Source organism: Mycolicibacterium septicum DSM 44393, from assembly GCF_000455325.1.
Classification (GTDB): domain Bacteria; phylum Actinomycetota; class Actinomycetes; order Mycobacteriales; family Mycobacteriaceae; genus Mycobacterium; species Mycobacterium septicum.
This window is the reverse complement of sequence record NZ_HG322951.1, coordinates 1561370-1617998: the sequence shown is the minus strand read 5'-3', so window position 1 is coordinate 1617998 and position 56629 is coordinate 1561370. Positions and strand designations below refer to the sequence as shown.

Sequence of the window (56629 nt, the reverse complement as noted above, 5' to 3'; positions counted from 1 at the left end):
CTTTGGATTTGGAGGCGGCGAGATTCCGGATGATGCCGTCGGCCAGATACCGGTTGTACTCGGCCGACTTCTTGTCCGCCCCGATGTACTTCTCCCACGTCATGTTGTCCCACTGGCCGAGCTTGCGCTCGTCGCAACTGGTGACGTAGACCGCGAGTTTCTGCGCGGCGTACACCGCCTCCAGTGGCGGCAACCGGAACAACGTCTGGAACACCGCGGCCACCGACTCGATGAAGGCCTTCGGGGTGATCGGGTTGGGCAGCGTCGGGATCGGAAACGGCAGCGGGATGGTCAGATCCGCCCGTCCCAGCCCCGAGTGCAGATAGGACGTGGCCCGGGTCAGGTTCTGCCAGACCCCGAAGGTGTTGCCGGCGAACGGGATGCGCCGCATGGTGTCGGTGACGTTGCGATAGAAGCCCGGGAAGAACCGGAAGCCGTGTTCGGCCGGCAACGGGCTGCCCGTCGCGCTCGGCGCCGGGATCGACCGCGCCTTGCCGCCCAGCGCTTTCCGCTCGAACACCGTGACGCGGTACCCGCGCTCGGCCAGTTCGTGCGCGGCGGTCAGGCCGGCCACCCCGGCACCGAATATCGCCACCGTCGATCCCGGCGCCGCGCGCGCGGTTCCCGGTCTGCTGAGCGCCGCCGCGGCCACCCCCGCCGTGGCAGTTCCGGCCAGAAACGACCGCCGTGAAATATGACGTTCCCCAACCCCACCCGACATACCGACACCACCTCAGTTCGGCAATCCCTGTGGGCGCTAAGTTAATGGTGATTCTCGAACGAGCAGGGCCGACACGCCGACTTGAATTCAGTCCACCTTGAACCGATCGCTTGATTACATCGGCCGGGATTGAACCACTACAGACCGCACAAGAAGGGCTCGGCGACTCGAGAATGACCATTCACTTAATTGTTGCGGTGAGGTCATGAAATGTGACATGCTCCACAGGCGACCGGGGGGTCGAAACGGTGCTCAGCACAGCCGGTGCCACCGGCCGGCCCCGCGCATGCCACGACACAGCGCGGAAGGAACTCGATGACCTACGAGCTACCGGCGTCCAAGGGCCCCGTACGGGATGTCCTGGTCCAGGGCGGTTACGTGCTCGGCTTCTCGGTGCAGGCGCTCGTCAGCGTCGTCACCGCGGTGGTCCGCCGGCGTCTGGTGCTCGACGAGGTCGTCGCCCAGACCCTGTTCATCGGCCGGGTGTGCACCGGACCGGCCCTGCTGCTGATGATGCCCATTGGCGTGTTCATCGCGGTGTCGGTCGGTGAACTGGCCGGGCGCATCGGGGCCGGGGGCTACTCGGGCGCGGTGGTGGCCTTCATCATCGTCGGCCAGGCCGCGGCCCTGGTGTGCGCGTTGATGATGGCCGGCGTGGCCGGTTCGGCGATCTGCACTGACCTGGGATCGCGCACCATCCGCGAGGAGATCGATGCGATGGAGGTCATGGGCCTGGATGTGATCGAACGCCTCGTCGCACCCCGCCTGGTCGCCGCCGTCATCGTCGCGCTGGCCCTGTGCTCGATCGTCACCTTCGGCGGCGTGATGGCCTGCTACCTGTACCACATCAGCGTGCAGCACCTGCCCGCCGGAACATTCCTGGCCACCTTCAGCCAGTACGGACAGGTGTCGGATTTCGTTATGGCACTGATCAAGTCGGCGGTGTTCGGGCTGACCGCGACCCTGGTCGCCACCTTCAAGGGCCTGCACACCAAGGGCGGGGCCGGCGGTGTGGCCAACGCGGTGAACGAGGCCGTGGTGCTGGCCTTCGCCCTGGTCTTCATCCTCAACACCACGATGTCGGCGCTGTACACCGTGGTGGTTCCGGCCGTGGGCAGTTACCGGTGACCGCGATCACCAGCAGCGCTGCCCTGCACCGGATTTCGCGGCCAGCTGTCGCCGGGTACGACGCACTCGCCGTCGCAGGCCAGCACGTCACGTTCTACGCCAAGGTCCTGGGGTCCCTGCCGTACGCCCTGGTGCGCTACCGCAAGCACACCCTCGGCCAGATCGGCGAGGTCACCTTCGGCACCAGCTCGCTGCTGTCCGGCGGCGGAACCATCGGCATCGTGTTCGCCATGTCGCTGGCCGCGGCCATGATGCTGGGCGTCGAGACCCAGCGCGGCCTGGACCTGGTCGGGATGAACACGCTCTCGGGCATGCTCGCCGCGATCGCCAACACCCGCGAGCTGGCTCCCGTCGTGGTGGCAATCGCGTTGGCCGCCAAGGTCGGAACGGGATTCACCGCCCAGATCGGGGCCATGCGGATCTCCGACGAGATCGACGCACTCGACGCCATGGCGCTGCGCTCCATCCCCTACCTGGTCGGCACCCGCGTGCTGGCCTCGGTGGTCTGCGTCATCCCGATCTACATGATCGGACTGCTGGCGAGCTACCTGTCCACCCGCACCGTGGTGGTGATCTTCAACGGCGCCTCCCCCGGCACCTACGACTACTTCTTCCACTTGGCCCTCGGTCCGCGAGACCTGCTCTACTCCGGGATCAAGGCCATCGTCTTCGCGATCGTGGTGGCGCTGGTGCACTGCACCTACGGCTACTTCGCCTCGGGCGGTCCCGCCGGGGTGGGGCAGGCCGCGGGCCGGGCACTGCGCACCGCGATCCTCGCGGTCGGAATCCTCGACGTGCTGCTGACCTTCGCGCTGTGGGGCCTGGTCCCCGAGATCCCCGGGATGGGAATGTGAAGCGGCGCACCGAACCCGGCCGGACCCGGCTGGCGCTGCGCGGCCTGGCCGCGGCCGCCGTGGCGATGGCCGTGGCATCCGTGCTGGTGGCCCGGGCCTCGGGACATCTGGAACGCAGCGCCGACGTGTTCGTGGGGGTGCCGGTGTCGGCCGGGCTGATCACCGGCGGATCCCCGGTCCGCTACCACGGTGTCAACGTCGGGCGCATCGCCGACATCGAGTCGGGCACCCGCACGTCACGGGTCCGGCTGGCGATCGAACCCGACAGCCTGGGCATCATCCCGTCCTCGGCGGTCGCGCGGATCGTGCCCCGCACCTTCTTCGGCGACATCTATCTGCAACTCGTTGACCCGCAAGGCAACCGGTCGGCCACCGGGCTGAAGCCGGGAGACACCGTGGCGGTCGATGACAGCCCCGACGCGATGGCGCTCTACGACGTGTTCACCAAGATCGTCGAACTGTTCTCACAGATCAAACCCGAACGCATGCAGACCGCCCTCACCGCGATCAGCCAGTCGCTGCGCAACCGCGGCACCGAGCTGGGCACCACAATCGACAATCTGAGCGCCAGCGCGCAGGTGCTCACGCCGTCGCTGGTGCGATTCCTCGACACCACACCGCAGTTCCGGGATGTGATGGCCTCGCTGAACACCGCGACCCCCGACATCATCTCGACGCTGTCGGCGGCGACCTCGGTGTCCAACCGGATGGTCGACGACCAGAAGAAGTTCGCCTCGGCCATCGACGGTTTCGCCCGGTTCTCCTCCGTGCTCACCTCGTTCATGTCCGATCACCGCGAACAGTTGATCACCGTCGTCGACTCGGCCGGAAAGATCATGGCGACCACGGCCGCCCAGCCCCTGGGTCTGGTCGACACCCTGGCCGGCGCACAGTCGTTCGGTGAGGCCGGCGCCAAGGTGTTCGCGACGGGCAAGTTCAACATCACCGCCGTGGCAACCTTCGCCGGACCGATGCCGTACTCGCTGCAGGACTGTCCGGTGTACGGGAACACCCAGGGCGCCCGCTGCGCCGAATCCGCACCGTCGGGTGAGGTACCGGATCAATCGGAGGACGTGCTGGCCCGCCCGGCCGCCGACCTGCCCGTCACGCCGTTCACCGCCCCGGCCCCGCACCTGCCTACGAATTCGTCCCTCCCGCCCGGCCCCGGGCTGCCGCAGTCCGCGCCGATCCCCACGGAACCGCTGCCCGCCGAGGCGGTTCCGGGTGCGGCGCCCGCGTCCGCCGTCGTCGACGCCGACCGCCAAGCCCATGCCCTGGCGGTCCTGCAGGACGAACTGGTTCCCCCGGCCGGAGCCCCCTCGACCCAACCGAACATCGCCACGGTGCTCATGCTGGGCCCGCTCGTGCGCGGCACGGAGGTGCAGGTCTCATGAACCGCAACGGTGGGTGGCAGTCGTGGGCCAAGCTGGGCGCCTTCGGCACGGCCGGGATGCTGAGCGCGGTGCTGGTGATCAACACCCTGTCGGTGCCGGTGCGTGGTAGCACCGTCACCTACCAGGCGCAGTTCACCAGCGTCGAGGGCCTCAACGTCGGAAACCCGGTGACCATGAACGGTATTCGGATCGGCCGGGTGGATTCGATCCGGTTCGCCCCCAACGCCGACGGCACCAGCCGGGCCGACGTCGACATCGAGGTCAACTCCGACTTCACCCTGACGGGCAACGTCACCGCGGCGGTGCGCTACGGCGACATGCTCGGCGCCCGCTACGTCGCCCTGTCCGACCCTGGCGGCGCCATCATGGACGTCTCCACCGACGAACCACCGACCAGGCTGGCCGCCGGCGGCGTCATCCCCCTGGCCCAGACCTCGCCGGCGGTGGATCTGACCGCGCTGCTCAACGGGTTCAAGCCGCTTTTCGACGCGCTGGCCCCCGAGCAGGTCAACACCCTCACGCGGGGATTCGTCGAGACCTTCAGCGGCCAGGCGCAAACTCTGACGACGCTGCTCACCCAGATCGCCGCCATGACATCGAGTTTGACCAACAACGCCGGGATCTTCACCCAGCTGATCGACAATATGTCCGCGCTCATGCGCACCATGAACACCCGGCAGCCGCAACTGGAGCAGATGCTGCACGGGCTCAACCGGCTCAGCGCCGCGGTGACCTCCGGTGACCGGCAGTTCGAGACGCTCATCGACCAGGGCAACGCCGTGCTGGCCACTCTGGCCAACACGGTCGACAACTCCAGCGCCGCCTACGGAGACACCATCACCAATCTCAACTCCATGCTGCAGACCTGGCAGCCCAACACCGAGCAGTTCACCACTCTGCTGGCCCGGCTGCCGGAGTTCGGCGACGCGATCAACCGGACCTCCAGCTACGGCGGGTTCGTCAGCCTGTACCTGTGCAACTTCACCCTCAAGATTCGCAGCCACGAAGCCAACATCTTCGGCAGCAGACATTCCGAGGTGTGTTTGTAGATGTTCCTCGTCAAACTGATCGACCTCTTCGTCGGCGCGGTGATCTTCCTCTTCGTGAAAGATCAGCGCAAACACAACCCGTCAATCCCCTTGGCACTGGGCATGATCGGCACCATCACCCTGATCGCCATCATGGTCGTCTCGATCGGGATTCCGCGCGCGGTCTACCACGTGCGGACCAACGCGTACATCGCCGAGCTGGCCAATGCCAGCGGTCTGTCCGGCGGCGACCCGGTGTATGTCGCCGGGGTGCCTGCCGGGCGGGTGGAGGACGTGGGCCTGGCCGGCGACCGGGTGCGCATCGGCTTCCGGCTGGACAAGGCCCAGGCACTCGGGAACCGCACCACGGTCACCGTGCGGCTGCGGACCGTGCTTGGTAAGCGGTTCCTCGACGTGATGCCTGCCGGAACCGTCAATGGAATGGACTCCAACGTGATTCCGTTGTCGCGCACCACGGTTCCCTACAGCCTCGACGAGGTGGGGCGTAAGGCCGCCGACACCGCCGAGCACGTCGACCAGCAGCCGTTGACGGCCATGATGAACACCCTGGCCGAAACGATGCCGGGCAACAGCACCGAGCTCGGACAGGCACTGGCCGGGATCAGCGCGGCCAGTTCGGCCTTCGCCGACAACGGGGACAAGATCGACGAGATCCTGCGGATCAGCCGGTCGATGGCCGAAATGCTGTCCCACCAGACGGATTCACTGGCCGACACCGCGGCCAACGCGCAGTACATCGTGTCTTCACTGGCCGCGCGCCGTCAGGCGCTGACCGACATCGTTCACAATCTGACCGCGATCATGCGGCACCTGGCCGCGATCTACACCGAGAAGCAGGCGGATTTCAGCAGTTTGATCGCCGGCCTCACCGCGGTCACCGGAACCTTGAAAGCCAACGTGGACAAGATCGACCAGACCCTGCAGCAGATGCCCCCGGCGATCCGGGCCGTAACCAACGCCACCGGCAACGGCAACTGGGCCGACGTCAACTCGCCGTCCGTGGTGATGCCCGACAACCTGTTGTGCTTCCTCAACGTTCAGCGGGAGTGCCGATGAACCGTAAAGCTGCGATGGCATTCATTGTGGTCCTCTGTCTGGCCGCCGGCGGCTGGTACGTGTTCGGCCGCACCGACCGGGCCCGCACCGTGCACGCCGACTTCGGCTACATCAACGGCATCTACCCGGGCAGCAAGGTCACCGTGCTCGGGGTGCCGGTGGGACGCGTCACCGCGGTGACGCCGCAGGGCACCACGGTGCGGGTCACCATGACACTGCCCGACGACGTTGCGTTGCCCGCCGAACCGGACGCCTACGTGGTGAGTCCCGCACTGATCAGCGACCGCAGCGTCGAACTCGGCCCGGCCTACAGCGGAACCGGGCCCACCCTGACCGACGGGCATGTGATCGGGGCCGACCACAGCCACTCCCCGATCACCTTCGACAGCATGCTGGGCAGCCTGAGCACGCTCACCTCGGCCATCGGGCCACAACAGGGCGACATCGGTGCGGTGCTGACCCGCGGTGCCGAGCAGTGGCACGACCAGGGCAAGCTGTTCAACTCCGCGATGCGCAACCTCAGTGCCGCCAGCGGCGTGCTCGGGGCGCGGGCCGAGGACATCGGCGCGGTGGTGGACAACCTCAGCACGCTGATGGCCGCGTTCAACCAGCGCCAGGTCTCGCTGAACCAGATGGTCGACGAACTCGGCCAGGTCGGCGGCAGTTGGGCCGACGCCAACGTCGACATCGCCCAGCCCATGGCCGATCTCAAGGTCGTACTCGATCAGGTCGACACCTTCGTCGCGCAGCACGGTGACGACCTGGGCACCATCGCGGCCAACCTGAACGCGGTCGGCGACGTGCTGACGGCCAAGCAGCCGCAGCTGGCCGAGTTCATGGACCTGGTGCCGCTGATGATGCAGAACCTGTCCAACACCGTCGGCCAGGACCGGCGCGGCCGGATCCGGCTGAACGTGTCCACGGTGCTCACCCAGTTCGCCGCGGCCCAGAACTTCTGCGACCGCAACATGTTGCCCATGTGCGTGGGCGCCGGGATCACCAACCCGATCTCCTACCCGATCAGCCGGTCGGACCCGCTGGGCATCGTCACCGCGGTCACCGGCAACACCCCGCCGCCGAACCCGAAGTACCCGAGGTGAACGGTCATGTCTAGATTCCTGGTTCGCCTCTCGACCGGCTGCGCTGTCGTCGTGGCCGCCGCAGGCGTGTGGGCGTTGAGCGATATCGGAATTCAGGATCTTCCCCTGGGCCGCACCTCCCCCACCGACACCATGGCCGTCACGGTGGTGCTGCCGACCGCCGACGGCATCACCATCGGCGCCGACGTCCGCAACGGGCAGAAGGTGGTGGGCCGGGTCAGCGGGATGAACCTGGCCGCCTCGGGCGCCTCGGTGCAGCTGAGCCTGGCCGACGCAGACGGCCTCGACTCCGGAACCGTCGCCAGCGTGGAACTCCCGTCAGCCCTTGGCAATCCGTTCGTCCGGCTCAGCAGCGCACAGCTGGCACCCCAGCGTGCACTACGCGACGGCGACGTGATCCCGCCCAGCCACACCGAGCTCGGACCGCAGATCGAAAGTGCGCTGGCCACCTTCGGGGCGCTGTTGTCCCGCAGCGGTGTCGACCAGCTCGCCACCATCGTCACCGAACTGGACAAGGCGTTCGGGGGCCGGGCCGACAAGGTCCGCGGGCTGATCGACTCGATGTCACTGCTGGCGGCCAAGGCCTCCGAGCACCAGGGCGAGTTCGATGAGGCGATGAGCCTGGCCGCCAACATCACCGGCCAGTTCGACCACGAGCAGAAGACCGTGACGGGCTACCTGGACGCGGTGCCCAAGGTGGTGGCGATGCTCGATGTGCAGCGCGCCAAGCTGCAGACGCTGTTCTCCTCGACCACCGCACTGGCCGCCACGGCCAACAACGTGCTGTCGTCGACCGACCTGAACGCCATGGTGACCGACGCGGGCACCGTCGTCGGCATGATGGGCACGTTCAACGACCGGCTCGGCGGGATGCTCACCTCGATGAACACCTTCCTGGAGAAGTTCGGTGACTCGGTCCACGGCGACTACCTGATGTTCGATGGCGCCCTGGACATTCCGGGCACCATCGACAAACTGCTGACCGGAGGGTTGATCGTCAACGGCACCCCGATCACCGGGGACGTGGCCCTGGAGGGGTTCTTGTCGGGAGGTCTGAATTGAGACGCCTGGTAGTGGTTCAGCTGGCGATCTTCGCGGCGATCGCCACGTTGGTCATCCCGTTCGGAATCCGCTATGTGGCCGGGCCGCAGGGCTTCCGGACCCCGATGACCCTGACCGCGACGATGACCGACGCGTTCGGCCTGACCGCGGGGACCAGCGTCACCGTGCGCGGCGTGCAGGTCGGCACGGTCGACGACGTGTGGCTGACTCCCGACGGGACCGCGATGGTGCGGCTGGCGATCGACCCGGACACCCGGATCCCGCGCGACGCGATCCTGACGGTCGGGATGGGCACAGCGGCGGGCATTCAGAGCGTCGACATCATGCCGCAGTCCGACGCCGGGCCGTACCTGGCCTCCGGGGACACCATCGCCGCACCGGCCGACCGGCAACCGATCCAGATGGACCGCATCATGGGTGACACCGCGCAACTGGTGAAAGGCATTGACACCCGGGCGGTTCAGTCGGTCGGAACCGAACTGTCGAACGCCTTCGACGGGCTGGGCCCCGATCTCGCCATGCTGATCGACAACGCGTCGGACATGTCCACCCGAATCCGCAACCAGACCGGTCAGCTGCAGCCTCTCATCGACGGCACCGCGGAACTGGTCACCACCATGGCCGGCCAGGGCGATCCCTTCGTGCGCGGCATGGGCGCCAGCGCACGGCTGGCCAATCAGCTGGACGGCAGCGGCCCGGCATTTCTGTACCTGACCGACCGCTCGCCGGCTGCGCTGAGTCGCCTGCAGCGGGTTCTGGACACCTATCAGGGCACGTTCGGCGCCACCCTGGCCAACCTGGCCACCGTCACCCCGATCATCGGGGACCGCACCGACTCGCTGCAGACGGGGCTCGCGACGATCCCCAAGGGCCTGCAGGATCTGACCTCCATCGTGAAGGTGGACGCCACCGGCCAGACCCGCGCCGATTTCTCGTTGATCGCCACCCAGGGGCCGGTGTGCAACTACGACGTCGACCGCCGGGCCATCGGCGATGTCAGCGCGAAAGAACCCAACCTGGTCATGTATTGCCCGCCCGCACCCGACATGCTGATGCGGGGCGCGGTCAACGCACCCCGACCCAACGATCTCGGCCTGCAGAACTCCCAGACCCCTGGATATCCGATCGGACCCGAGGTGGTCAACGACCCGGTCAAGATCCCGACCCTGGCCCAGCTGGCCTACAAATGGCGCAGCATCCTGAAAGGTGGCCCGCAGTGAGCAATTCCGACGAGTCCGATGGCACCGACGACACCGTGGACGAACACGGTGAATCGGTGCTGACGTTGGAGGATCCCGCAGAAGGCACAGCAGACGACGCAGACGACGCCGACGCGGCCGAGCCCGACGAAACCGTCACGTCCAGCGGGCTCAAGCGCCGCCTCGTGGCAGGCCTTCTCGCACTGGTGGCCGTCGCCGCCATGGCCGCGCTGGTGGTGTTGTCGATCGGCGAGTACCAGCACCGCCAGGACGAATCTCTGCGCACCGAGGCCGTGCAGATGTCGCGTGACTATCTGGTGGCGATGGCCGCGTTCGACTACCAGAAGATGGACGCCAACCGCGAGCACATCGTCGCCAACTCCACCCCCGGGTTCGCCGCCAAGTACGACGAGATGGTCAAGGCGCTTCGCGACAATCGTGGTGACCAGCAAGGGTGTCGCGACCGCCACGGCCGATCACGTCGTCGTCGACTCGCTCGACGGCGATACCGCGACGGTCGTCGCGTTCGTCGACCAACACGTCACCAATGTGACCGCGCCACAAGGCAGTAACCAGAAGTACCGGATGGTGGTCAAGCTCGTGCGCAGCGGCGACCGCTGGATCGTCGACGACGTGCAGACCGTGTAACCCCGCCGTTTCACCCCCGAGAGGAGCCCCATGCCAGCGACATACGTGGATCTGGCCGCCGAGCCGCGGTTGACCACTGCCGAAACCCGCATCACCGTCACCCAGCGGGTGCCGCGGTGGATCAGGAAGAAGGACGTCGACCTGTCCGACGCGCTGGACTTCTGGTCCGCGGCCGGGGCGGCGGCCAACGTCATCATGCAGATGAGCTGGCCGGAGGTCGGCTACGGCGTCTCCGAAAGCCGGGTGGAATCAGGAAGTTTGGTGCATCACCCGTGGAAGCGGCTGCGCACCACCGCGCAGTACCTGACCGTCGCGATCCTCGGCACCGACGAGGAGAAGAACGCCTATCGCGAGGCGGTCAACGTCGCTCACCGGCAGGTCCGCTCCACCGAGGACAGTCCGGTCAAGTACAACGCGTTCAACCGCGAACTGCAGTTGTGGGTGGCGGCATGCCTTTTCATCTTCTACGAGGACACCCATCAGTTGCTCTACGGCACGATGACCGAGGAGCAGGCCGAAGGCTTCTACCAGAGCGCCATGACGATCGGCACCACTCTGCAGGTGCTCGAGGAGATGTGGCCGGCCACCAGGGCCGACTTCGACGCGTACTGGAACACCGCGTGCGAACGCGTCGCGATGACCCCGTTCGTGCGGGACTACCTCATGGTTCTGGTGGAGTTGCGGATGATCAACTGGCCGATGCGGATGATGCTGGCACCGCTGTTGCGCTTCTTGACCATCGGCTTCCTGGCGCCGGTGTTCCGCGACGCGATGGAACTGGAGTGGACCGAAACCGACCGGCGCCGCTTCGAGCATCTCTTTCTGTTCGTGGCGTTCGTCAACCGGTTCCTGCCGAAGTCCCTGCGCACGGGCAACTATGCGGTGCTGCTGAAGGATCTGCGCCGCCGGATCCGCCGCAAGAAAGCCCTGATCTGAGCAGGGCGGCCACCCAACCGGTCCAGGACACGCTGCTGTCGCAGTATCTCCGGGACCGGCGGTTCCTGTTCGTCCTGCCGAGGGCGGTCTGCCTGCAGTCCCTGCATCCGACGATCGCCACCGGGATCTCGCAGCACGCACTGCTGCACCGGCGAGTCTGGTTGCACCACAAACGCACAGTGACACAGGCGATCAGGATCGCCTCCGCCGACGTCGACATGCGACCCTACATCCGGTTCGCACACGAAGAGGTCAAAGGCCGCGACCCGGCCGGGCAGAAGTACCACGCGCTGAACCCCGAGGTCTTCCACTTCCAGCACGCCACCTACGTGGAAAGCCTTGTGATGATGGTCAATACCTTCATCCGAGAGCTGGATGGACGCGAACACGAACAGCTCTACCAGGAGTGCTGCGCGTGGTACCGGCGTTACGGCATCTCCTCGCGACCGATGCCGGCGAGCTGGCCCGAGTTCTGCGAGTACTTCGAGGACGAGTGCCGTACCCGGTTGTCCGCGGGTGAGCACTTCGAGCCGTTCCGCCGGCAGATGTTCGCGCCGACGGATTGGTGGCCGCGGGCCGTGCCGCGCCGGGCGATCCGGGCCATGCAGCATCCGCGGGCCGCCGAGTTGACGGGGATCGAGGTCAGCGCTCGCGACCGGCGCTCGCTGCGGCGATTCGCGGTGGTCAGCCGGGTCCTGTCCTGAGGGTTGACGGGCCGCACTCGTGGTCGGCGAGAATCACCGGGTGCCCAGAACTCGAATGTGGTGTGTGATCGTCGCGGCAGCAGCACTGGCCGGCCTCACCGGTTGCACGAGCGTCGTGTCCGGCACCGCGCTGAAGAGGACTCCGTCACCCGAGGAGAACAAGCTCGAGCAGATCATGTTGCCGATCGAGGAACTCAAGCCGATCGTCGGCGCCAACAACCTGATGTTCACCAGCAAGACCGCCGACATGAACAACAACTTCTGGAAGATTCGCGACGAAAGATGCCTGGCCGCACTCTTTCCCGCCGAGGACATGGACTATCGGTTCACGTACTGGACGGCGGTACGCACCCAGGTGGCCCAGGACCCCGACTCGGACCATCGCCACTGGGTGCAACAGGCGGCCGTGCTCTACGCGTCGGAGGGCGAGACGCAATCCATGCGCCGAATCGCGGAGAAGGTATGGCGCGACTGCGCGGGATCAGCGATCCCGCTCCGCGAGAAACACGGCGAAGAGACCAGCGAACGCACCTGGACCATCGGCGATCTCGTCGTCGACGGCGATCTGATCAAACAGACCGCCACGCGGGCCGGCACCGACGGGTGGGCGTGCCAGCACGCCCTGTCGGTGGTGCCCACGATGTCGCTCGAGGCCAAGGTGTGCGGCTTCGACGTCCAGGATCAGGCAGCCACCATCGTCGACAAGCTGGTCACCAACGCCCACCACTGACATGCGGCAGGCCGAAAGACCGTTGCGGTACGCGATTTGCGGCGTGTCAACGTACAGACACGGTCGCTCGCGGTGCTGCTTATCGCGCGGTGCTGCTTATGGGGACGGCTTGGTCGCCGCGTGCAGCGCCACGATGCCACCGGTCAGGTTGCGCCACTTGACTTGTGACCAGCCCGCCTCGCCGATGCGGCGGGCCAGCTCGGCCTGATCCGGCCAGGCCCGGATCGACTCGGCCAGGTAGACGTAGGCGTCCGGGTTGCTCGACACGGCGGTGGCCATCCGCGGCAGTGCCTGCATCAGGTACTCCTTGTAGAGCGTGGCGAACGCACCGTTGGTCGGCGTGGAGAACTCGCACACCACCAGCCGGCCGCCGGGCCGGGTCACCCGGGCCATCTCACGAAGGCCTGCCACATGGTCGACCACGTTGCGCAGCCCGAAGCTGATGGTGACCGCGTCGAACACTCCGTCGGCGAACGGCAGCCGGGTGGCGTCGGCACCGACCTTGGGCACCGGGCGGGACGCCCCCGCGGCGAGCATGCCCACGGAGAAGTCCGCGGCCACACACCAGGCACCCGAGGTGGCCAGCTCGACCGTCGACACCGCGGTGCCCGCGGCCAGGTCCAGCACCTTGTCGCCGGGGCCGATCCCCAACGCCGCACGCGTCTGCCGGCGCCAGAACCGGTCCTGCCCGAGCGACAGCACCGTATTGGTCAGGTCGTAGCGTCGCGCCACCGCATCGAACATCGATGCCACTTCGTGGGGGTTCTTCTCCAGGCTCGCTCGACTCACAGTGCTGACGCTACCGGGCGGCGCTCAATACATTGACAGTGACCGAAACCCTGGCGCCTGGTCGCCACTGCCTGTGGACTCCCTGCGAGTCGGATGGTGCGGGAATGGGCGGGACGTCCGTGGCCTTGAACCGCAGAGAACGAAACGTCGAAGGGTTGATCATGAGCGAAAAAGTGTGGTTCATCACCGGTGCATCGAGGGGTTTCGGGCGGGAATGGGCGATCGCGGCCCTGGACCGGGGTGACAAGGTGGCCGCCACCGCGCGCGACACAGCGACGCTGGCCGACCTGGCCGACAAGTACGGCGACGCGCTGCTGCCGATCCGGCTGGATGTGACCGACCGCGATGCGGACTTCGCCGCCGTGAAAGAGGCCCACGACCGGTTCGGCCGGTTGGACATCGTCGTCAACAACGCGGGCTACGGCCAGTTCGGGTTCATCGAGGAGTTGTCGGAGGCCGACGCCCGCGATCAGATCGAAACGAACGTCTTCGGCGCGCTGTGGGTCACCCAGGCTGCGCTGCCGTACCTGCGCGCCCAGGGCAGCGGGCACATCATCCAGGTGTCCTCGATCGGCGGCATCACCGCGTTCCCCCTGGTCGGCGCGTATCACGCGTCCAAGTGGGCGCTGGAAGGGTTCTCGCAGTCGCTGGCCGCCGAAGTCGCACCGTTCGGTATCCATGTGACGCTGATCGAGCCGGGCGGGTTCTCCACCGACTGGGCCGGATCGTCGGCCAGACATGCTGCGCCGCTTGCGGATTACGACGAGGCCCGCGCCGCCGCCCAACGTGCCCGCGCACAGCGCAGCGCCAAGCCCGGCGATCCCAAGGCCTCGGCCGAGGCGGTGCTCAAGATCGTCGACGCCGAAAACCCGCCGCTGCGTGTGTTTTTCGGCGAGCTACCCCTGCAGCTGGCCAAGGCCGACTACGAGAGCCGGCTGGCGACGTGGGAGCAGTGGCAGCCGGTGTCGGTCCTGGCACAGGGCTGATTTCTCTCAGCGACCCGGTTTGCAGCAACGCCGACCGGCGTACGGTTGAAAACATGCCCACGATCACGACTTCTGACAACGTCGAGATTTTCTACCGGGACTGGGGCTCGGGCCAGCCGATCGTGTTCAGCCACGGCTGGCCCTTGTCCGCCGATGACTGGGACACGTTCATGCTGTTCTTCCTGCAGCAAGGCTACCGGGTCGTCGCCCATGACCGGCGCGGTCACGGACGCTCCTCCCACGTGGCCGACGGCCACGACATGGACCACTACGCCGACGACCTCGCCGCCGTGGTCCATCACCTGGACCTGCACGACGCGATCCACGTCGGACACTCGACCGGCGGCGGCGAGCTGGTGCATTACCTGGCGCGGCACGGGCTGGACCGGGCCGCTCATGCGGTCCTGATCAGTTCGGTGCCGCCGCTGATGGTCAAGACCGATGCGAATCCGGGCGGCCTGCCCAAGTCGGTGTTCGACGATCTGCAGGCGCAGTTGGCGGCGAACCGCTCGGTGTTCTACCGCGCCCTGCCGTCGGGTCCGTTCTACGGCTTCAACCGGGAACAGGAGAAGACCCCGCAGCCTGCCCGCGAGGCGATCATCGCCAATTGGTGGCGCCAGGGCATGATGGGCGACCCCAAGGCCCACTACGACGGCATCGTGGCGTTCTCCCAGACAGATTTCACCGAGGACCTCAAGAAGATCACCCTGCCGTCGCTGGTGATGCACGGCGAAGACGACCAGATCGTGCCGTACGCCGATTCCGGTCCCCTCTCGGCGAAGTTGCTGCCCAACGGAACCCTCAAGAGCTACCCCGATTTCCCGCACGGCATGCCGACCACCCAGGCCGAGACGATCATGGCCGATCTGCTGGAGTGGCTACGCTCCTGAAACCGGTTGCGTCCGAAGGGTAATCAGGCAGCGCGCAGCCGGCGCAGGCCCTGCACGGCCTCGTAATGCCCGATCAGCTCATCGCAGATGGCCGGCCAGGTGCGGCTCAGCACACTGCGACGCGCGGCCACCGAATAGCGCGACCGCTCGGCGATCAGATGTTCCACGGAAGCGGGCAGGGCGGACTCGAATTCGTCGACCGGCAGCAGCAGCCCGGTGCGGTACGGCGCCACCAGATCCCGGGGGCCACCGGCGTCGGGAGCGATCACCGGCAGGCCGGAGGCCATCGCCTCCTGCACAGCCTGGCAGAACGTCTCGTGCTCACCGGGGTGGACGAAGACGTCCATGCTGGCGTAGGCCGCGGCCAGCTCGGGGCCGTGCAGTTCTCCGGTGAAAACAGCTGTGGGCAAGACTGTTCGGAGTTTGGCGCGGTCCACGCCGTCGCCCACCACCACCAGCTGGAGGTCGTCGCGCCCGGCGAGTGCGGCCAGCCGCTCCACGTGCTTCTCCGGTGCCAGCCGCCCGACGAACCCGACGATCGGCTTGCCCTCCGGAGACCACGCCGCGCGCAGCTGCTCATCGCGGGCCGACGGCGCGAAACCCGTGATGTCGACCCCTCGCGCCCACTTGAAAACCCGGGGAATCCGGTGGGCTTCAAGGTTTTCCATCGCCGAGGTGGACGGGGCCAGAGTGCGGTCGGCCTTGCTGTGCAAGCGACGCGTCCACGCCCACGAGGCACGTGAGAGGACGCCGACGCCGTAGCTCTCGGCGAAACCGGCGACATCGGTCTGGAACACCGCCACCGTCGGCACACCCAGGTAGCGGGCGGCATGGACACCGCCCCAGCCGAGCAGTGCCGGCGATGCGAGATGCACGACGTCGGGGTCGAAGCCGCGCAGCACGTTCACCATCCGGAAACGCGGCACGCCCAGCGGCAGTGAGGTCACTTTGGGAAACATCCGTGAGGGCACCCGGTGCACCCGCACACCGTCGTGAACCCGGTCGGCGGGCGGCTGACCCCGCGGGGTGTCCGGAGCGATGACGAGTACCTCATGGCCGGTGCGGCGGAGATGCTCGATCACCCGAAGCACCGAGTTGGTGACGCCGTTGACATTCGGGAGGAAGGACTCTGCAACGATCGCAACGCGCACAACCGAATGGTCGCAGCGGCACCTGTCGCCGAGGTAGCGTCCGGGGATACGACACGCTAAAACCTGATGCGCGGGTCTAGTGTTGCGACATGCGATTGTCGCGCGTTGCTGCAGCGATGCTGGCCGTGCTGGCCTTGGCCGTTGCCGGGTCCACCACCGGTTGCAGCCGGCTGGTCGACGGTGCCGCGCAGGCCAGCGGCGACAAGCCCGGCAGCGAGATCACCGAGGACGGCTCGGGAATCCAGATCGGCTATCCGGACGCGCCCGCCCAGATCGAGTTCTTCACCGAACCGCAGTGCCCGGCGTGTGCGCACCTGCAACACGAGGCCGGCGACGCCATCGCTGCCGCCGTCGGCCAGGGCCGGCTCGCGGTGACGTACCGGCCGTTGACCTTCCTGGACAGCTTGGGCACCGAGTATTCGGCGCACGTCGCCAACGCCCTGTTCCTGGCCGCGGGCCCGAACACCACGGGAACCGCGTTCCAGGCGTTCGTGCAGGATCTGTGGAGCCACCAGGACCCCGAGGGTTCGCCCGGCCCGACCAACGAGGCCATCGCCGCCATGGCGTCGGACAGCGGCGTGGGCGCCGAGCAGACCGACAAGATCGCCGCCGGCGAGCAGATCATCGACTCCGAAGAGCTCAACGACGCCAACGCCGAACTGCTCAGCGAAACCCAGTACGAGGTGTCCACCCCGGCGATCTACGACCTCGTCGGCGAGCAGGTCATCGATACCAGCGACCCTGACTGGCTGGCCAAGCTGCTGGCTACACCGCAGAGCTGACCCGGCGGCCGGGCCGTCGCTCCAGGAACGCCAGCAGCGCCAGCGCCGCGGCCGCCACCAGCCAGCCCACCACCGCGATCGACCCGGCCGGGATGATCGCCAGTGACGCATCGCGGTCACGGACCCGCACCAGGTCGGGATTGTTCTTGTCGTACTCGACGTAGATCCGCATCCCGGTGTCGAGTTCGGAGGGGTACAGCACGCCCAGCTCGGGGCGATAGGTCACCCGGTCGGGCGTGACGAACTCGATCGTCGAGCGCCGTGGCCCGGCACTGAGCACCTCGGCCGCGGCCACCCCCATGTTGCTCTCGATCTGCTGGTCGTTGCGCCAGGCGCCCACCACCAGCAGCACCGACTGCAGCGTGACCAGGCAGGCGGCGATCACCACACCGATCCGCACCCGCCGGATGATCCGCTGCGACCGCGTCTCCCCCGGTTCGCCGTACAGGTGCGGGATCAGCGGCTGCACCCACGCCCGCAACCGCGCGGCGATCTGCGCGGGCCTCACAGGGCAGCCTTGATCGACGCGTGCAGGGCCCGCAGCGACGACCGGTCGGCCTTCACCTCCAGCACCCGCATCCCGTCGAACGGTTCGGCCAATGCGGCACCAAGCGCGTCGGCCTCCACCTGGCCGCATTCGACGTGATAGGCGCGGCACAATGCCGCGATGTCCACGTCGTGCGGGGTACCGAAGATCCGCGACGACACGTCGGAGAACCGCGGATCACCCTGTTCCAGCAGCTCGAAGATGCCGCCGCCGTTGTCGTTGGACACCACGATGGTCAGATTGCGCGGCGTCGGCTCGGTGGGCCCGACCAGCAGGCCCGAGCTGTCGTGCACGAAGGTCAGATCCCCGATCAGGGCAATGGTCCGGCCGTCATGTGCCAGCGCTGCGCCGATCGCCGTCGACACCGTGCCGTCGATACCGGCCACACCGCGGTTGGACCGCACCTTGATGCCCTCGGTGTCCAGCCCGACCAGGGCGGCGTCACGCACCGGGTTGGAGGCCCCGAGCACCAGCTGGTCGCCCGGGCGCAGCGCATCGGAAACAGCGGCGGCCACGTGCAGACCGGTGGTCAGCGGGTGCGACGCGAGTTGTTGGCGCACCGCCGCCAAGGCGTGCCGGTTGAGCTCGGCGCAGCGGGCCAGCCAGGCCGGGTCCGGAGCCCCGCTCGTCACCGCCCGGGTGCCGGTGGCCATCGAATTGCCCGAGACGTCGGGCCAGCGCGGACCGGTGGTCAGCGCGTACACCGGCACCGCCGGATCGGCCAGCAGCGCCGACACCGGCCGGTGCAGGGTGGGCCGGCCCAGCATGATGACCTGCTTGGGGTGCACGAGGCGCAGTGCCAGCGGATGCAGCGGGTTCTCCGGAAGCGGTGCGGTGGGCTCGGCCACCGTCGGCAACCCGGCCAGGTTGGGGTGCACGCCGGCGCCGTGCCCGGCGATCACCACGGTGTCCGGCGTGAGGTCGATCTCAAGCGGCTGATCGAAGCTCACCGGCGGGGTGTAGGTCCACGGCTTGCCGTCCGGGCGGCCCGCCGGGAACGAGGTGTCCCCGTGCGCGTTGTCGGGCACCAGCGGTTCGCGCAGCGGGATGTCGAACTGCACCGGGCCGGCGTTGGCGGTGCGCGATCCGGTGGCCGCCGCGAGCACCCGGCAGGTCGCCGAGCGCCACTGGGCGTTGAGCGAATCGAGCTTCTCCGGTGACTCCTCCGCAAGGCCCACACTGATATTGGCCCGCACCTGGGTACCGAAATAACCCAGCTGTTCGAAGGTCTGGTTGGCGCCGGTGCCCAACATTTCATAGGGGCGGTTGGCGCTCAGCACGATCAGCGGCACCCGGGCGTAGTTGGCCTCGACGACAGCGGGGCCGAGGTTGGCCACCGCCGTGCCGGAGGTCATCGCGATACAGACCGGCGCCCGCTCCGCGACCGCGAGCCCGATGGCCAGATAGCCGGCCGTGCGCTCATCGATGCGGACGTGCAGACGGATCCGTCCGGCACGATCGGCGTCGGACAGCGCGAAGGCCAGCGGGGCGTTGCGCGAGCCAGGGCACAACACGACGTCGCGGACGCCGCCGCGGATGAGTTCGTCGACGACTACGCGCGCCTGTGCCGTCGATGGGTTCACCACTCCACCTTATTCGTCAGTTCTCCGTCACTTCTGATCGGCGAAGAACTCCAGCAGTGCGGCGTTGATCACGTCGGGCTTCTCGATGAAGCCGAGGTGACCGGTGTCAGGAATCTCCAGGTAGCGCGCCGTGGGGATCGCGTCGGCCACCTCACGGCCCAGATGGACGGGCAGCACCACATCATCGGCGAACCCGATGACCAGCACCGGCGCGGTGATGGACCGGTAGGCGGGCAGCCGGTTGTCCACGGGCGCGACGTCGAGCTGGGTGAGCAGGCCCGGGGTCTGCTTGGTGGGCCACATGGTGAACATCTCGCTCCAGTCACGCACCTGGCGGTCGTCGTTGAGGGTCTTGGGCGAGAAGCTCTCCAACATCCGGAGCTTGGCGTCGAACTTCGGCGGCAACTGGACGCCCGACGTCGCGAATTCACGCTCGGCCGTGCGGAAGAACTCACGAGCCCCGTCGTGACGGCCGCGGGTGGCCATCAACACCGCCGACCGCACCAGATCGGGCCGGGCCAGCATGAGTTCCTGGGCGATGAACGAGCCCATCGACACACCCACGATGTGCGCCGGGCCCGCGCCCAGCATCTCGATCAGTTCGGCGGTATCGCCCACCATCTGCTCGGTGCCGAAACCCGCGGCATTCTCCGTCGCACCGACGCCGCGGTTGTCGAAGGTGATGACGCGGTAACCGGCGCGCTGCAGCGCGGGTACCTGATGCAGATGCCAGGTGCGGCCGGCCCCTCCCCGTCCGGCGATGAACACCACGGGGACGCCCTTGCCACGGTCGTCATAAGCCAAGTTCATCCGGCCGACGCTACTTGATGGCTCTCACGCGGTGCGGCGCCCACGCACCCTTCTGACCGCCTGATCCCAGGCCAGCAATACCCCGGCTTTGAGCGGTTCGGGCTTGATCATGTCCTTGCCCAGCAGCGCGGTGGCACCGGCCTTGGTGGCCGCGCTCGCCTTGGACATGTGCCCGGAATCGAACGGCGGTTGCGGGTCGTACTCGATCATCAGCTGAATGGCCTTGGCCTTCGCCTCGCCGCCGATCTGGCCGGCCAGCCACATCGCCAGGTCGATCCCCGCCGAGACACCCGCCGCCGTGATCACCTTGCCGTCAGGGTCGGCGCGCACGATGCGCTGATCCCCCACCGGTGTCGCACCCATCAGCTTCAACGCGCTCAGCACCGACCAGTGCGAGGTGGCCCGCTTCCCGTCCAGCAGGCCCGCCGCGGCCAACGCCACCGAACCCGAGCACACCGAGGCCATCCAGGTGGTCCCCGGATACACCTGACGCAGCCAGTCGAGAACCTTCTCGTCGCGGGCCACCATGGTGGTCCCCGGCCCGCCGGGCACCAGCACCACGTCGGGCGACGGGGTTTCGTCGAAACTGTGGGTGGCACCCACCAGCAGCACACCGGAGTCGGCGGTGACGGGGCCCGGCTCGTGCCAGACGAACCGCACTTCCGTGTCCGGCAGGTTGCGCAGCACCTCGTAGGGCCCGATGAAGTCGAGCGCGGTGAAGCTGGGGTACAACACGATTGCGATCTGCATGGCTTGTTCCTTTCAGGCGGTTAAATCTGCGCTTCTGGCGTGCGCCGAAGTCTTGCGGTACTGGTCTGGTGAAATGCCAAGGCGCCGAACGAAGTTACGTCGCATGGTCTCGGCGGTCCCGAACCCGCAGCGGGCGGCGATGACGGTGACGGTGTCATCGGATTCCTCGAGCTGGCGGCGCGCGGCATCGGTGCGAATGCGTTCCACGTAGGCGCCCGGGGCCTCCCCGACCTCGTCGGTGAACACCCGGGTGAAATGCCGCGGGCTCATCGCCGCACGCCGGGCCAGCTCGGAAATGCTGTGCACCCCACCGGGTTCGACTTCGATGAACTCCTGTACCTCACGGATCGGGGCGCGTTTGGCCCGTGGCATCCACACCGGCGCAGCGAACTGTGTCTGACCGCCGGGCCTGCGCAGGTAGAGCACCAGGTACCGGGCCACGGTCTGGGCGATGTCGGTGCCGTAATCGTCCTCGACCAGCGACAACGCCAGGTCGATGCCCGCCGTCACCCCGGCAGCGGTCCACACCTGCTCGGAGCTTCGTATGAAGATCGGATCGGGATTGACTGCCACCGAAGGAAACTCGTCGGCCATCCGCCGGGCCGAGGACCAGTGCGTGGTGGCGGTGCAGCCGTCGAGCAGTCCGGCCTGCGCGGCCAGGAACGCTCCGGTGCACACGCTGACGACGCGGCGGGCGTGGCGCGCGGCGGTGCTGATCCAGTCGACGACGGCCGGATCGGCCCGCGCGGCGTCGGCACCGATACCGCCGGGGATGACGATCGTGTCGATCGGAGTGCGAGGGTCAGGCAACGGGGCGGCGACGAACTCCAACCCGGTGAGCGTGCTGACGGGCCGGCCGTCCACGGCGGTCAGGGTGACGGCATAGCCGTCGCCGGATCTGCCCAGGCCGGCCAGGGCCAGCGTGGCGGTGGAGAACACGTCGAAGGGCCCGGCCAGGTCCAGGGCCTGCACCCCGGCGTAGCCCAGGATCACCACCGATCGCGTCACCTCTTCAGTGTTCGCGACCTCGGCGATGGCGTCTACGCCACGTACCCCACAAATCAGGACATCGGGTGGATTGTCGGACCGCGTCGCGATGATCGGCGGCATGACGGAGTACACCTATCGCGCGCAATGGTCGTACGAGGATGGCTGGTACCAGGGGTTGTGCCTTGAGTTCCCGAATCTGTCATCCAACGGCCTGACGGCGCACGAAGCGATCGCGGGAGTGGAGAAGCTGGTGAGCGAAGAGCTGGCGCTCATCCAGGCCGCTGACGACACCCCACCGCGGTCGTTGACCGACCATCGGTACAGCGGCAAGTTCATGGTGCGGGTCTCGCCGTCGCTGCACGCCAGACTCGTTGTGGAGGCCACCGAACAGGGAGTGTCGTTGAACCAGTGGGTGGTTCAGAAACTCGTGAGTCGCCCTTCGGTGTCGCTGGCTGATCTCTACTAGTGGCCGTGGACCCCGGCCTGGAAGGCATAGCCGATCTCGAAACCTGGTATCACCGGCGGTACCACATCTCCAGGTCACATCTCACCCGGCCGAGCGGTACTGGTGTGACGAGTGTTGCCGCAGAGTTCTAGAGCCTCTTGATCCCGCGCACCACCCGGTAGAACGACGGCACCGTCGCCACGCCGCGCCGCAGGCTGCGCTGCATCAGGCCGCCGTTGGTCAGCACCAGGTGCCGCACCCCGCAATCCCGCCACTCGGCCACCCGGTCCAGGACCTCGTCGGGCGTGCCGATCAGCCCCATGTCGCGCATCAGGTCAGGCGTGATGCCCTTGATGTGCGAGAGCGCGGTCCGCTCGTCCCAGTCCTGGGGCAGGATGTCCTGCCCTCCGGAAAATCCCACCCCCAACGGGTGCTCGGCGCCGCGCTGCGCGAAGTACTCATCGGACGCGCTGAGGCAACCCGCGCGCATCACCTCGGATTCCAGGGCATCGTCGACCTCGGCGCGGGTGCGCGCGGTCACCACCATCACCAGCAGCGCCGGGGTGATGGCCATGGGGTCACGGCCCGCGTCGGACGCGGCCGTGCGCACCACGTCCAACCGCTGGGCATAGTCCTGGGGCGAGTGCGGGAACGCCGGAAAGAACCCGTCGCCATAGCGTCCGGCGATACGCAACATCCTGGGGCCGTGCGCAGCGACCCAGATCGGCGGCCACTTGCCCCGGTAGGGCGGCAGGTCGAAGATCGCGTTGCGCAGCGGGAAGAACGGCGAATCACGGTTTACCAGTTCACCGTTCGAGTTCCACAGCGCGCGGATCGTGGCCATCGCCTCTTCGAACCGGGCCACCGGTTTCGCCCAGTCCACCCCGTAGGGCTCATTGCCCTCGCGCTCGCCCGGGCCGATGCCGAAGATGAAGCGACCCTTGGTCAGCAGCTGCATATTTGCCGCCGCCTGCGCGCTGACGGCCGGGTTCCGGCGCCCGGCATCGGTGACACAGATGCCGAGCGGCAGCCGCGCGAGGCGGTTGCGCGCCGCGATCTTTCCCAGCATCGTCCACGGCTCCATACAGGCGTCGACCGATGGAACCAACTTCGCCGCCGCGCAGTACTTCTCCTGCCACAGTGCGCGGGGAAATATCGCGTTGAGATGATCGGGCACCCAGAAGGAATCGGCCCGGGCACCGACGGCCGACAGATAGTTGGCACGGGTGAACGTGTCCGCGGCCGGCTTGCTCGCGGTGATCAGGTCCAGCAGGCCGACCTGCAGTCCACCCATCGGGATCAGAGCTTCTTGAGCTTGCGGATGACCTGGCTGTACAGCAATTGCGACATCATGCCCTTGCGCAGACTGCGTTGCAACGGGCCGACATTCGCCAGCACCAGATACCCGACACCGTGACGGCGCCACTCCGCCGCCTGCTCGACGATTTCGTCCACCGTCCCGCACAGGTACATCTCCCGGAGCAATGACGTCGGAACGGCCTTGATGTAGGACAGCGCGGTCTCCTCATCCCAGTCCTGGGGCAGGATGTCCTGCGCACCCGAGAAACCGACGCCCAGCGGGTGCTGTGAGCCGTGTCGGGCATAGAAATCGTCAGGCGCGTTCAACGCACCGGCCTTGATGACCTCGGAATCCAGCGCCTCGTCGAGGTCGTCGGGCGTGCGCCCCGGCACGACCATCATCCAGAGGGCAGGGGTGATGGCCATCGGATCGCGTCCGGCGTCGGAAGCCGCCGACCGCACGGCATCGAGGCGCTGGGCATACTCCTGCGGCGCATGAGGGAATGCGGGAAAGAACCCGTCGGCGTACCGGCCGGCGGCCCGCAACATCCGCGGCCCGTGCGCAGCGATCCAGATCTCGGGCCAGCGTCCGCGGTACGAGGGCAGGTCGAAGATCGCGTTGTGTAGCGGAAAGAACGGTGAATCCCGGTTGACCAGTTCACCATTCGAATCCCACAGCGTCCTGATGGTGGCCATCGCCTCCTCGAACCGGGCCACCGGTTTGGTCCACTCCACACCGTAGGGTTCGTTGCCCTCACGCTCCCCGGCGCCGATACCGAGGATGAACCTGCCTTTCGTGAGCAGGTTCATGGTCGCCGCGCCCTGGGCGGTGACGGCCGGGTTACGCCGTCCGGTGTCGGTCACCCCGACTCCCAATCGAAGGCGGGCAACCCGGTTGCGGGCAGCGAGATTGCCCAGCATCGTCCACGGCTCCAGATAGGCATCGGCCGATGGCAGCATCCTGGCCCCGCCGCAGAACTTCGGCTGCCACAGCGTCCGCGGGAACAGCGCGTTGAGATGGTCAGGCACCCAGAACGAGTCGACACCACCGGCGACCGCGCTCAGGTAGTTGGCCCGGGTGAAGGTGTCCACGGTGGGTCGTGCGGCGATCGTGGGGTCCATGATGCCGACGCGGAATCGAGTCATTCAGCGAGTGTCGAACGCGCAGGCCGACTTCCCTAGAGTAGGCACCTACCCCAATATCAGCGGGTAGCAGTCCCGCACGCGATCGATCCACCATTGCTGCCGCTCCGGCGTCGCGGCGAGCGCGGACAGCCGGGCGGGGTCGGGCACCACCACCTCGACGGGCAGGTACCCGTCGACCGGCGCGGACACGTCGGCGACATCCTCCACGAAGAACCCGCCAGTGCCCAGCCCGCACGCGTGCGTCAACTCGGGCAGAGCGGCAGCGGCCAGCAGTCCGCGCCCGATGCCGACCGCGGAATCCAGCGCACTGGACACCACGATCGGGATGTCGATCTGTGCGGCGATCTCGAGCATCCGGGACACCCCGCCCAGCGGCGCCACCTTGAGCACCGCGACGTCAGCGGCGCGGGCCCGCACCACCCGCAGCGGGTCAGACGCCTTCCGAATCGACTCGTCGGCGGCGATCGGCACCGCCACCTGCCGGCGTAGTGCGGCCAGCTCGTCGACCGTCGCACACGGCTGTTCCAGGTATTCCAAGGGTCCGTCGGCGGTCAGCGCCGTGGCGGCGGCGACCGCCTGCGGCAGCGTCCAGCCGCCATTGGCGTCGACCCGCACCACCGGAACCTGCGCCCGCACGGCGTTGACCCGCGCGACGTCGTCCGCCAGGGTCTGCCCCGGCTCGGCGACCTTGACCTTCGCCGTGCGCGCACCGGGAAACCGCGCCAGCACCTCGGGCACCTGGGCCGCAGGCACCGCGGGCACGGTGGCGTTGATGGGGACACGCTCGCGGTGCACCGGGGGTGCCGGTTGATACGCGGCCTCGATCCCGGAGGCCAGCCAGGCCGCGGCCTCGGGCGGTTCGTATTCGAGGAACGCGCCGAACTCGCCCCAGCCGGCCGGGCCGTCGATCAGCGCCACTTCACGAACCGTGATGCCGCGGAAGCGAACCCGCATCGGCAGGGCCACGACGTGAAGCCGTTCCAAGAGGTCGTCCAACTCCGGCGCCGCGTCAATCACGCCGTCAATGATGCCCAAACCGGTCAGCCGGCGCCCAGTGTCCGCTGGATGTCGGGTTTCATCTGGTTGAGCTGCGCACCCCAGTAACCCCAGGTGTGGGTGCCGGTGGGCGGGAAGTTGAACACCGCGTTGTGCCCGCCCGCCGCGACGTACTGGTCACGGAAATTGAAGTTGCTCTGCAGCGCCGTGTTTTCGAGGAAGGTCGAGGCGACGTCGTTACCGCCCAACTCCCCTGGCGTCCCCGAACCGCAGTAGACCCAGATGCGAGTGTTGTTCGCCACCAATCGCCCCACCTGCAGGGTCGGATCGTTGCGCGCCCACGCCGGATCACCGGGCGGGCCCCACATGGCCGTGGGCGAGAAGCCACCGGAGTCGCCCATCGCCAGCCCGATCAGCCCGGGCCACGGGCCGGCAGACGGATTCAGGAACGCCGACAACGACCCCGCGTAGCGGAATTGCCCCGGGTAGTAGGCGGCGAGGATAAGCGCCGAGCTGCCCGACATCGACAGTCCGACCACCGCGTTGCCCGACGAGGACACCCGCTTGTTGGCCGCCAGCCACTGCGGTAACTCACTGGTCAGGAACGTCTCCCACTTGTACGTCCAGACCCCGCCGTTGCCCGCGGCGGGCTGGTACCAATCGGTGTAGAAGCTCGACATGCCACCGACCGGCATGACCACGGACAGCCCCGATTGGTAGAACCACTCGAACGCCGGGGTCTCGATGTCCCACCCGTTGAAATCGTCTCGGGCCCGCAGGCCGTCCAGCAGATAGACCGCGTGCGACCCGCCGCCCTGGAACTGCACCTTGACGTCGCGGCCCATGGCCCCTGACGGCACCGTGAGCATCTCGACCGGCAAACCCGACCGTGACCAGGCACTTGCCGTCGGCGGTGGTCCGAGCAGTCCGCCGGCTACTGCCACGACCAGGGCGGTCAGGATCCCGAAGCCGCGGAAGAACTTCCGCAATCCATGCGCATCTGCCATGTCCGCACCCCACATCTCCGCGCACACGTATGCGCCCGAAACTACTCCGGTCGGAACAGGAAATGAAGAGCAGCGGGCGGCCGATTCCTACACCGTGGCGCGGTCGCGACCCTCCCAGTACGGCTTGCGCAGATCCTTTTTGAGGATCTTGCCGGTGGGGTTGCGCGGCAACTCGTCGACGAAATCGACCGACTTGGGACACTTGTAGGCCGCCAGATGCTCGCGGGCGAACGCGATCAGGTCCCGTTCGCTGACGTCCCCGTCCAGTGTCACAACGGCTTTCACCGACTCGCCCCATTTTGCGTCGGGCACCCCGATCACCGCGACCTCGGTGACCGCGGGATGTTCGGCCAGTACGCGCTCGACCTCGATCGAGTAGATGTTCTCGCCACCCGAGATGATCATGTCCTTGAGCCGGTCCTCGACGAAGATGTACCCGCCGTCGTCGACGCGGCCGATGTCGCCGGTGCGGAACCAGCCATCGGGCGTGATGGACTCCGCCGTGGCCTCCGGCCGGTTGAGATACCCCTTCATCAATTGTGGTGAGCGGAACCACAATTCGCCCTGCTCGCCTACAGGAACGTCGGCGCCGGTGTCCGGGTCGACCACCCTGACCTCGCTGCCGGGGACGACGGTGCCCGCACTCATGAGCCGCGCTTCGCTCGCCCCGCGGTGATCGTCGGGCCCCAATCGGCTGATCGCGCCGGACACCTCCGTAAGTCCGTAGACCTGGATGAACTCCGTTTCCGGCCACGCCTGCAGCGCAGAACGCAACAGCGGCAAGGGCATTGGCGATGCACCGTAGGCGAAGGTCTTCAGCGCTCCGAACAGCTTCACCGCGTCCTCGCCGGTGTCGAACACCTTGGCCAGCACGGCGGGCACGAGAAAGGTGCGATTGGCCCCGGCGAGAATTCCGCCGGCCAGCGCCATGCCGTCGACATCACGCGTCATGTAGGACGGCGCGCCGTGGTGCAGCCCCCATTGCACGTAGGACGACCCACCGACATGGAACAGCGGCATGGCGACCAGGCTCTTGTCCCCGGCGCTGAGCGTCCAGCCCTCGAAAGCGTTGAGGGTGTGGGAGATGACGTTGGTGTGGGTCAGCGCGATGCCCTTGGGCCGGCCCGTAGTGCCCGAGGAGTACATGATGATGCACGTGTCGTCGGGCTGCGCGTCCGGCGAATGGCCGGCCGGTGACGCCCCGGCGAGCAGCGCCTCGTACTCGTCCCCGTCGCCGCCCTCGGGAGTCACCGTGAGGATGTGCTCGACGGACGTGAGCCGATCGGCGATCGCGTCGATGCCTCCCCGGAGCTCCTCCCCGACCACCAACACCTTGGCGCCGCAGTCGTTGAGCACGTAATCCAACTCGTCGGCGGCGAGCCGGAAGTTGATGATGGCGTTGGCCGCGCCCAGCGACGCGGCCGCGAGCGTCAGCTCCACGCACGCCGGGTGGTTCTTGTCGAGGAATGCGACAACGTCACCACGGCCGACGCCCCACGCGCTCAGCGCACCGGTCAGCCGCTGAATCCGGTCGTACCACTGCGACCAGGTCCAGGAGCGGCTGAGGTAGGTGATCGCCTCCTCGTCAGGTTTGGTCGCCGCCCAGTGGGCGACGCGTTCGTCGAGAAACTGCGGAACCGGCAAATCTGACATTCCCAGAGCGTGCCACGGCGCGCGAGCCGTCAACCGGCTTTCGGATAAACCTGCCGACCGGCCAGGAACGTGGCCCGTACCTCCAGGTCGGCGATGCTCTCCGGGGCTGTCGCGCGGGGGTCGGCCGAGATGATCACCAGGTCGGCGTACTTGCCGACCTCGAGCGATCCGATCACGTTGTCGGCGAACAACTGCCACGCCGCGTCGATCGTCTGCGCCCGGATCCCCTGCTCGACGGTCAGCCGCTCTTCGGGCGCCAGCACACGGCCGCTCGGCGCGGTCCGCGTGACGGCCACGCTGATGTTGCGCAGCGGCTCCTCCGGGGTGACCGGCGGATCGTTGTGCAGGGAGATCCGCATGCCCGTGGCGACGGCCGACCCGGCCGGCATCCACCGTCCGCCGTGCTCGGGCCCGAACAGCCCGTCGACGAGCACGTCGCCCCAGTAGTGCAGGTGGTCGACGAACAGACTGCAGGTGACGCCGAGGGCGTGCGCACGCCGCAACTGCTCGGGCGTGATGGCGCCGACGTGTTCCAGCCGCAGCCGGTGATCGTCACGGGGATGGGCGCGCAGAACCTCTTCGTAGACGTCCAGGATGGTGTCCACCCCGGCGTCGCCGTGCACGTGGCAGGCCAGCTGCCAGCCCTGCGGAAAGAACGTGCCGACGATCTCGGAGAGTTGCTCCTTGGTGTAGTTGGCGTGCCCGCAGGAGCCGGGCACCACCCCGATGGTCCTGGTGGCGTCGGTGTCCAGGTACGGGAACGTCAGGTCGATGTTGCCGATCCACGGCGACCCGTCGACCCAGATCTTGATGCCGACCTGGCGGACGATGTCGTCGCCCTCGGACGGGGTGGCCTCGGTGTGCAGGTCCGCGGTGGACATCTCGTAGGTCCGCAGTCGCACCGTCAGCTGGTCGTGCAGCTGCGCGAGCAGCGGCCGGAACATCGGATCGAACGCCATCTCCGAACAGGTGGTCAGCCCCGCGCGGTTCAGCCGCGCACATTCGGCGGCCAGCATCGCCGGATAGTCGGTCACCGAGATGGCATCGCCCATCAGCGGAAACACCGCCCCGGTCTCCTCGGCCGTGCCGTCGAGGTTGCCGTCGGCGTCACGGCCGTACTTGGCGCCCTTGGGATCCGGGGTGTCTCTCGTCAGGCCGGCTCGGCGCGCCGCCGCGGAGTTGAAGTACGCCTTGTGGCCCGAGTTGTGCACGATCACCAGCGGGGTGTCGGGTGCGACGGTATCCAGCCAGGACAGGGTGGGCTCGGGCAACCCGTGCTGCAGCAGCGGATCCCAGCCGTTCAGGAACGCGCCGTCGGCCCCGCGTTCGGCCACCTCGGTGTCCACCGCGCCGAGTACCGCATCGGCGCTCGCCAGGGTGACCGGGCGGATGTCGACGATGCGACCGGACAACGCCACCGCCTCCATCAACGGATGACCATGCGCCTCAACGAAACCCGGCATGACACAGCCGTCGACCTCGCGGACGTCGGTGCCGGGGCCGACCCAGGCGGCCACCTCGGACCGGGACCCGACCGCGGCGATGCGACCGCCGGACACCGCGATTCCCTCCGCGGTGGGTTGGCCGGGGTCGACGGTGAGGATGGTTCCGTAGAGGACGAGATCAGCTGGCGTAGCAGGGCTGGTCATGCTCGGATGCTAGAGCGTGGTGAGGTTTGCCCGGGTGCGTCCCCGAAAGAACTTCGAAAAGTTTCCGGGTGCCGTGTCGATTTCGGTGGGGTGCCGTTCGACGTAGTAACGAGGGCCACCGCTCAACAAGAATGGACGGGCCCTTCCCGACACCAGAAGGAGACACACAATGTCGCGCTACATGCTGATCATGCGGTCCACCCCCGAGGCCGAGACCGCGATGGCCGAGCAGAACATCGACTTCGACGAGATCATCGCGTCGATGGGCCGGTACAACGAAGAGCTCATCAAGGCCGGCGTGCTGCTGGCCGGCGAGGGATTGACCGACCCCGACGAGGGCTTCGTCGTCGATTTCAACGCCGATCCCCCGGTGGTCACCGACGGGCCCTACACCGAGGCCAAGGAACTGTTCAACGGCTTCTGGATCCTGGATGTGTCCTCCAAGGAGGAGGCCAAGCAGTGGGCGCGGAAATGCCCGCTGGGCTGCGGCGTGAAGCTGGAGGTCCGGCGGGTCAGCGAAACCGATGAGTTCCCGCAGGACAACGAGTGGGTTCAGAAGGAGATCCAGTGGAAGGCCGAGCTGGCCGAGAAGCTGGCCCAGCAGGCGCGTGCGGCCGCCAATCGCTGATCGGGGCACAGGCCCCGGCGGTCCCTAACCCGCCGGGGCCCGGCTCCCACCCCCACACCTGCACATTAGGCAGCGCCGGCAGGGCCGACACGAGTACTGCGCTACCTGTATTTCGACCCGTATATCGGCCGTCGGTGACCTCGTGTTACACCGACATCGGGGGATCGGCTCCACGCTTTCTGGAACACGTTCTAATCTGGACCCCATGAGTGATGCGCTGCTGCACCATCCCATCCATTCCGGCCACCTCACGGTCGGCGCGCTCAAGCGCAACAAAGACAAGCCGGTGCTGTTCCTCGGCGACACCACCCTGACCGGTGGTGAGCTCGCGGAACGCATCAGCCAGTACATTCAGGCCTTCGAAGCGCTCGGCGCAGGCACCGGCGAAGGAGTCGGTCTGCTGTCGCTGAACCGCCCCGAGGTGCTGATGATCATCGGCGCCGGCCAGACCCAGGGCTACCGTCGCACCGCACTACACCCTCTCGGTTCGCTGGACGACCACGCCTACGTGCTGTCCGATGCCGAGGTGACCACCCTCATCATCGACCCCACGCCCGCGTTCGTGGAGCGGGCCCTGGGGTTGCTGGAGAAGGTGCCGTCGCTGCGACAGGTGCTGACCATCGGCCCGGTGCCCGAAGCCCTGGCCGCCTCCAGTGCCTCGGTCTCCGACCTCACGGCCGAGGCCGCCAAGTACTCGCCGGTGCCCCTGGTGGCCGCCGAACTCGCTCCCGACCACGTCGGCGGGCTGACCTACACCGGCGGCACCACCGGTAAGCCCAAGGGCGTGATGGGCACGGTGCGCTCGATCTCCACGATGACGACGATTCAGCTCGCCGAGTGGGAGTGGCCCGAGAACCCGCGCTTCCTGATGTGCACCCCGCTGTCGCACGCCGGCGCGGCCTTCTTCACACCGACCATCGTCAAGGGCGGCGAACTGGTGGTGCTGACCAAGTTCGACCCGGCCGAGGTGCTGCGGGTGATCGAGGAACAGCGCATCACCGCGACCATGCTGGTGCCGTCGATGATCTACGCGCTGATGGACCACCCGGATTCGCACACCCGCGACCTGTCCTCGCTGGAGACCGTGTACTACGGCGCCTCCGCGATGAACCCCGTGCGGCTGGCCGAGGCGCTCAAGCGCTTCGGGCCGATCTTCGCGCAGTACTACGGCCAGTCCGAGGCGCCGATGGTGATCTCGTACCTGGGCAAGAAGGACCACGACGAGAAGCGGCTGACCTCCTGCGGGCGGCCCACGCTGTTCGCCCGGACCGCGCTGCTGGACGCCGAGGGCAACCCGGTGCCCCGGGGCGAGGTCGGCGAGATCTGCGTCTCCGGACCGCTGCTGGCCGGCGGCTATTGGAAGCTGCCCGAGGCCACCGCCGATACTTTCAAGGACGGCTGGCTGCGCACCGGCGACATGGCCCGCGAGGACGAGGACGGCTATTGGTTCATCGTCGACCGCGTCAAGGACATGATCGTCACCGGCGGGTTCAACGTGTTCCCGCGTGAGGTGGAAGACGTTGTGGCCGAACATCCCTCGGTGGCGCAGGTGTGCGTCATCGGCACCCCGGACGAGAAATGGGGCGAGGCCGTGACCGCGGTGATCGTGCTGCGCCCCGACGCCGCGTCCGACGACGAGGCGGTGGCCAAGGTGACCGCCGAGATCCAAACGGCCGTCAAGGACCGCAAGGGCTCGGTGCAATCGCCCAAGCAGGTGATCGTCGTCGACTCCGTTCCGGTGACCGCACTCGGCAAGCCCGACAAGAAGGCCGTCCGGGCCCAGTTCTGGGAGGGCGCTGCCCGCGCGATCGGCTGAGTTTTTCTGCGCGAGCACACGCGTAGGTACCCGGATTCACGTGATGTGGGGTACCTGCGCGTCTGCTCGGCAGAATGGGTGAGGTGCCCGACAACCCGGCGACCGCTGCCGACCTGCAGAAGACGCTCGACGCGGTGTGGCGGATGGAGGCGGCCAAGATCCTGGCCACGCTGACCCGCGCGGTCGGCGATGTGGCCCTGGCCGAGGATCTGGCATCCGAAGCCCTGCTCGACGCGCTCACGCAATGGCCACAGACCGGTGTGCCGCGCACTCCGGGGGCCTGGCTGACCACGGTGGCCAAACGCAAGGCCATCGATCACTGGCGGCGCGCGGAGAACCTCGACGCCAAGTACGCAGTGCTGGCCCGCGATCTGGCCGACCACGTCGAGGAGTCCTGGGATCCCGACCGGATCGACGACGACGTGTTGCGGCTGATCTTCATCGCCGCCCACCCGGTGTTGTCCCGCGAGGCCCAGATCGCGCTGACGCTGCGCATGGTCGGCGGGTTGAGCACCGAGGAGATCGCCCGGGCCTTCCTCATCTCGACCGCCACCGCGGCCGCCCGCATCACCCGGGCCAAAAAGGCGCTGGCCCAGGCCAATCCGCCGTTCGAGGTGCCGCCCCGCGACGAGTACCCGCAGCGGCTGTCGGCGGTGCTTTCGGTCATCTACCTGATCTACAACGAGGGCTACTCTGCGTCCTTCGGGCAGCGCTGGATCCGAGACGAATTGTGCACCGAAGCACTGCGATTGGGTCGCGTGCTGGCCGCACTGGTGCCCGACGAACCCGAGGTCGACGGCCTGCTGGCGCTCATGGAGTTCCAGTCCTCGCGGTTTGCGGCCCGCACCGACGCCGAGGGCAGGCCCATCCTGCTGGAGGACCAGAACCGGACCCGCTGGGACCGGGCGCAGATCCGACGCGGCGTCGCCGCCCTCGAGCGCTCCAGTGCCGCACGGCAGCAACGGGGTTGGGGCCCGTATGCGCTGCAGGCCGCGCTCGCCGAGTGCCACGCGGTGGCCCCGACGGCAACCGACACCGACTGGACCCGCATCGTCGCGCTCTATGACGCCCTGCTTCAGATCACGCCGTCGGCCGTGGTGCAGCTCAACCGCGCGGTGGCCGTCGCGATGCGCTCGGGCCCGCAGGAGGCCCTGACGCTCGTCGACGGGATCGAGGGCCTGGACGGCTCCTATCTACTGCCGAGTGTCCGCGGCGAACTGCTGTCCCGGCTCGGCCGCCACCGCGACGCCGCCGAGCAGTTCGACCGGGCCGCTGCCCTGTCCGACAACGAACGTGAGCGACAGGTACTGGTGGACAAGGCAATCCGCGAACGCAGCTGATACCGACCGGCCTCATGGCACCATGGCGGACATGGTGTCAGCCGTATTGTTCGATTACTCCGGGACCCTGTTCCGCCTCGAAGAGGACGACAGCTGGTTCGCCGGGATGGCCGTCGACGAACGCGCGGTCGACGGCCACGTGCAGGCCGAGCTGATGCGCCGGCTCACCGCCCCGACCGGCCGGTCCGTGTCGATGACCGACGAGCAGTACCGGGCCTGGGCCAACCGCGACCTGGCCCCGCACCTGCACCGCGAGGCTTACCTGCATGTGTTGCGGGAGTCCGGGCTGGCCGACCATCACGCGCAGGCGTTGTACGACCGGGTGATCGATCCGGCCAGCTGGACCGCCTACCCCGACACCGCGCGCGTGTTCAAAAAACCTGCGAGCACAAGGGATCCGGACCGCCGTCGTCTCCAACATCGCGTTCGACGTGCGGCCGGCGTTCGCGGCGATCGGCGCCGCCGAGCACGTCGACGAGTTCGTGCTGTCCTTCGAGGTCGGTGCCATCAAACCCGACCCGGCGATCTTCACCACCGCGCTCGACCGCCTCGGAGTGGCCGCCCAGGACGCGCTGATGGTCGGCGACAGCGAGGAGGCCGACGGCGGTGCCCGCACCGTGGGCTGCCAGTTCGCGCTCGTCGACCCGCTGCCCACCGCCGAGCGCCCAGACGGGCTGATCGCGGCCCTGCAGAGCGTCGGCATCCGCGCCTAGGGTGGAGCCATGGCTGACGACCGCATCCGGCCGCCGTGGTGGTTGAAGTACGTCAACAAGGTGATGATCGGGCTGAACAAGCTCGGCGTCGGCGGCGACAAGGGACCGGTGGTGCTGACGGTGCCCGGGCGCAAATCAGGGAAACCGCGCTCGACGCCGGTCACCCCGATGACCGTCGACGGCCACCGCTACATCGTGGCCGGGCTGCCCGGCGGCGACTGGGCGGCCAACGCCCGCGCCGCCGGTGAGGCCACGGTGCACCAGGGCCGCAACGACCAGCGGGTGCGCGTGGTGGAGATCCCCACCGAACAGGCCCGGCCGCTGCTACGTCAGTTCCCGATCCTGGTCCCCTCCGGCGTCGGCTTCATGCGCAACGCCGGACTGGTGACCGGGCCCAACCCCGACGAATTCGAGGCCTTGGCCGGGCGCTGCCCGGTATTCCGGCTGGACCCGGCCTAGCCGCGTCAGCTCAGGTGCGGGGCTTCCTTGATCTTGGAGTCCTCCTTGCCCACCGTCTGACAGAAGGTCTGCACCGCCAGGCGGGTTCCGGTGATCTCCAGCTGCGCCGCGTCGGTGCCCTTTTCATCTTTGAGCATCTTGGACACCGCTTCGTTCTGCGTCTTCTCGTCCTGGCCGATGAAGTCCTTGCACTTGGTGTCACCACCGGTGATCGCAGGCGAGCATCCGACGAGCACCAAGCCCGTAGCCAGTCCCGACAACAACACACTCACTGAGCGCTTCATCGTGGTCCCCTCTGATCTGGTGATGCGCGGTACGCATCATCGCGCCGACTTTCGTACCCCGCGACGGTACCTGTGAAACCTCTGGATTCGTTCGCTCTACAGTCGAGCACGTGAGTGCAGACAACCCGTTCGACCCGACAGTCTGGGAGCCGGTGCCCGGCTTCGACGATCTGACCGACATCACGTACCACCGCCACGTCGCCGACGGCGCCCGGCAGCCCACGGTCCGGGTCGCGTTCGACCGGCCCGAGGTGCGCAACGCCTTCCGGCCCCACACCGTCGACGAGCTGTACCGGGTCCTCGACCACGCCCGGATGTCCCCCGACGTCGGTGTGGTGCTGCTGACCGGCAACGGCCCGTCGGCAAAGGACGGCGGCTGGGCGTTCTGCTCCGGTGGCGACCAGCGCATCCGCGGCAGGTCCGGCTATCAGTACGCGGAGGGCGAAACCGCCGAGACGGTCGATCCGGCGCGGGCCGGACGGCTGCACATCCTCGAGGTGCAGCGGCTCATCCGGTTCATGCCGAAGGTGGTGATCTGCCTGGTCAACGGCTGGGCGGCCGGCGGCGGACACAGCCTGCACGTCACGTGTGACCTGACCTTGGCCAGCCGCCAGCATGCCCGGTTCAAGCAGACCGACGCCGACGTAGGCAGCTTCGACGGCGGATTCGGCAGCGCATACCTGGCCCGCCAGACGGGGCAGAAGTTCGCCCGCGAGATCTTCTTCCTGGGCCGCGCCTACGACGCCGAGACCATGTATCAGATGGGCGCGGTGAACGATGTCGTCGACCATGCCGAACTGGAGTCCGTCGGCCTGCAGTGGGCCGCCGAGATCAACGGCAAGTCGCCCCAGGCGATCCGGATGCTCAAGTTCTCGTTCAACCTGATCGACGACGGCCTGGTGGGCCAGCAGGTGTTCGCCGGGGAAGCCACCCGGTTGGCCTACATGACCGACGAGGCCGTCGAGGGCCGCGACGCGTTCCTGCAGAAGCGCGACCCGGACTGGAGCGGTTTCCCCCGCTACTTCTAGAGCGATTTGTGCACGTTTATCCGCGCTGACCGCCGGAAAACGTGCACAAGTCGCCGGGTTAGAAGCGGAAGCCGGTCTGGCCATGCGGTGACTTGGCGAACGCGATCACCTTGGCCGGGGTGACCTCGTAGACGATCGCCGCCTCACCCTGCGGGTCGAAAACCTCGTCGTCGCAATCGAAATCCCAGTCGTCGCCGTACTTGCTCCGGTAGGCGCCGGCCAATGCGGTCAGCCGCGGCAGCCCGGTCACGCGCGCAGCGGTGCCCTCGAGAACGACATCGAGGCCGGCGTTCCAGGTGTTGGTTCCGGTGGTCACGACGACGGCCGCTCCCGCCTGCAGATTGCGCGCCTTCTGCTCGGAGGACCCGGTGCAGAACACGAACACACCATCGGTCCACACCCCGACCAACGGGGTGACGTGCGGGCGCCCGTCGCCGCGCACGGTCGTGAGCCAGTACAGCCCGGCAGTGTCGAGGACTGCCGCGGCGGACTCCCAACTCGTCGCTTCGGTCGCCTCGCTGAAGCGCTGGTCAAGCTTGCCGGTGATCGTCATACCGATACCGACCGGTCAGCGGCCGCCGATTCATCGCGGACGTGCGCCCGGTAGCGCAGTGGAGACATACCCACCTCGCGTTTGAACGCGTTGGAGAACGCACCTTCGGAGGAGTAACCGAGCGTGACAGCCAGTACGCCGACGCGGGTGTCGTCATCGCGAAGGGCACGCTGCGCCAGCAGCATTCGCCAGTTGTTCAGGTAGGTCAGCGGCGGTACCCCGGCCACCGCACGGAACCGCTCAGCGAACGATGTCCGTGACATCGCTGCTGCACGAGCCAGCTCCTCCAACCGCCAGGGCTTCGCGGGTTGGTCGTGCATCACGGCAAGCGCGGGGCGCAACCGCTCATCCGTCAGCACCCGCAACCAGCCCGGCGGCAGGCGTTCACCCTGATCGATGTACGCCCGTAGCACCTCGAGCAGCAGCAGCTGGCCATGCTGGCGAATGGCGAACGCCGCGCCTATCCGGTCACCGGTCACCTCGTCCACCAGTCGGTCGAGCAGCCCGTGCAGGCTGCCCGCCTGTGCCGATGCGGCGCGGACGTGTCCCACCGGCGGCAGGGCATGCATGAGCAGCGCCTCACCGGCAGGGTTGACGTCGACGTGCCCGCCGATGATCACGTCGGCGTCGCCGCAATCGGCGCCGTCGATGCGCACGAACGGATCGGATTCACGCAAGACGATCTCGGTCGGCGGCCCCGTTCCCGGCCCACCTTCCAACGCGACCCATTTGCGGCTGTTGAGAATGGCCACGTCACCGGCGAGCAGCTCGATGGGCTGATCCATGCCGTCGGTGATGAGCCGGACACGACCGCACACCACGGCGGTCAACTTGAGCGGATACCTGATCGGCGCGTGGGCCCGCCAGTCCCCGCGCACGGCGAACCCTCCGGAGATCAGGCCACGGACCTCGACGAGGTCAAAGACATCGGAGAGCTGATCACGAACCATCTCCGTACTATCGCGTAAAAAATATGGACTCACAACCATTCAAAGTCCGGGCAAGCGGATACATCGTGGAGACATGACACAGAACCAACGCCCCATCGGATCGGGATTCACCGCGGCCTCGACGGCAACGGACGTGCTCGCGGGCATCGACCTGTCTGGACGCAACGTCATCGTCACCGCCGGTCATGTCGGCCTCGGGCTCGAGACCACCCGGGCTCTGAGCCAGGCCGGAGCCTCGGTGGTGGTCGGCGCGCGCTCCCCGGAACGGGCGGCACGCGCGCTGGCCGGCATCGACCGCGTCGAGGTACACGCGCTCGACCTGATGGACGCACGATCAATCGACACGTTCGCAGTCAGATACCTCGACTCAGGTCAGCCACTGCACATCCTGGTGAACAACGCCGGCATCATGGGTGGCGAACTGGTCCGCGACGCCCGCGGTTACGAATCACAGTTCGCCACCAATCACCTGGGCCATTTCCAACTGACACTGGGTCTACTCCCCGCATTGCGCGGGGCTTCGGGCGCCCGTGTGGTGGAGGTTTCGTCCTGGGGACACCATCTGTCCGACATCCGCTGGGACGACCCGCATTTCGACGCCGGCGAGTTCGACGGCATGGTGGCATACGGCCAGTCGAAGACGGCCAATGTGTTGTTCGCAGTGGAACTCGACCGCCGCTTCGCCGACGATGGAATCCGCGGGTACGCACTACATCCCGGCGGCATCGTGAGTACCAACCTCGCACCGTGGCTCGGCGAAGACGGCTGGCGCGCCATGGGCCTGGTCGACGACGACGGACAACCGGTGATCGATCCGGAGCGGGATCGCAAGACTCCGGAACAAGGTGCGTCGACCAGCGTTTGGGCAGCCACCAGCCCGCAGCTAGACGACCTCGGTGGCGTGTACCTGCAGAACAACGACATCGCGCCGCTGGAAGACATCACCGAACCGTTGACGCTCGACATCACCGCCGGACCGATGGAGACGACGGTCGGCGTCACGCGGTACGCGGTCGACCCGGAAGCCGCGCAGAGGCTGTGGGAACTGAGTGAGAAATTGACCGCCTGACGCGCCGCCTGACGCGCCGCCTCCCGGCGAGCAGACGCGGAAGTACCCGAAATTGTCGAGTTGCGGGTACCTAAGCGTCTGCTCGCGGGGGAAAATCTAGGTCTCCTAAACTCGGCGCATGAGCAAGAACCCGATGCGCCGGCTGTCCGAACAGCTGTTGCTGACCAGCATGCGTCCGCCGCTGACCGAACGGCTGCAGGCCCGTGGCGACATCGACGTCGCAGGCAAGCGGATCCTGCTGACCGGCGCGTCATCGGGCATCGGTGAGGCTGCGGCCGAGAAGTTCGCCGCGAAGGGAGCCACCGTCATCGCGGTGGCCCGCCGCCAGGAACTGCTCGACGAACTGGTCGGGCGGATCACCGCCAAGGGCGGCGACGCCCGGGCCCACGCGGTGGACCTGTCCGACCTGGACGCCATCGACGAACTGGTCGCCACCGTGGAACGCGATCTGGGCGGTGTCGACATCCTGATCAACAACGCCGGCCGGTCGATCCGGCGCCCGCTGGCCGAATCGCTGGACCGCTGGCACGACGTCGAGCGCACCATGACGCTCAACTACTACTCGCCGCTGCGGCTCATCCGCGGCCTGGCCCCGGGCATGCGCGAGCGCCGCGACGGCCACATCATCAACGTCGCCACCTGGGGCGTGATGAACGAATCCTCGCCGCTGTTCGCTGTGTACAACGCCTCCAAGGCCGCCCTGGCCGCGGTCAGCCGGGTCATCGAGACCGAGTGGGCTTCCGTCGGTGTGCATTCCACGACGCTGTACTACCCGTTGGTGAAGACCCCGATGATCGCCCCCACCCGGGCCTACGACGGGCTGCCCGGACTGTCGGCCGCCGAGGCCGCCGACTGGATGCTGACCGCGGCGCGCACCCGCCCGGTGCAGATCGCCCCGCGCATGGCCGTGACGGCCAAGGCACTCAACACCGTGGCCCCCGGGCTGGTCGACGCCGTGATGAAACGGCAACGGGTCCAGCCGGTCTGATCACGGCTTGGTGATACTCCGGGGCTGGAGCCCGAGTGAGCGCACATGCTCGGCGATGGCCCCGAGGTTCGTGGTCCAGACATCGGTGTGCTCGAGCACGTACCGCATGAGGTCGTCGAGTTCGGCTGCCCGCGACGCCCGTCCGGTCAGGAAGGGGTGATTGGTGAGTACCCAGCAGGCCCCCACGCGGCGCAGCGCGTCGAACTCGAGCTGCCACAATTCCCTTGCCTTGCGTGGGCTTTCGATCAGACCGGATCCGGAGATGTCGGGCAGATAGCAGTACTGCTCCCAGTCGTCGAGGGCCCATTGGATCGGGATCTCGACCAGCGAGCGGTCACCGACGGCCAGCTCATAGGGGCAGTCGGCGTCCATCAGGCTTGAGTCGTACAGGAATCCACGTTCGGCCAGCAGTGCCGGGGTGTGCCAGGACAGGTCCCACATGGGCGCTCGGTAGCCGACCGGCCGGACGCCGGCGACCTCGGCCAGCGCCTCCAGGCCGCGGTCCAGTGCGTCGATCTCCTCCTGCAGCGTCAGCGCCGTCGGTTGCTCGTGCAGGTAACCGTGGTGGGCGATCTCGTGCCCGGCCGCGACGATCGCCCGCACCGCCTCGGGGTACCGGTGCGCGGTGTGACCGGGGACGAAGAAGGTCGACGGAATCTGGTGGCGCTCCAGCAGTTCCAGGATCCGGGGAATTCCCACCAGCGGCCCGTAGGCCTGGTGGGACATCACGCTCATCCGCGCCGCGACGCCTTCGTTGCCCCACAGCACCGCCGACTCGGCATCCACATCGAAGGTGAACGCCGCCGCCGCGGTTTTGCCTTCCGGCCAGGAGAACTCAGGCATTGTCAGCCATCAGCGTAACCAGCTCGTAGGCCAGATTGGCCCCCGCCACGGCGGTGACGTCACCGCTGTCGTAGGCCGGAGCGACCTCCACCACGTCGGCGCCGACGATCTGCAGCCCGCGCATGGCGCGCAACACCGCCACCAACTCACGACTCGTCATTCCACCGATCTCGGGTGTCCCCGTGCCCGGCGCGAATGCCGGGTCCAGCACGTCGATGTCGATCGACACGTACACCGGGTGGTCCCCCACCCGGTCACGGATCCGCTCGATGACCCCGTCGACACCGATGCGGTCGATGTCGCGGCAGTGGACCACGGTGAAGCCCAATGACTCGTCGTCGAGCAGGTCGGCGCGGTCGTAGAGCGAGCCGCGGATCCCGACGTGCGCCGAATGGCCCTTGACGATCAGGCCCTGTTCGGAAGCCCGGCGGAACGGGGTGCCGTGCGTGCAGGGCGCACCGAAGTAGGTGTCCCAGGTGTCGAGGTGAGCGTCGAAGTGCACCAGCGCCACCGGACCGTGTACCGCATGCACCGCCTGCAGTGCCGGCAGCGCGATGGTGTGGTCCCCGCCGAGGACCACCACCCGCTGGCGCGGCGTGGTCAGCAGGTCGGCGATACCCTCACGCACCTGCTCCACCGCCGCCTCGATGTCGAACGGATTGGCCGCGATATCACCGGCGTCGACCACCTGTGCCTGAGCGAACGGGCTCACGTCCAGCGCCGGGTGGTAGGGCTTGAGCAGACGCGAGGCCTGCCGGATCGCGGCCGGGCCGAACCGGGCACCCGGCCGGTAGGTGACGCCGGTGTCGAACGGCACCCCGACCACCGCGATGTCGTAGTCGGAGACCTCGTGGCGTTGCGGCAGCCGGGCAAAGGTGGCGATGCCGGCATATCGCGGCACTGCCATCGCATCGACCTGACCGATGTTCCCCGACTCCGACCGCACATACGGCTGGCCCGTCACCTGTTTCCCTTCCGTCATTGCTTCACGCTCTCGCCCGGGTGGCCCCGCCGTTACAGGCGATCACCTGCCCGACGACCGCCGACATCTCGAAGTCGGCCAGGAACTGCACCGCGGCTGCGATCTCATCGACGGAACCGATGCGCCCCAACGGAATCGACTCCGCGTAACGCTGATGCATATCCGTCAGTGCGATCCCGGCGGCGTCGGCGTCGACCTGCAGCTGCGGGGTGTCGGTCACCCCGGGCGCCACCGCGTTGACGATGATCCCCTCCGGCGCCAACTCCCGCCCCAGCGTCTTGACCAATGAGATGAGCCCGGCCTTGGACGCCGCGTAGGCCGTGGCCTCGGGCCAGCCGGTGACACCCCACTCGCTGGAGATCACGACGATGCGCCCGGCGCCGATCCGGCGCATATGCGGCAGCACCGCCTGCACCAGATGGAACGTCCCGCCCAGATTGGTGTCGACGACTCGCCACCAGTCCGCCTCGTCGTGATCCAGCAGAGGCGCCATGGTCATGTAGGCATGATTGGCGACCAGCACGTCGAGCCTGCCCGCCGCGGCCACCACCGCATCCGCGATCTCGACACAGGCAGCCGGGTCACTGACGTCGCCCGGCACAGCCAGGCCGCCGATCTCGGCAGCCAGCGCATCCAGCGCGGCGCCGGCACGAATGTCGTTGACCGCGACCGTCGCTCCCGCGGCGGCCAGCCGACGCGCATGGGCGGCACCCATGCCCTGAGCGGCCCCCGTGACCAGCACGACTCGACCCTCTGACGAACTCATATCACCGCTCCCGCGTTGACGTTGACGACATCACCGGTGCTGAAGGTGGCATCGCACACCAGGTACTGCACACAACGCGCCACCTCGGCCGGGGTGACCAGTCGCCGCAACGGCAGAGTGGCCAGATAATCGGCTGCGCGCCAAGGGGAATCATCGGCCAGAAGTGGTGTGTCGGTCGGCCCGGGAGCCACCGCATTCACCCGCACACCGCGATCGGCGACCTCGGCGGCCAGGCTGCGCACCAGACCGAGGATGGCGCCCTTGGCCGCGGCGTAGTGGGCGTCACCGTCACCGCCACCGACCGCCAGTTCACTGGCCACCGCGACGACCGCACCCGAGCCCCGGTCGAGCATGTCGGGCAGGCAGGCCCTGGCGGCGTGGAACAGCCCGCCCACGTGCACCCGCAGCATCCGCTGCCAGGCCTGGGCGCTGATCTGGCTCACCGGGGCCATCTCGTAGTACCCGGCCGAGGTCACCAGCGCGGCGATCGGACCGAGCTCGGCGCGGATCTCGGCGACCGCGCCGGCGACGGCGGCGCCGTCGGAAACATCAGCCGCGACAGCGTGGTCCGCCCGGGTTTCACCGGACAGGTCGATCGTTCCGATGGCATAGCCGCGGTCGCGCAGCGCGGTGACCACCGCAGCGCCGATTCCGCTGGCCCCACCCGTGACGACGGCGACAGGAGCCTCAGTCACCGGCCACCGCCTTGACGTCGGCGCGCTCGTCGAGGATCTCGGCCCCGTCGATCACCGCGGCACTCACGATCCGCCTGCGCACGCTGAGCAGGATCCCCAGGCCGATCACTCCCAGCACCGCGAGCCCGATCCATACCGACCAGTCCAGGTAGCGCTGCTCGAAAACCGGCCTCGGCCAAGCGATGTTGAGGGTCTGCAGGATCGCCCACACCGCGGCCACGGCGGCGACGGGAACCGTGGCCCGGCCCAGGCTGAATGCACCGTCGGTCCAGCCGCGGCGGGCCAGGACCACCACCAACCCGATCAACGGGAACAGGAAGGCGAGATAGAAGCCGCCTGCGGTGAAATTGACCATGAGCGAATAGATGTCGCCGGCCACGATGCTGAGCATGAACAGTGCCCCGCCGACGACCGTGGTGACCAGGATCGCCACCACCGGGATCCGGGCCCTGCCGCGCAGCCGGGCCAGCGCGGCCGAGGCCGGCAGTGCACCGTCCCGAGCGTAGGCCCAGATCACGCGTGAGGCCGAAGTCTGCAGGGCCAGGAAGCTGGCCAGGAAGCCGATCACGAACAGCACCTCGACCGGTTTGGCGATGCCGTGTCCCAGTGCCGCCGTGAGAGTTTCGTACACCGGGTCGGCCACCGAACCCGACACCACCGCATCGAGATCCGGGATCGCCAGGATGATCGCCAGGCTCGAGTAGGCCACCACCAACGCGATGAACCCCAGCGAGAAGATCACCGCCTTGGGCAGATCCCGCCGCGGCTCATGCACCTCCTCGGCGATCGCGCCCGCACTTTCGAACCCGACGAACGAGAACCCGATGAAGGCCACCGCGATCAGGAACGGCCCGCTCAGGTAGCTCCAGGTATCCACCCCGGCACCGCCTCCGTCGAACAGCACCGACAACGAGTTGTTGCGGTGGAACACGAGCAGCCAGGTGCCAAGCCCGATGGAACCGATCACTTCGGCCACGATGCTGGCGGTCATGAACACCTTGAGCGCGCCGCGGCCGATCAGATTGATCGCAGTCCCGCCGAGCAGGATCATCAGCGCGATGACGGCCCGCAGGCCCCCGGACGGAGATTCCACCCCGGCGATGTTGGCCACGAACCCGGCCGCGCCGAGCGCCACCGTCGCCATCGCGATCACCAGCGTCCACATGTACACCCACCCGGCGAACCAGCCGTAGGACGTGCCCAGCAGCCGCCGCGACCACTGATATATGGAACCCTCCAACGGCCAACGGGACACCAGCATCGCGAAGACCAGGGCCACCAGCAGCTGGCCGCCGAACACCAGCGCGAAGCCCCACCAGAAGCTCGGGCCCGCCGCGGCCAATGCCAGACCGAAGATTCCGTAGAGCGCGACGATCGGCGAGATGAACGCGAAAGCGAAGGCAAACGCCGACCACAGCGAGAATTCGCGCCGTAGAACATGGGGCCCGTCGGGGTCGTGCGCGGGCGCCGAGATCGGCGATGCAGTCATCGTGTGCTCCCTCTGACGTGGTTGCAGGAACTATCACGCCGCAGTGGTGCAACCGCCAAGCAATCGCGGCGAACACGCTGCAAACCCACTGTTGCCCCACGACGGCATTGGAGGATCCGACAATGCCCGCCCACACGGGTGTGACGTCGGCGTTACGCTCACCCCATGTCGGACCGCAGCGACGTCATACCGACCCTGCGCGATCTCCTCGAGTCACACCGAGGGCTGCTCACCCCCGACGAACCCACCGGCGACCTGGACCGCCGGATCAGCTGGGTGCACACCACCGAGTTGAGGGACCCGTCGCGGTATCTGCACGGTGGCGAGCTGGTCTGCACAGTGGGCATCAGCCTGCAGACCGCCCAGGACTGCGCGGCATTCGTCGAGTCGTTGACCCGGGCCGGGGCCGCCGGCCTGTGCTTCGGCATCGGCGATGTGCACGACACCGTCCCCGAGGCGCTGATCACCTCGGCCGCCCGCGACGGCCTGCCGATCCTCATCGCCCCTCCCAATGTTCCGTTCTCGTCGGTGAGCCGCTACGTCGCGGATTTCCAGGTCGGCGGTGAGATATCCGTCGCACGGGCCACCAATTCGCTGATGCCCGAACTGCTTTCGTCGCAGCGGCGGCGCGAGTCGGTGCGGCAGCTGCTGGACCGCGCAGGTGAGGTGCTGGGCGGCTACCTCCTGCTGGATCCTGATGAGGCACCCGAGGACACCGGCGCCACCACCGTGGTCGACGGGTTGGGCGCCCTGGCCTGGGTGGGCAGCGGCGATCCGCCCGAAACCGCTGTGCTGCAGCTCATCGCGCGATTCGCCCAGGCCGCCCAAGGCGATCGCGACATCGAATCCGCGCTGACCCGCGAACGGGTCGGGCAGCTGCTGTCGTTGATCGAGCGTCGCATGCTGCTGCCCGACGCCCTCAATCAGCTGTTGGACTGGGAGGGGCTGAGCTCACCCGAACTGACCTGCTCGGCCTGGCCGGCCGGGGCCGGCGCCGTGCTGTCGATGGCGTTTCCCGATGCCCTGGTCGGCGACGCACCCGAGGTTTGTCTGGTTCTCGAAGCCGGCGCCCGCGCTCAGGCCGCCACCGAACTCTCGATGCCGTCGGGGCACGCCGCAGCGGTACCGCTCGCCGAACTGGGGGCGGCGATCACGCAGGCCCGCATCGCTCTCGACCTGGCCCAGCAGCACGGCGGAAGCATCGGACCCGATCAGCTGAGCACCTTCGACAGCCTGGTCGAGGGTTTGCCGCTGAGCCGGCTGGCCCCGTTCAAGAACCAACTCATCGACCCACTCGAGCGCCTGGACAACGACCGGGGCACCCAGCACGTGCGTACTCTTCGAGCCTTCCTGGCCACCAACGGGTCACTCATCGACACCGCCCGCGAACTGTTCCTGCACACCAACACCGTTCGGCACCGGCTGAGTCGCATCCACGAGATCACGGGACGCAACCCGATGAGTTTCGAGGACCAGGCCGCGTTCGCCATCGGATTGCGCGCCAGCGACCGCGCCCGCCGCATGCCCGGGCACCCTGCCTGACCCGTGTCGCGGATTCACCCGGGCGCCTGGCGGTGGTAGACAAGGGTCATGGAAATCCTGGCCAGCCGGATGCTGATCCGGCCGGTCGACTACCCGGGGTCCGTGGAGTTCTACCGCGACGGGATCGGTCTGGCCATCGCCCGCGAATACGGTGCGGGCACAGTCTTTTACGCGGGCCAGTCACTGATCGAGCTGGCAGGTCACCACAGCCCCACCGAGCCCGGGACCTTCCCCGGCGCGCTGTGGCTGCAGGTGCGCGACGTCTACGCCACCCAGGCCGAACTCGAAGGCCGGGGTGTGGCGATCGCCCGGGCCGCGACGCAAGAGCCGTGGGGTCTTCACGAGATGCACGTGACCGACCCCGACGGCATCACGCTGATCTTCGTCCAGGTGCCCGACACCCACCCGCTGCGCCGCGACACCCGCCAATGAAAAACCCCGGCCCGATGTGAACTGGGCCGGGGATTCTCGGGTGAGGTCAGCGTGCCGGTGTGGCCAACGGCCAGCCGACCGAAGCCAGGCGCGAGGCCACCTGCTGGATCTCTTCGGGATTCGGTTCCTTCTCGATGATCGACTGGACCGCGTCGCGAATCTCGTCGTCGGTCACCGGGGTGTCACCGTCGTTGGCCCGCAGGATCGCCTGGGCGGCCTGAATCACCTCGTCCTCGGACAGTGAACGCTTGAGCAGCGCCAACAGTGCGAAGTAGTCCTTCGGCGGCACGCCCTCGGGGTAACCCTTGTGCAGCCACGTCAGCACGTTCTCCATGTAGCCGGCAGATTCGGTCATGTGTCAGCTCACTTACCCGGGATGAAGGGGACGGGGTTGAATCCGAAGTGGTGAATGATCGTGGTCTTGGTGATCCAGAGGATCGCGACCACGATCACCGCCGCGACGATGGCGAACAGCAGCAGACCGAGGGCCTTGAGCGCGGGGTTGGGCGCCACCACGGTGCCGTCCTCGTGCGTACCACCGGCGCCGTTGGAGAAGGCCACCAGGCCCGTGGCGAACACCGCGGGCAGGCCGGCGCCGAGGATCAGCCCCACGACCAGCACCTTGAAGATGGATTCCAGATAAATCATCAGCAGATTCCTTAGTCAGATCCGGTCAGACTGCGGCTTTGTCGGTGCTGGGCTTGGCGGGCTTGGCGGCCTCGCGGATTTCCGCGGGCACAACCGAGTTGGTGGAGGAATCCCAATCGGCGTTGACGTTCTTGTGGTCGACCTTCTGCTGCTGGGCGCGCCACCACATGTAGCCGGACAGGGCGATCAGGATCAGGAAGATCAGGCCGTCACCGGCCAGTGCCGCCCCGGTGAGCGCCTCGACCCCGTGCGAGAGCCAGAAGGCCAGCGCGCCGACGAGACCGGCGGCGGGCAGGGTGATCAGCCATGCCATCGCCATGCGCCCGGCAACCGCCCAGCGCACCTCGGCGCCCGGCTTGCCGACGCCGCTGCCGAGGATCGAGCCGGTGGCGACGTGGGTGGTGGACAGCGCCATACCGGCGGCGCTGGAGCTGAGGATGATTGCGGCCGAGGATGCTTCAGCCGCCAGGCCCTGCGGGGACTCGATCTCGACCAGGCCCTTGCCCAGGGTGCGGATGACGCGCCAGCCGCCGATGTAGGTGCCAAGGCCGATGGCAAGGGCGCAGGAGGCGATGATCCAGAACGGCAGGCCGTCTTCCTTCACATTGCCGGTCAGGTGGCCCGTGGTGATGAGGGCGAGCGCGATGACGCCCATGGTCTTCTGAGCGTCATTCGTGCCGTGTGACAGGGCGACCAGTGAGGCGGTGGCGATCTGGCCCCAGCGGAAACCCTGCTCGCGACGCTTCTTCAGCACGTTGCGGGTGATGCGGTAGACCAGCCAGGTTCCGGCGGCCGCGACCAGGCAGGCGATGAACGGAGCGGCGATCGCGGGGATGAGCACCTTCTGGACGACGCCGGACCAGTTGACCCCGGCCAACCCGATGGCTGCCAGTCCGGCGCCGATCAGCCCGCCGAAGAGCGCATGCGAGGAGCTGGACGGGATGCCGAAGAGCCAGGTCAGGAGGTTCCAGAGGATGCCGCCGATGAGGCCGGCGAAGATGATGGTGAGCCCGGTCGACGCATCGATGCCCGATACCAGCGACCCCGTCTTGCTGTCCTGGATCTTGAGCACCGACGTGGTCACGGTCACGGCGACCTCGACCGAGAGGAATGCGCCGACCAGGTTGAGGACACCCGCAAGGATCACGGCGGTCTTCGGCTTCAACGCCCCGGTGGCGATCGACGTCGCCATCGCGTTTCCGGTGTCGTGAAAGCCGTTTGTGAAATCGAAGGCCAATGCTGTTGCTATCAGCAACACCAGAATGATCAGCTCAGCGCTCATGGCGGTAATTCTGTAGGACCATTGGCGATTTTGACCAGCCGGAAACTCCGCGCTGACCTGGGAATTCGGATACGCTACGGATGAGTTCACCCAGTGTTCATCTAGCCAACCCGGTTTGTTCGCCGGGCGGGTTTGCCGTTCCCTGCGCGGCCGATAAATTCACTGCGAGCCAGAGTCGGCTGGCACTACTACCATCAATGCGGTCCTCCGGCTCAAACTCGTATGGCCGGAGGAACCTCGCTCGGGTGCATCAGGAGTAGGCACAGTGAACGCTTTTCTCGCGAAGATCGCGGCCTGGCTGAATGCCGGGTACCCGGAGGGGGTGCCCGGACCAGACCGGGTGCCGCTGTTGGCGCTGCTGGCGCGGCGCCTGACCAACGACGAAGTCAAGGCCGTCGCACGGGATCTCATCGATCGCGGTGACTTCGATCACATCGACATCGGTGTGCTGATCACCCAGATCACCGACGAACTGCCCCGCCCCGAGGATGTCGAGCGGGTGCGCGAGCGGCTGGCGGCCAAGGGGTGGCCGTTGGACGATCCGCGCGATGCCGAGGATGCCGGCGACGCCGACGATGCCACCGGCAACAACGGGGACGACCCGAAAGAGCCAGGGGGCCCGGCATAGCCGTCCTCCGCCCCGTCACCGTCGGATCCACGACGGATACGTTGCTCGCAGTGCTCGATGACGTCCTCGCCGGACGCGCGTCGGCGATCCTGCCCGTCCCCGCCGACGACGAGCGCCAGAGTTCATTGCTGACAACCACTTTGCGCGCCGGGGAAGAGATCGACGACGACGTCGCCGTGGTGATCTCGACCTCGGGCACCACCGGCAAACCCAAGGGCGCACTGCTGACGGCCGACGCGCTGCGGGCCAGTGCCGCGGCCACCCACGCGCGGCTGGGCGGTGACGGACGGTGGCTGCTCGCCCTGCCCGCCTATCACATCGCCGGGCTGCAGGTTCTGGTGCGCAGCGCGCTGGCCGGCACTGTGCCGGTCACCATCGCGGCCTCCTTCGATCCGGGCGAGTTGCCTTCTGCGGTGGCCGCTTTGGGCAGTGGACGCCGCTACGCCTCACTGGTGGCGGTGCAGTTGGACAAGTCCCTGCGTGACCCGGCCGCCGCCGACGCACTGGCCGACCTCGACGCCGTTCTGATCGGCGGTGGGCCGATGCCGGCCGGGGTGGCCGAACGCGCGGAGGCGGCGGGGGTGAACGTGGTGCGCACCTACGGAATGAGCGAGACCGCGGGCGGCTGCGTGTACGACGGCGTGGCGCTCGACGGCGTGAAGGTGCGTGTCGCCGGAGCCGCCCCGGCGGCGACATCAGGTGCCGCCGCCCGCATCCTGCTGGGCGGCGCCACCGTGGCCCGAGGCTATCGCAATCCGATCAGCCCCGACCCGTTCGCCGAGCCCGGCTGGTTCCGCACCGATGACCTTGGCACCCTCGATGATTCGGGTGTGCTGCGGGTGCTGGGCCGGGTCGACGATGCGGTCAGCACCGGCGGGTTGACGGTGCTGCCACAACTGGTCGAATCGGCACTGGCCGGCCATCCGGCGATCGCCGAGTGCGCGGTCTTCGGAGTCCCCGACGAACGTCTCGGCCAGCGGGTGGTGGCCGCGCTGGTGCTGACCCCGGGTTCATCGGCCCCCGATGTGGCCGAGTTGCGTGACCACGTGGCGCGGACCCTCGATGCCACCGCGGCACCACGAGAGGTGCACATCGTCGACGAGTTGCCCCGCCGCGGCATCGGCAAGCTCGACCGGCGCACGCTGGCCACTCGCTACGCGGGCTGAGCTCGGGCGTCGGCCGCCGAACTCGGCGACACGACAATTCAGTTGCCGGCGTCGGCATGATGGAGATATGCGCCGAGAAGTGACCTCCGCGGATGAGCTGCGCGCCATCGTCGGGCAACCCACCGCAGCCGTCGCCAAGAAGGTGACCGACCGCCTGTCGGAAGCTCAGCAGGTCTGGCTCAAGCAGTCGCCGCTGGGCTTCGTGGCGACCACCGATGCCGACGGCCGCGTCGACGTCTCCCCCAAGGGGGATCCGCCGGGTTTCGTCCAGATCATCGACGACACCACGATCGCGATCCCGGAGCGGCCCGGCAACCGGCGCGTCGACGGCTTCCTCAACGTGCTGCAGCGCCCGCACGTGGGCACGGTGTTCGTCATCCCCGGCCGCGGTGACACCCTGCGGATCAACGGCACCGCCCGGATACTTTCCGACGCCGACTATTTCGATGCCATGGCGGTGGACGGCAAGCGTCCGATCCTGGCACTGGAAATCGCGATCGAAGAGGTGTTCTTCCACTGCCCCAAGGCATTCCTGCGCTCTGAGACGTGGAAGCCCGAGAGCTGGAACCCGACAGCGGTGCCCTCGGTGGCGCAGATGGCGAAGGCCTTCAAACCGGACCAGAGCCAGGAGGAACTCGACGCGTATTACAGCGAGGACAACCTGCGCAAGATCCTCTACTGAACCGCCTCAGCCGGTTTCACCAGGATCGCCCGCGTGTAGAGCAGCTGGAAGCCCCGGCGCTGGACATTGTGCTGGGACTTGGAGCCGGGCGCCGTCGTCACCACGGCGATCTCGCATCCGGCCTCGGCAGCCTCGGCCAGCCGCGCCGCCAACAGCGCGGCCTGCACCCCGCGGCGGCGGTAGGCGGGCGCCGTCGCGGCTCCGGCCAGCTGAGCGATGGCGCCGGTCAGCCGCATCATCCCGCCGCCGGCGACGACTCCGTCGCACAGCGCGATATACGCGGTGGCCCCGGCCTTTTCCATGTCCCGTTCGGCCCGCTCGATGATGTCGGCGGGAAACTGCTCATGGCTGATCGGGCCCTCACCGTCGGGATGGGCGAAGCCCTCCACCACGACGTTCACCCATGCGGTGAGGTCGTCGGCCCGGCGCACCCGCACATCGGTCACCGGCGAGTGCTCGTCGCGAATCGGCCTGCCCAGCACGTTCTCGAACTCGACGAGTTCATAGCCGCGGCCGGACAACAACGCGGTGGTCTCGGGGTCGGCAAGGCTGGACAGTTCGACCCGGGTAACACTGTCCCTGGCCGCGAAGGCCCGCTCGATCTCACCCAGCACCGCTTCATCGGGCAAGCCGTCGAAGCCGAGGCCGACCACCTTGTTCATCGGCGATTCCGCCTCGGCGAAACATGCGTACCCGCCGGCGACGGGCAGAACCAGCCCGTCCGCGCCGCGCTGCCCGGCAGCGTGCGTCGCCGCCGCGATCAGGTCCGCCTCGGCCTTCTCGATACGCCGGGCCAGCTCGACGCCGCAGAACAATGGATCCGAGCCCGGGTCTGAGTCACCTTTGATAGCCACGTCGATATTGTGCCCGCACAGGCTTTTCCGAAACGTGGGTCCCAACCCCGGCGTCGGTCAGCGGGGCGGCCCCGCGGGTTCCCACGTCTGCATCGCCGTATCGAGCTCATCGCTGTCGAGCGCTTTCACCGGAATCGGTGCCTGGTCGTCGTGGTAGCGCATGCCGTCCAAGAGGATGGCCACATAGCGGCGCCACAGGTCGGCGTCGACATGTCCGGCGAATTCACTCACGGTGCCGGACAGAAGCCCGAAGAGCGGCATGTCCGTGGACGACACCTCCGGACGCAGATAGCCATCGCCCTGCGCCCGCTCGACGAGTTTGGTCAGCGCCGGGACGAGCCGCTCCTGGCAGGCCTTGACCCGGTCACCCCCATAGCATTTGCTGAACGCGATCTCCCGCAAGCCGCGGTCGGTGGCCGTGATCTCGCACATGCTCTCGACGTACCACGAGAACCCCTGCCATGAATCTTCTTGCTGCAGTGCGATTTCAGCTAATGCGGTGAGCTGATCCATACCGTCCACGAAGATGGCCTCGAGCAACTCCTCCTTGGTGGCGAACCGCCGGTAGACCGTGCCCACCCCGACGTTCGCGTAACGCGCGACGTCGTTGAGCGTCGCTTCAAGACCTTTCTCGGCAAACAGTTCCCGCGCGGCGTCGAGCACCCGCTGCCGGTTGCGCTCTGCGTCCTTACGCAGCACGCGACGTGTTTCCTCGGTCATATCTCTCAGCTTAAGTGATCGGGGTCATAAGTGGATTGATCCTATCCACTTATTCGGCTAACTTTACGCTCGAACTGCGTAGGCCGCCTAACAGCCAGGTCGTCGCGAACGCATCGAAACGTCGGGAGGCCCACATTGACAGCCGTCAGCGATAAGCCCGCCGCGGCCCTCCCCCCGGGGCAGCCGCAATGACCAAGGCAATCCGGCGAATATGGCTTCCCGTACTGATCATCATCGCCATGACGGCCGGCGTGCTAATCGTGATGAACGTCCGCAAGGTCTTCGGCGCACATCCGGTCATCATCACCGAGTCCACGTCGGACAACGCCGAGGACTTCAACCCCAAGTTCGTGAAGTACGAGATCTTCGGCACGGGCGGCACCGCCGTCATCAACTACATGGACCTCGAAGGCAAGCCCCAGCGCACCGGAACTGTGCCGCTGCCTTGGACTTTGACACTGCAGACCACGCTGCCATCGGTTCAGCCGAACATCCTGGCGCAAGGCGACGGGAACAGCATCAGTTGCCGAGTCACCGTCGATGACGAGGTCAAAGAAGAGAGAACGGCTACTGGATTGAACGCACAAACCTTTTGCTTTGTGAAGGCAGCATGAGCAGCCGCAGGGAAGAAACCCAGACGGACGACACCCCGACCGACGCCATCGCGACGGGGCGCCATGCGGCACCTCCGCGCCCACTGATCCCGCGACTCATCCGCACGTTCGCACTGCCGATCATCCTGGCGTGGATCGTGATCGTCGCACTGCTCAACACCGTCGTCCCTCAGCTCGAGGTCGTCGGGAAGATGCGCGCGGTGTCGATGAGCCCCAACGACGCACCGTCGATGATCGCCATCAAAGAGGTCGGCAAGAAGTTCCAGGAGTACGACACCAGCAGCTCGGTGATGGTCGTGCTCGAAGGCGACAAGCCGCTGGGCCTCGAGGCGCACGTCTTCTACGACAAGATGGTGCGTGACCTGCGCGCGGACACCACCCACGTGCAGCATGTGCAGGACTTCTGGGGCGACACCCTGACCGCCAAGGGCGCGCAGAGCCGCGACGGCAAGGCCGCCTACGTGCAGGTCTACATCGCCGGCGACCAGGGCGAGACACTGGCCAACGAGTCGGTGGAGGCGGTGCGGCGCATCGCCTCCGAAAGCCCCGCACCCGACGGCGTGAAGGCGTACGTCACCGGATCCGCGGCGTCCAGCACCGACCAGAACATCGTCGGCGACGAGAGCATGGAGCTGATCGAGCTCGTCACCTTCGGCGTCATCGCGGTGATGCTGCTGGGCGTCTACCGGTCGATCATCACCACCCTGATCGTGCTGGTGATGGTCGTGCTCGAATTGTCCGGCGCCCGTGGCCTCGTCGCGCTACTGGGCTATCAGAACTTCTTCGGTCTCACGACGTTCGCGACCAACATGCTGGTGACCTTGGCCATCGCCGCGGCCACCGACTACGCGATCTTCCTGATCGGCCGATATCAGGAAGCACGAAGAGCCGGCGAGGACAAGGAAGCGGCCTACTACGACATGTTCCACGGCACGGCCCATGTCGTGCTCGCGTCAGGTCTGACCATCGCCGGCGCGACGTTCTGCCTGCACTTCACCCGCCTGCCGTACTTCCAGACCATGGGCATTCCACTGGCGATCGGAATGACGATGGTCGTCGCCATGGCACTGACCCTCGGGCCTGCCGTCATCTCGGTGATGAGCCGATTCGGCAAGATCCTTGAGCCCAAGCGGTTTTCGAAGTCCCGCGGATGGCACCGGGTGGGCACCGCCACGGTTCGCTGGCCGGGCGCAATCCTGGTGTGCGCCATCGTCGCAGCGCTGATCGGCCTGCTGGCGCTGCCCGGCTACCACACCACCTACAACGACCGCATCTTCCTGCCCAAGGACGTCGGGACGAACGTCGGATACGACGCCGCGTTCCGGCACTTCTCGCAGGCCAAGATGAACCCGGACCTGATGATGATCGAGTCCGATCGCGATCTGCGTAACCCGGCCGATTTCCTGGTGATCGACAAGATCGCCAAGGCACTCAAGAGCGTGCACGGAATCGCCCAGGTGCAGACCATCACCCGTCCCGACGGCGATCCGATCAAGCACTCGACGATCCCGTACACGCTGGGCCAGAGCGGCACGACCCAGCTGATGAACAACGACTATGCGCAGACCAATCTGCAGAATCTGCTCGACCAGGCCGACGATCTGCAGACCAGCATCGATGCCATGACCGAGATGATGTCGATCCAGACGGATCTGGCAGCGGTGTCGCAGCGCATGGCCGACAAGATGAAGACGACGTCCGGCGACATGAACGACGTCCGGGACCACCTCGCGGACTTCGACGACCAGTTCCGGCCGCTCCGCAACTACCTCTACTGGGAGCCGCACTGCTTCGACATCCCGATGTGCTGGTCGATCCGGTCGATCTTCGACGCGCTCGACGGCATCAACACGATGTCGGACGACTTCCAGGACCTGGTTCCCGAGATGCAGCGCATGGCCGATCTGATGCCGAAGATGGTCGCCACCATGCCGCGGCAGATCCAGTCGATGAAGCACCAGAAGGAAGTGCTGCTCAACCAGTACCAGGTGCAGAAGGCCCAACAGGATCAGACGATGGCGATGCAGAACACCGCCACCGCCATGAGCGAAGCGTTCGATACGGCCAAGAACGACGATTCGTTCTACCTGCCGCCGGAGGCGTTCGAGACCGAGGACTTCAAGCGGGGCATCAAGCTGTTCATGTCGCCCGACGGACATGCGGTGCGGTTCACCATCATTCACCAGGGTGACCCGCTGACTCCCGAAGGCACCGCACGCATCGCACCGCTCAAGATCGCAGCGGCCGACGCCATCAAGGGGACCCCGCTCGAGGGATCCAAGATCTACCTCGGCGGTAGCTCGGCGACCTACAACGACATGCAGCAGGGCGCCGACTACGACCTGATCATCGTCGCCGCGGCGGCACTGATCCTGATCTTCATCATCATGTTGGTGCTCACCCGTGCGGTGGTGGCCTCCGCGGTGATCGTCGGCACGGTGGTGCTGAGCCTTGCCTCGGCCTTCGGGTTGTCGGTACTGCTCTGGCAGCACATCGTGGGAATCCCATTGCATTGGATGGTGATGCCGATGTCGGTCATCGTCCTGCTGGCCGTGGGCGCGGACTACAACCTGCTACTCGTCTCACGAATAAAGGAGGAGATCCACGCCGGGCTGAAGACCGGAATCATCCGGGCCATGGTCGGCACCGGTGCCGTGGTCACCTCCGCAGGCTTGGTCTTCGCCTTCACCATGGCTTCGATGGCAGTCAGCAGCCTGATCGTCATCGGTCAGGTCGGCACGACCATCGGCCTGGGCCTGCTGTTCGACACCCTCGTCGTCAGATCGCTGATGACACCGTCCATCGCCACGCTGCTCGGGCGCTGGTTCTGGTGGCCGCAACGCGTCCGCCAGCGTCCGGTGCCGCAGCCCTGGCCGAAGCCCATTCAGCGCGAACCCGAGGAGGCCCTGGTCTGATGAAACGTATGCTGATCGCCCTGTCGTTCTGTGCGGCAACCAGTCTCGCGCTCTCGGCGCCGGCTAATGCCGATCCGGACACGGAGTTCGCCAACGAGTTGCACACCTTCGGGATCTACGGGCAGAAGGACTACAACGCCTGGATCGGCAAGCTCATGTGCAAGCGGTTGCACAACGGCGTCGACCACAATGCCCAGGACTCGGTCGGTTTCGTGAAGAAGCAACTGGCCAAGGACAGCACCGACGCTCAGTCGTGGCAGTTCCTGGGCACCGCCATCAACTACTACTGCCCCGATCAGCGCTTCGTCTACGAACAAGCCGCGCACTGAACGACTTTGGAGCAACATGTCGAACCGCAAGAGTGTCAGTAACCTGATCCGCACCGGCCTGGCCGCCTGCACCGTCGCCGGCGCGCTGGCCGGGGCCGGCATCGCAAGCGCCGACGCCACCGACGACTACCCGATCCCCAACCGGATCCTGAAGACCCCC

General features: G+C 67.3%; 58 protein-coding genes and 2 pseudogenes (1 of these 60 only partly in view). 33 read left to right on the top strand and 27 right to left on the bottom strand.

Translation table 11 applies throughout. The features are described 5' to 3' along the window. Positions 1–721 carry the start of a hydroxysqualene dehydroxylase gene (locus TX88_RS07590; protein WP_044515821.1) on the bottom strand. 1064 nt of this gene lie to the left of the window's left edge, so the window shows 721 of its 1785 coding nt (coding positions 1–721); the start codon lies at positions 719–721; its stop codon lies off the left edge, out of view. Between the two features lie 315 nt (positions 722–1036). On the opposite strand from TX88_RS07590, the gene TX88_RS07585 reads away from it, so the two are divergent. The 12 genes from TX88_RS07585 (at position 1037) to TX88_RS07530 (ending at position 12581) form a co-directional block, all read left to right on the top strand. Further along, a complete protein-coding gene (locus TX88_RS07585) occupies positions 1037–1849 on the top strand; it encodes an MlaE family ABC transporter permease (RefSeq protein WP_044515820.1) in 813 nt (270 codons plus the stop codon). Positions 1850–1872: 23 nt separating this feature from the next. Next, on the top strand, positions 1873–2703 hold the full coding sequence (locus TX88_RS07580) for an MlaE family ABC transporter permease (protein WP_044519180.1): 831 nt from the start codon (positions 1873–1875) through the stop codon (positions 2701–2703). After that, positions 2700–4097, top strand: coding sequence for an MCE family protein (locus TX88_RS34190; RefSeq protein ID WP_044515818.1), 1398 nt, complete (start codon positions 2700–2702; stop codon positions 4095–4097). The genes TX88_RS07580 and TX88_RS34190 overlap by 4 nt, the downstream gene beginning before the upstream one ends. Continuing rightward, the gene (locus TX88_RS07570) at positions 4094–5146 is read left to right on the top strand and encodes an MCE family protein (RefSeq protein WP_044515816.1); all 1053 of its coding nucleotides are present in this window, start codon (positions 4094–4096) and stop codon (positions 5144–5146) included. Before TX88_RS34190 ends, TX88_RS07570 begins: the two co-directional genes overlap by 4 nt. Next, positions 5147–6202 (top strand): MCE family protein, encoded by a 1056-nt coding sequence (locus TX88_RS07565; RefSeq protein WP_044515815.1) that lies wholly within the window; start codon positions 5147–5149, stop codon positions 6200–6202. After that, on the top strand, positions 6199–7302 hold the full coding sequence (locus TX88_RS07560; protein WP_044515813.1) for an MCE family protein: 1104 nt from the start codon (positions 6199–6201) through the stop codon (positions 7300–7302). The genes TX88_RS07565 and TX88_RS07560 overlap by 4 nt, the downstream gene beginning before the upstream one ends. Before the next feature lie 6 nt (positions 7303–7308). Further along, positions 7309–8364, top strand: a complete 1056-nt coding sequence (locus TX88_RS07555; protein WP_044515812.1) for an MlaD family protein — start codon at positions 7309–7311, stop codon at positions 8362–8364. Then, a complete protein-coding gene (locus tag TX88_RS07550) occupies positions 8361–9584 on the top strand; it encodes an MlaD family protein (RefSeq protein ID WP_044515810.1) in 1224 nt (407 codons plus the stop codon). The genes TX88_RS07555 and TX88_RS07550 overlap by 4 nt, the downstream gene beginning before the upstream one ends. After that, positions 9581–10135, top strand: coding sequence for a hypothetical protein (locus TX88_RS07545; protein ID WP_049924866.1), 555 nt, complete (start codon positions 9581–9583; stop codon positions 10133–10135). The genes TX88_RS07550 and TX88_RS07545 overlap by 4 nt, the downstream gene beginning before the upstream one ends. Positions 10136–10241: 106 nt before the next feature. Beyond that, on the top strand, positions 10242–11147 hold the full coding sequence (locus tag TX88_RS07540; RefSeq protein ID WP_044515809.1) for an oxygenase MpaB family protein: 906 nt from the start codon (positions 10242–10244) through the stop codon (positions 11145–11147). After that, complete coding sequence (locus TX88_RS07535; protein ID WP_044519179.1) at positions 11144–11851, top strand: oxygenase MpaB family protein; 708 nt, start codon at positions 11144–11146, stop codon at positions 11849–11851. The genes TX88_RS07540 and TX88_RS07535 overlap by 4 nt, the downstream gene beginning before the upstream one ends. A gap of 40 nt (positions 11852–11891) precedes the next feature. Next, positions 11892–12581 (top strand): sensor domain-containing protein, encoded by a 690-nt coding sequence (locus tag TX88_RS07530; protein WP_162563100.1) that lies wholly within the window; start codon positions 11892–11894, stop codon positions 12579–12581. Positions 12582–12677: 96 nt separating this feature from the next. Here TX88_RS07530 and TX88_RS07525 read toward each other — a convergent pair whose 3' ends face one another. After that, the gene (locus TX88_RS07525; RefSeq protein WP_044515805.1) at positions 12678–13370 is read right to left on the bottom strand and encodes a demethylmenaquinone methyltransferase; all 693 of its coding nucleotides are present in this window, start codon (positions 13368–13370) and stop codon (positions 12678–12680) included. A 161-nt stretch (positions 13371–13531) separates the two neighbouring features. Here TX88_RS07525 and TX88_RS07520 point away from each other — a divergent pair, with 161 nt between their 5' ends. Both TX88_RS07520 and TX88_RS07515 read left to right on the top strand, forming a co-directional pair. Next, positions 13532–14356 carry an SDR family oxidoreductase gene (locus TX88_RS07520; protein WP_044515803.1) on the top strand — a complete coding sequence of 275 codons (825 nt, stop codon included), beginning with the start codon at positions 13532–13534 and terminating at the stop codon, positions 14354–14356. 53 nt (positions 14357–14409) lie between these two features. Continuing rightward, positions 14410–15246, top strand: coding sequence for an alpha/beta fold hydrolase (locus TX88_RS07515; RefSeq protein ID WP_044515801.1), 837 nt, complete (start codon positions 14410–14412; stop codon positions 15244–15246). Between the two features lie 23 nt (positions 15247–15269). Here the strand turns inward: TX88_RS07515 and TX88_RS07510 are convergent, their stop codons facing one another. Continuing rightward, complete coding sequence (locus tag TX88_RS07510; protein ID WP_044515800.1) at positions 15270–16397, bottom strand: glycosyltransferase family 4 protein; 1128 nt, start codon at positions 16395–16397, stop codon at positions 15270–15272. Positions 16398–16486: 89 nt separating this feature from the next. On the opposite strand from TX88_RS07510, the gene TX88_RS07505 reads away from it, so the two are divergent. Next, on the top strand, positions 16487–17179 hold the full coding sequence (locus TX88_RS07505) for a DsbA family protein (protein WP_049924865.1): 693 nt from the start codon (positions 16487–16489) through the stop codon (positions 17177–17179). Here the strand turns inward: TX88_RS07505 and TX88_RS07500 are convergent. The 5 genes from TX88_RS07500 to TX88_RS07480 are packed head-to-tail and all read right to left on the bottom strand — an operon-like array spanning position 17163 to position 21877. Next, positions 17163–17687 carry a DUF3592 domain-containing protein gene (locus TX88_RS07500; protein ID WP_044515796.1) on the bottom strand — a complete coding sequence of 175 codons (525 nt, stop codon included), beginning with the start codon at positions 17685–17687 and terminating at the stop codon, positions 17163–17165. The genes TX88_RS07505 and TX88_RS07500 overlap by 17 nt on opposite strands. Beyond that, the gene (menD, locus tag TX88_RS07495) at positions 17684–19309 is read right to left on the bottom strand and encodes a 2-succinyl-5-enolpyruvyl-6-hydroxy-3-cyclohexene-1-carboxylic-acid synthase (protein WP_044519178.1); all 1626 of its coding nucleotides are present in this window, start codon (positions 19307–19309) and stop codon (positions 17684–17686) included. Before menD ends, TX88_RS07500 begins: the two co-directional genes overlap by 4 nt. Positions 19310–19336: 27 nt before the next feature. Continuing rightward, the gene (locus tag TX88_RS07490; protein ID WP_044515794.1) at positions 19337–20119 is read right to left on the bottom strand and encodes an alpha/beta fold hydrolase; all 783 of its coding nucleotides are present in this window, start codon (positions 20117–20119) and stop codon (positions 19337–19339) included. A 24-nt stretch (positions 20120–20143) separates the two neighbouring features. Beyond that, entirely contained in the window at positions 20144–20869 is a 726-nt protein-coding gene (locus TX88_RS07485; protein ID WP_044515792.1) for a DJ-1/PfpI family protein, read from the bottom strand. Between the two features lie 12 nt (positions 20870–20881). Further along, positions 20882–21877, bottom strand: coding sequence for a GlxA family transcriptional regulator (locus TX88_RS07480; protein WP_209446960.1), 996 nt, complete (start codon positions 21875–21877; stop codon positions 20882–20884). Between the two features lie 100 nt (positions 21878–21977). On the opposite strand from TX88_RS07480, the gene TX88_RS07475 reads away from it, so the two are divergent. Next, the gene (locus TX88_RS07475) at positions 21978–22325 is read left to right on the top strand and encodes a type II toxin-antitoxin system HicB family antitoxin (RefSeq protein ID WP_044515791.1); all 348 of its coding nucleotides are present in this window, start codon (positions 21978–21980) and stop codon (positions 22323–22325) included. 127 nt (positions 22326–22452) lie between these two features. Here the strand turns inward: TX88_RS07475 and TX88_RS07470 are convergent, their stop codons facing one another. From TX88_RS07470 to TX88_RS07445, 6 genes are all read right to left on the bottom strand, one after another. Next, positions 22453–23598, bottom strand: a complete 1146-nt coding sequence (locus TX88_RS07470; protein WP_044515790.1) for an LLM class flavin-dependent oxidoreductase — start codon at positions 23596–23598, stop codon at positions 22453–22455. A 5-nt stretch (positions 23599–23603) separates the two neighbouring features. Further along, on the bottom strand, positions 23604–24749 hold the full coding sequence (locus tag TX88_RS07465) for an LLM class flavin-dependent oxidoreductase (protein WP_049924864.1): 1146 nt from the start codon (positions 24747–24749) through the stop codon (positions 23604–23606). Between the two features lie 45 nt (positions 24750–24794). Then, positions 24795–25763 (bottom strand): o-succinylbenzoate synthase, encoded by a 969-nt coding sequence (locus tag TX88_RS07460; RefSeq protein ID WP_409365878.1) that lies wholly within the window; start codon positions 25761–25763, stop codon positions 24795–24797. A gap of 26 nt (positions 25764–25789) precedes the next feature. Beyond that, on the bottom strand, positions 25790–26752 hold the full coding sequence (locus TX88_RS07455) for an esterase family protein (RefSeq protein WP_044519175.1): 963 nt from the start codon (positions 26750–26752) through the stop codon (positions 25790–25792). 87 nt (positions 26753–26839) lie between these two features. After that, positions 26840–28405: a long-chain-fatty-acid--CoA ligase gene (locus TX88_RS07450; protein ID WP_044515786.1), complete on the bottom strand. Its 1566-nt coding sequence runs from the start codon at positions 28403–28405 to the stop codon at positions 26840–26842. A 29-nt stretch (positions 28406–28434) separates the two neighbouring features. After that, positions 28435–30054, bottom strand: coding sequence for an amidohydrolase (locus tag TX88_RS07445; RefSeq protein ID WP_044515784.1), 1620 nt, complete (start codon positions 30052–30054; stop codon positions 28435–28437). A 169-nt stretch (positions 30055–30223) separates the two neighbouring features. Here TX88_RS07445 and TX88_RS07440 point away from each other — a divergent pair, with 169 nt between their 5' ends. The 5 genes and pseudogenes from TX88_RS07440 (at position 30224) to TX88_RS07420 (ending at position 35010) form a co-directional block, all read left to right on the top strand. Next, positions 30224–30682, top strand: a complete 459-nt coding sequence (locus TX88_RS07440; protein WP_044515782.1) for a YciI family protein — start codon at positions 30224–30226, stop codon at positions 30680–30682. A gap of 205 nt (positions 30683–30887) precedes the next feature. Continuing rightward, positions 30888–32498, top strand: a complete 1611-nt coding sequence (gene fadD8, locus TX88_RS07435) for a fatty-acid--CoA ligase FadD8 (protein ID WP_044515781.1) — start codon at positions 30888–30890, stop codon at positions 32496–32498. Between the two features lie 74 nt (positions 32499–32572). Further along, positions 32573–33838, top strand: a complete 1266-nt coding sequence (locus TX88_RS07430; RefSeq protein WP_044515779.1) for an RNA polymerase sigma factor — start codon at positions 32573–32575, stop codon at positions 33836–33838. A 22-nt stretch (positions 33839–33860) separates the two neighbouring features. Next, positions 33861–34551 (top strand): annotated as a pseudogene (locus TX88_RS07425) (HAD family hydrolase). Positions 34552–34560: 9 nt separating this feature from the next. Continuing rightward, complete coding sequence (locus TX88_RS07420; protein WP_044515778.1) at positions 34561–35010, top strand: nitroreductase family deazaflavin-dependent oxidoreductase; 450 nt, start codon at positions 34561–34563, stop codon at positions 35008–35010. 5 nt (positions 35011–35015) lie between these two features. Here the strand turns inward: TX88_RS07420 and TX88_RS07415 are convergent, their stop codons facing one another. Continuing rightward, on the bottom strand, positions 35016–35294 hold the full coding sequence (locus TX88_RS07415; RefSeq protein WP_044515776.1) for a hypothetical protein: 279 nt from the start codon (positions 35292–35294) through the stop codon (positions 35016–35018). Between the two features lie 110 nt (positions 35295–35404). Between TX88_RS07415 and TX88_RS07410 the strand changes: the two genes are divergently transcribed. Then, a complete protein-coding gene (locus tag TX88_RS07410) occupies positions 35405–36322 on the top strand; it encodes a 1,4-dihydroxy-2-naphthoyl-CoA synthase (protein WP_044515775.1) in 918 nt (305 codons plus the stop codon). Between the two features lie 58 nt (positions 36323–36380). On the opposite strand, the gene TX88_RS07405 is transcribed toward TX88_RS07410, so the two are convergent. Together TX88_RS07405 and TX88_RS07400 are read right to left on the bottom strand one after the other, a co-directional pair. Continuing rightward, on the bottom strand, positions 36381–36875 hold the full coding sequence (locus tag TX88_RS07405; protein WP_044515773.1) for a pyridoxamine 5'-phosphate oxidase family protein: 495 nt from the start codon (positions 36873–36875) through the stop codon (positions 36381–36383). Further along, positions 36872–37825 carry an AraC family transcriptional regulator gene (locus TX88_RS07400; RefSeq protein WP_044515772.1) on the bottom strand — a complete coding sequence of 318 codons (954 nt, stop codon included), beginning with the start codon at positions 37823–37825 and terminating at the stop codon, positions 36872–36874. Before TX88_RS07400 ends, TX88_RS07405 begins: the two co-directional genes overlap by 4 nt. A gap of 73 nt (positions 37826–37898) precedes the next feature. Between TX88_RS07400 and TX88_RS07395 the strand changes: the two genes are divergently transcribed. Continuing rightward, a complete protein-coding gene (locus TX88_RS07395; RefSeq protein ID WP_044515770.1) occupies positions 37899–38894 on the top strand; it encodes an SDR family NAD(P)-dependent oxidoreductase in 996 nt (331 codons plus the stop codon). Positions 38895–39012: 118 nt separating this feature from the next. After that, complete coding sequence (locus TX88_RS07390; RefSeq protein WP_044515768.1) at positions 39013–39882, top strand: SDR family oxidoreductase; 870 nt, start codon at positions 39013–39015, stop codon at positions 39880–39882. Here the strand turns inward: TX88_RS07390 and TX88_RS07385 are convergent, their stop codons facing one another. From TX88_RS07385 to TX88_RS07365, 5 genes are read right to left on the bottom strand one after another with little or no spacing between them, the layout of a single operon-like run. Then, positions 39883–40725, bottom strand: a complete 843-nt coding sequence (locus TX88_RS07385) for a polysaccharide deacetylase family protein (RefSeq protein ID WP_044515766.1) — start codon at positions 40723–40725, stop codon at positions 39883–39885. Continuing rightward, positions 40718–41707, bottom strand: a complete 990-nt coding sequence (gene speB / locus TX88_RS07380; RefSeq protein WP_044515764.1) for an agmatinase — start codon at positions 41705–41707, stop codon at positions 40718–40720. The genes TX88_RS07385 and speB overlap by 8 nt, the downstream gene beginning before the upstream one ends. A 4-nt stretch (positions 41708–41711) precedes the next feature. Beyond that, positions 41712–42473, bottom strand: coding sequence for an SDR family NAD(P)-dependent oxidoreductase (locus tag TX88_RS07375; RefSeq protein ID WP_044515762.1), 762 nt, complete (start codon positions 42471–42473; stop codon positions 41712–41714). After that, a complete protein-coding gene (locus tag TX88_RS07370) occupies positions 42470–43168 on the bottom strand; it encodes an SDR family NAD(P)-dependent oxidoreductase (RefSeq protein ID WP_044515761.1) in 699 nt (232 codons plus the stop codon). Before TX88_RS07370 ends, TX88_RS07375 begins: the two co-directional genes overlap by 4 nt. Then, complete coding sequence (locus tag TX88_RS07365) at positions 43161–44657, bottom strand: APC family permease (protein ID WP_044515759.1); 1497 nt, start codon at positions 44655–44657, stop codon at positions 43161–43163. Before TX88_RS07365 ends, TX88_RS07370 begins: the two co-directional genes overlap by 8 nt. Positions 44658–44822: 165 nt before the next feature. Here TX88_RS07365 and TX88_RS07360 point away from each other — a divergent pair, with 165 nt between their 5' ends. Together TX88_RS07360 and TX88_RS07355 are read left to right on the top strand one after the other, a co-directional pair. Then, positions 44823–46199, top strand: a complete 1377-nt coding sequence (locus TX88_RS07360; RefSeq protein WP_044515758.1) for a PucR family transcriptional regulator ligand-binding domain-containing protein — start codon at positions 44823–44825, stop codon at positions 46197–46199. A 48-nt stretch (positions 46200–46247) separates the two neighbouring features. After that, positions 46248–46631 (top strand): VOC family protein, encoded by a 384-nt coding sequence (locus TX88_RS07355; protein ID WP_044515756.1) that lies wholly within the window; start codon positions 46248–46250, stop codon positions 46629–46631. 46 nt (positions 46632–46677) lie between these two features. Here the strand turns inward: TX88_RS07355 and TX88_RS07350 are convergent, their stop codons facing one another. Genes TX88_RS07350 through TX88_RS07340 form a run of 3 tightly spaced genes read right to left on the bottom strand, consistent with a single transcriptional unit; the run spans position 46678 to position 48561 of the window. Beyond that, positions 46678–46986, bottom strand: coding sequence for a DUF3349 domain-containing protein (locus tag TX88_RS07350; protein ID WP_044515755.1), 309 nt, complete (start codon positions 46984–46986; stop codon positions 46678–46680). 8 nt (positions 46987–46994) lie between these two features. Further along, positions 46995–47279: a hypothetical protein gene (locus tag TX88_RS07345; RefSeq protein WP_044515753.1), complete on the bottom strand. Its 285-nt coding sequence runs from the start codon at positions 47277–47279 to the stop codon at positions 46995–46997. A gap of 25 nt (positions 47280–47304) precedes the next feature. Beyond that, positions 47305–48561, bottom strand: coding sequence for an inorganic phosphate transporter (locus TX88_RS07340; protein WP_044515751.1), 1257 nt, complete (start codon positions 48559–48561; stop codon positions 47305–47307). A 265-nt stretch (positions 48562–48826) separates the two neighbouring features. Here TX88_RS07340 and TX88_RS07335 point away from each other — a divergent pair, with 265 nt between their 5' ends. The 3 genes from TX88_RS07335 to TX88_RS07325 all read left to right on the top strand — a co-directional run bounded on the left by TX88_RS07335 (position 48827) and on the right by TX88_RS07325 (position 51037). Beyond that, positions 48827–49189 carry a DUF3349 domain-containing protein gene (locus tag TX88_RS07335; RefSeq protein ID WP_044515750.1) on the top strand — a complete coding sequence of 121 codons (363 nt, stop codon included), beginning with the start codon at positions 48827–48829 and terminating at the stop codon, positions 49187–49189. Positions 49190–49239: 50 nt separating this feature from the next. After that, positions 49240–50355 carry an o-succinylbenzoate--CoA ligase gene (gene menE, locus TX88_RS07330; protein ID WP_409365855.1) on the top strand — a complete coding sequence of 372 codons (1116 nt, stop codon included), beginning with the start codon at positions 49240–49242 and terminating at the stop codon, positions 50353–50355. Positions 50356–50422: 67 nt separating this feature from the next. Further along, positions 50423–51037 (top strand): pyridoxamine 5'-phosphate oxidase family protein, encoded by a 615-nt coding sequence (locus TX88_RS07325; protein WP_044515748.1) that lies wholly within the window; start codon positions 50423–50425, stop codon positions 51035–51037. On the opposite strand, the gene TX88_RS07320 is transcribed toward TX88_RS07325, so the two are convergent. Together TX88_RS07320 and TX88_RS07315 are read right to left on the bottom strand one after the other, a co-directional pair. Then, complete coding sequence (locus TX88_RS07320; RefSeq protein ID WP_044515745.1) at positions 51031–51891, bottom strand: GNAT family N-acetyltransferase; 861 nt, start codon at positions 51889–51891, stop codon at positions 51031–51033. The two genes, TX88_RS07325 and TX88_RS07320, sit on opposite strands and share 7 nt — an antisense overlap. A 57-nt stretch (positions 51892–51948) precedes the next feature. Beyond that, entirely contained in the window at positions 51949–52611 is a 663-nt protein-coding gene (locus tag TX88_RS07315) for a TetR/AcrR family transcriptional regulator (RefSeq protein WP_044515744.1), read from the bottom strand. 188 nt (positions 52612–52799) lie between these two features. Between TX88_RS07315 and TX88_RS07310 the strand changes: the two genes are divergently transcribed. From TX88_RS07310 to TX88_RS35705, 4 genes and pseudogenes are all read left to right on the top strand, one after another. After that, a complete protein-coding gene (locus TX88_RS07310; protein ID WP_044515742.1) occupies positions 52800–53225 on the top strand; it encodes an MmpS family transport accessory protein in 426 nt (141 codons plus the stop codon). After that, positions 53222–56140, top strand: a complete 2919-nt coding sequence (locus TX88_RS07305; protein ID WP_044515740.1) for an MMPL/RND family transporter — start codon at positions 53222–53224, stop codon at positions 56138–56140. The genes TX88_RS07310 and TX88_RS07305 overlap by 4 nt, the downstream gene beginning before the upstream one ends. Continuing rightward, on the top strand, positions 56140–56469 hold the full coding sequence (locus TX88_RS07300) for a DUF732 domain-containing protein (RefSeq protein ID WP_044515737.1): 330 nt from the start codon (positions 56140–56142) through the stop codon (positions 56467–56469). The genes TX88_RS07305 and TX88_RS07300 overlap by 1 nt, the downstream gene beginning before the upstream one ends. A gap of 16 nt (positions 56470–56485) precedes the next feature. Continuing rightward, positions 56486–56629, top strand: a pseudogene (locus tag TX88_RS35705) (DUF5078 domain-containing protein); the annotation flags it as partial.

Coding starts and splice junctions, on each gene's coding strand:
- TX88_RS07585 (WP_044515820.1), top strand. CDS start 1,037: ATGACCTACGAGCTACCGGCGTCCAAGGGCCCCGTACGGGATGTCCTG.
- TX88_RS07570 (WP_044515816.1), top strand. CDS start 4,094: ATGAACCGCAACGGTGGGTGGCAGTCGTGGGCCAAGCTGGGCGCCTTC.
- TX88_RS07565 (WP_044515815.1), top strand. CDS start 5,147: ATGTTCCTCGTCAAACTGATCGACCTCTTCGTCGGCGCGGTGATCTTC.
- TX88_RS07560 (WP_044515813.1), top strand. CDS start 6,199: ATGAACCGTAAAGCTGCGATGGCATTCATTGTGGTCCTCTGTCTGGCC.
- TX88_RS07555 (WP_044515812.1), top strand. CDS start 7,309: ATGTCTAGATTCCTGGTTCGCCTCTCGACCGGCTGCGCTGTCGTCGTG.
- TX88_RS07540 (WP_044515809.1), top strand. CDS start 10,242: ATGCCAGCGACATACGTGGATCTGGCCGCCGAGCCGCGGTTGACCACT.
- TX88_RS07520 (WP_044515803.1), top strand. CDS start 13,532: ATGAGCGAAAAAGTGTGGTTCATCACCGGTGCATCGAGGGGTTTCGGG.
- TX88_RS07515 (WP_044515801.1), top strand. CDS start 14,410: ATGCCCACGATCACGACTTCTGACAACGTCGAGATTTTCTACCGGGAC.
- TX88_RS07505 (WP_049924865.1), top strand. CDS start 16,487: ATGCGATTGTCGCGCGTTGCTGCAGCGATGCTGGCCGTGCTGGCCTTG.
- TX88_RS07490 (WP_044515794.1), bottom strand. CDS start 20,119: ATGAACTTGGCTTATGACGACCGTGGCAAGGGCGTCCCCGTGGTGTTC.
- TX88_RS07485 (WP_044515792.1), bottom strand. CDS start 20,869: ATGCAGATCGCAATCGTGTTGTACCCCAGCTTCACCGCGCTCGACTTC.
- TX88_RS07475 (WP_044515791.1), top strand. CDS start 21,978: ATGACGGAGTACACCTATCGCGCGCAATGGTCGTACGAGGATGGCTGG.
- TX88_RS07470 (WP_044515790.1), bottom strand. CDS start 23,598: ATGGGTGGACTGCAGGTCGGCCTGCTGGACCTGATCACCGCGAGCAAG.
- TX88_RS07465 (WP_049924864.1), bottom strand. CDS start 24,749: ATGACTCGATTCCGCGTCGGCATCATGGACCCCACGATCGCCGCACGA.
- TX88_RS07455 (WP_044519175.1), bottom strand. CDS start 26,752: ATGGCAGATGCGCATGGATTGCGGAAGTTCTTCCGCGGCTTCGGGATC.
- TX88_RS07450 (WP_044515786.1), bottom strand. CDS start 28,405: ATGTCAGATTTGCCGGTTCCGCAGTTTCTCGACGAACGCGTCGCCCAC.
- TX88_RS07445 (WP_044515784.1), bottom strand. CDS start 30,054: ATGACCAGCCCTGCTACGCCAGCTGATCTCGTCCTCTACGGAACCATC.
- TX88_RS07440 (WP_044515782.1), top strand. CDS start 30,224: ATGTCGCGCTACATGCTGATCATGCGGTCCACCCCCGAGGCCGAGACC.
- fadD8 (WP_044515781.1), top strand. CDS start 30,888: ATGAGTGATGCGCTGCTGCACCATCCCATCCATTCCGGCCACCTCACG.
- TX88_RS07430 (WP_044515779.1), top strand. CDS start 32,573: ATGGGTGAGGTGCCCGACAACCCGGCGACCGCTGCCGACCTGCAGAAG.
- TX88_RS07420 (WP_044515778.1), top strand. CDS start 34,561: ATGGCTGACGACCGCATCCGGCCGCCGTGGTGGTTGAAGTACGTCAAC.
- TX88_RS07415 (WP_044515776.1), bottom strand. CDS start 35,294: ATGAAGCGCTCAGTGAGTGTGTTGTTGTCGGGACTGGCTACGGGCTTG.
- TX88_RS07405 (WP_044515773.1), bottom strand. CDS start 36,875: ATGACGATCACCGGCAAGCTTGACCAGCGCTTCAGCGAGGCGACCGAA.
- TX88_RS07400 (WP_044515772.1), bottom strand. CDS start 37,825: ATGGTTCGTGATCAGCTCTCCGATGTCTTTGACCTCGTCGAGGTCCGT.
- TX88_RS07395 (WP_044515770.1), top strand. CDS start 37,899: ATGACACAGAACCAACGCCCCATCGGATCGGGATTCACCGCGGCCTCG.
- TX88_RS07390 (WP_044515768.1), top strand. CDS start 39,013: ATGAGCAAGAACCCGATGCGCCGGCTGTCCGAACAGCTGTTGCTGACC.
- TX88_RS07385 (WP_044515766.1), bottom strand. CDS start 40,725: ATGCCTGAGTTCTCCTGGCCGGAAGGCAAAACCGCGGCGGCGGCGTTC.
- speB (WP_044515764.1), bottom strand. CDS start 41,707: ATGACGGAAGGGAAACAGGTGACGGGCCAGCCGTATGTGCGGTCGGAG.
- TX88_RS07375 (WP_044515762.1), bottom strand. CDS start 42,473: ATGAGTTCGTCAGAGGGTCGAGTCGTGCTGGTCACGGGGGCCGCTCAG.
- TX88_RS07365 (WP_044515759.1), bottom strand. CDS start 44,657: ATGACTGCATCGCCGATCTCGGCGCCCGCGCACGACCCCGACGGGCCC.
- TX88_RS07360 (WP_044515758.1), top strand. CDS start 44,823: ATGTCGGACCGCAGCGACGTCATACCGACCCTGCGCGATCTCCTCGAG.
- TX88_RS07355 (WP_044515756.1), top strand. CDS start 46,248: ATGGAAATCCTGGCCAGCCGGATGCTGATCCGGCCGGTCGACTACCCG.
- TX88_RS07350 (WP_044515755.1), bottom strand. CDS start 46,986: ATGACCGAATCTGCCGGCTACATGGAGAACGTGCTGACGTGGCTGCAC.
- TX88_RS07345 (WP_044515753.1), bottom strand. CDS start 47,279: ATGATTTATCTGGAATCCATCTTCAAGGTGCTGGTCGTGGGGCTGATC.
- TX88_RS07340 (WP_044515751.1), bottom strand. CDS start 48,561: ATGAGCGCTGAGCTGATCATTCTGGTGTTGCTGATAGCAACAGCATTG.
- TX88_RS07325 (WP_044515748.1), top strand. CDS start 50,423: ATGCGCCGAGAAGTGACCTCCGCGGATGAGCTGCGCGCCATCGTCGGG.
- TX88_RS07315 (WP_044515744.1), bottom strand. CDS start 52,611: ATGACCGAGGAAACACGTCGCGTGCTGCGTAAGGACGCAGAGCGCAAC.
- TX88_RS07310 (WP_044515742.1), top strand. CDS start 52,800: ATGACCAAGGCAATCCGGCGAATATGGCTTCCCGTACTGATCATCATC.
- TX88_RS07305 (WP_044515740.1), top strand. CDS start 53,222: ATGAGCAGCCGCAGGGAAGAAACCCAGACGGACGACACCCCGACCGAC.
- TX88_RS07300 (WP_044515737.1), top strand. CDS start 56,140: ATGAAACGTATGCTGATCGCCCTGTCGTTCTGTGCGGCAACCAGTCTC.